At 63.4% G+C, this 54,623-nt stretch carries 59 protein-coding genes, 4 tRNA genes, 1 pseudogene and 1 riboswitch (2 of these 65 running past the window's edge); of the genes and pseudogenes, 21 read left to right on the top strand and 43 right to left on the bottom strand.

Going from position 1 to position 54,623, the window contains the following annotated elements; all coding sequences use genetic code 11:
- Positions 1-523, bottom strand: the 5' portion of a protein-coding gene (gene nusG / locus ACKFRX_RS02200) for a transcription termination/antitermination protein NusG (RefSeq protein WP_408919264.1). Its footprint begins 407 nt before the window's first position; the window shows 523 of its 930 coding nt (coding positions 1-523); it begins with the start codon at positions 521-523; its stop codon lies beyond the left edge, outside the window.
- Positions 524-650: 127 nt separating this feature from the next.
- Positions 651-983 carry a preprotein translocase subunit SecE gene (secE, locus tag ACKFRX_RS02195; RefSeq protein WP_204610288.1) on the bottom strand — a complete coding sequence of 111 codons (333 nt, stop codon included), beginning with the start codon at positions 981-983 and terminating at the stop codon, positions 651-653.
- Between the two features lie 301 nt (positions 984-1,284).
- Between secE and ACKFRX_RS02190 the strand changes: the two genes are divergently transcribed.
- On the top strand, positions 1,285-2,463 hold the full coding sequence (locus ACKFRX_RS02190) for an IS256-like element ISCre1 family transposase (protein WP_013887464.1): 1,179 nt from the start codon (positions 1,285-1,287) through the stop codon (positions 2,461-2,463).
- Between the two features lie 125 nt (positions 2,464-2,588).
- On the opposite strand, the gene ACKFRX_RS02185 is transcribed toward ACKFRX_RS02190, so the two are convergent.
- The 3 genes from ACKFRX_RS02185 to ACKFRX_RS02175 form a co-directional block, all read right to left on the bottom strand.
- A tRNA-Trp gene (locus tag ACKFRX_RS02185) sits at positions 2,589-2,661 on the bottom strand.
- Between the two features lie 140 nt (positions 2,662-2,801).
- Positions 2,802-2,873 (bottom strand) — tRNA-Met (locus ACKFRX_RS02180).
- Between the two features lie 38 nt (positions 2,874-2,911).
- Positions 2,912-2,987, bottom strand: a tRNA-Thr gene (locus ACKFRX_RS02175).
- Positions 2,988-3,426: 439 nt separating this feature from the next.
- On the opposite strand from ACKFRX_RS02175, the gene deoD reads away from it, so the two are divergent.
- From deoD to ACKFRX_RS02155, 4 genes are read left to right on the top strand one after another with little or no spacing between them, the layout of a single operon-like run.
- The gene (deoD, locus tag ACKFRX_RS02170; protein WP_408919265.1) at positions 3,427-4,152 is read left to right on the top strand and encodes a purine-nucleoside phosphorylase; all 726 of its coding nucleotides are present in this window, start codon (positions 3,427-3,429) and stop codon (positions 4,150-4,152) included.
- 16 nt (positions 4,153-4,168) lie between these two features.
- On the top strand, positions 4,169-5,536 hold the full coding sequence (locus ACKFRX_RS02165) for an MFS transporter (RefSeq protein WP_408919266.1): 1,368 nt from the start codon (positions 4,169-4,171) through the stop codon (positions 5,534-5,536).
- 11 nt (positions 5,537-5,547) lie between these two features.
- Positions 5,548-6,195: a deoxyribose-phosphate aldolase gene (gene deoC, locus ACKFRX_RS02160; protein ID WP_302259114.1), complete on the top strand. Its 648-nt coding sequence runs from the start codon at positions 5,548-5,550 to the stop codon at positions 6,193-6,195.
- Positions 6,196-6,198: 3 nt separating this feature from the next.
- Positions 6,199-7,779, top strand: a complete 1,581-nt coding sequence (locus ACKFRX_RS02155) for a phospho-sugar mutase (protein WP_200436269.1) — start codon at positions 6,199-6,201, stop codon at positions 7,777-7,779.
- Here the strand turns inward: ACKFRX_RS02155 and ACKFRX_RS02150 are convergent.
- From ACKFRX_RS02150 to ACKFRX_RS02115, 8 genes are all read right to left on the bottom strand, one after another.
- Entirely contained in the window at positions 7,776-8,360 is a 585-nt protein-coding gene (locus tag ACKFRX_RS02150) for a DUF2335 domain-containing protein (RefSeq protein WP_198492477.1), read from the bottom strand. The two genes, ACKFRX_RS02155 and ACKFRX_RS02150, sit on opposite strands and share 4 nt — an antisense overlap.
- Before the next feature lie 459 nt (positions 8,361-8,819).
- Positions 8,820-9,062, bottom strand: a complete 243-nt coding sequence (locus tag ACKFRX_RS02145; RefSeq protein WP_005322913.1) for a hypothetical protein — start codon at positions 9,060-9,062, stop codon at positions 8,820-8,822.
- 88 nt (positions 9,063-9,150) lie between these two features.
- Positions 9,151-9,513, bottom strand: a complete 363-nt coding sequence (locus ACKFRX_RS02140; RefSeq protein WP_005292602.1) for a DoxX family protein — start codon at positions 9,511-9,513, stop codon at positions 9,151-9,153.
- Positions 9,510-10,085: a TetR/AcrR family transcriptional regulator gene (locus ACKFRX_RS02135; protein WP_005292598.1), complete on the bottom strand. Its 576-nt coding sequence runs from the start codon at positions 10,083-10,085 to the stop codon at positions 9,510-9,512. Before ACKFRX_RS02135 ends, ACKFRX_RS02140 begins: the two co-directional genes overlap by 4 nt.
- 62 nt (positions 10,086-10,147) lie before the next feature.
- Entirely contained in the window at positions 10,148-10,537 is a 390-nt protein-coding gene (locus ACKFRX_RS02130) for an NUDIX domain-containing protein (protein ID WP_005292595.1), read from the bottom strand.
- Positions 10,538-10,557: 20 nt separating this feature from the next.
- On the bottom strand, positions 10,558-11,742 hold the full coding sequence (locus tag ACKFRX_RS02125) for an Nramp family divalent metal transporter (protein WP_011272788.1): 1,185 nt from the start codon (positions 11,740-11,742) through the stop codon (positions 10,558-10,560).
- A gap of 228 nt (positions 11,743-11,970) precedes the next feature.
- Positions 11,971-12,052 (bottom strand) — tRNA-Tyr (locus tag ACKFRX_RS02120).
- Between the two features lie 109 nt (positions 12,053-12,161).
- The gene (locus ACKFRX_RS02115; protein WP_005322918.1) at positions 12,162-13,166 is read right to left on the bottom strand and encodes a polyprenyl synthetase family protein; all 1,005 of its coding nucleotides are present in this window, start codon (positions 13,164-13,166) and stop codon (positions 12,162-12,164) included.
- Positions 13,167-13,264: 98 nt separating this feature from the next.
- On the opposite strand from ACKFRX_RS02115, the gene ACKFRX_RS02110 reads away from it, so the two are divergent.
- Entirely contained in the window at positions 13,265-14,530 is a 1,266-nt protein-coding gene (locus tag ACKFRX_RS02110) for a geranylgeranyl reductase family protein (protein WP_408927456.1), read from the top strand.
- Positions 14,531-14,562: 32 nt separating this feature from the next.
- Here the strand turns inward: ACKFRX_RS02110 and ACKFRX_RS02105 are convergent, their stop codons facing one another.
- The 6 genes from ACKFRX_RS02105 to ACKFRX_RS02080 form a co-directional block, all read right to left on the bottom strand.
- Positions 14,563-15,252: a demethylmenaquinone methyltransferase gene (locus ACKFRX_RS02105; RefSeq protein ID WP_408919267.1), complete on the bottom strand. Its 690-nt coding sequence runs from the start codon at positions 15,250-15,252 to the stop codon at positions 14,563-14,565.
- An 11-nt stretch (positions 15,253-15,263) separates the two neighbouring features.
- Entirely contained in the window at positions 15,264-16,463 is a 1,200-nt protein-coding gene (locus tag ACKFRX_RS02100) for a glycosyltransferase family 1 protein (protein WP_299138133.1), read from the bottom strand.
- A gap of 60 nt (positions 16,464-16,523) precedes the next feature.
- Positions 16,524-16,994, bottom strand: a complete 471-nt coding sequence (locus ACKFRX_RS02095; RefSeq protein WP_080971157.1) for a DUF3592 domain-containing protein — start codon at positions 16,992-16,994, stop codon at positions 16,524-16,526.
- Positions 16,995-18,617 carry a 2-succinyl-5-enolpyruvyl-6-hydroxy-3-cyclohexene-1-carboxylic-acid synthase gene (gene menD, locus ACKFRX_RS02090; protein ID WP_408923002.1) on the bottom strand — a complete coding sequence of 541 codons (1,623 nt, stop codon included), beginning with the start codon at positions 18,615-18,617 and terminating at the stop codon, positions 16,995-16,997. It abuts the gene before it with no gap.
- 57 nt (positions 18,618-18,674) lie between these two features.
- Positions 18,675-19,439, bottom strand: a complete 765-nt coding sequence (locus ACKFRX_RS02085; RefSeq protein WP_408923003.1) for a hypothetical protein — start codon at positions 19,437-19,439, stop codon at positions 18,675-18,677.
- 78 nt (positions 19,440-19,517) lie between these two features.
- Positions 19,518-21,920, bottom strand: a complete 2,403-nt coding sequence (locus ACKFRX_RS02080; RefSeq protein ID WP_198492471.1) for an excinuclease ABC subunit UvrA — start codon at positions 21,918-21,920, stop codon at positions 19,518-19,520.
- 349 nt (positions 21,921-22,269) lie between these two features.
- On the opposite strand from ACKFRX_RS02080, the gene ACKFRX_RS02075 reads away from it, so the two are divergent.
- Positions 22,270-23,040, top strand: coding sequence for a hypothetical protein (locus ACKFRX_RS02075; RefSeq protein WP_232619485.1), 771 nt, complete (start codon positions 22,270-22,272; stop codon positions 23,038-23,040).
- A 3-nt stretch (positions 23,041-23,043) separates the two neighbouring features.
- Here ACKFRX_RS02075 and ACKFRX_RS02070 read toward each other — a convergent pair whose 3' ends face one another.
- Positions 23,044-23,949, bottom strand: a complete 906-nt coding sequence (locus tag ACKFRX_RS02070) for an o-succinylbenzoate synthase (protein ID WP_408928263.1) — start codon at positions 23,947-23,949, stop codon at positions 23,044-23,046.
- Positions 23,932-24,059, bottom strand: a pseudogene (locus tag ACKFRX_RS02065) (O-succinylbenzoate synthase); the annotation flags it as partial. The gene ACKFRX_RS02070 and the pseudogene ACKFRX_RS02065, both read right to left, overlap by 18 nt.
- Positions 24,060-24,143: 84 nt before the next feature.
- Here ACKFRX_RS02065 and ACKFRX_RS02060 point away from each other — a divergent pair.
- The 9 genes from ACKFRX_RS02060 to menE all read left to right on the top strand — a co-directional run bounded on the left by ACKFRX_RS02060 (position 24,144) and on the right by menE (position 31,186).
- Entirely contained in the window at positions 24,144-24,605 is a 462-nt protein-coding gene (locus ACKFRX_RS02060; protein WP_023020504.1) for a DIP1984 family protein, read from the top strand.
- Between the two features lie 291 nt (positions 24,606-24,896).
- Entirely contained in the window at positions 24,897-25,865 is a 969-nt protein-coding gene (locus ACKFRX_RS02055; protein WP_302259099.1) for a 1,4-dihydroxy-2-naphthoyl-CoA synthase, read from the top strand.
- A 15-nt stretch (positions 25,866-25,880) separates the two neighbouring features.
- A complete protein-coding gene (locus ACKFRX_RS02050) occupies positions 25,881-26,030 on the top strand; it encodes a hypothetical protein (protein ID WP_005322953.1) in 150 nt (49 codons plus the stop codon).
- Positions 26,031-26,121: 91 nt separating this feature from the next.
- Positions 26,122-26,310 carry a hypothetical protein gene (locus tag ACKFRX_RS02045; protein WP_005322954.1) on the top strand — a complete coding sequence of 63 codons (189 nt, stop codon included), beginning with the start codon at positions 26,122-26,124 and terminating at the stop codon, positions 26,308-26,310.
- Between the two features lie 169 nt (positions 26,311-26,479).
- Positions 26,480-27,646 carry a metal ABC transporter substrate-binding protein gene (locus ACKFRX_RS02040; RefSeq protein ID WP_023020502.1) on the top strand — a complete coding sequence of 389 codons (1,167 nt, stop codon included), beginning with the start codon at positions 26,480-26,482 and terminating at the stop codon, positions 27,644-27,646.
- A 6-nt stretch (positions 27,647-27,652) separates the two neighbouring features.
- Complete coding sequence (locus tag ACKFRX_RS02035) at positions 27,653-28,339, top strand: metal ABC transporter ATP-binding protein (RefSeq protein WP_023020501.1); 687 nt, start codon at positions 27,653-27,655, stop codon at positions 28,337-28,339.
- Entirely contained in the window at positions 28,336-29,169 is an 834-nt protein-coding gene (locus ACKFRX_RS02030; protein ID WP_023020500.1) for a metal ABC transporter permease, read from the top strand. Before ACKFRX_RS02035 ends, ACKFRX_RS02030 begins: the two co-directional genes overlap by 4 nt.
- Positions 29,169-29,996 (top strand): metal ABC transporter permease, encoded by an 828-nt coding sequence (locus ACKFRX_RS02025; RefSeq protein ID WP_023020499.1) that lies wholly within the window; start codon positions 29,169-29,171, stop codon positions 29,994-29,996. The genes ACKFRX_RS02030 and ACKFRX_RS02025 overlap by 1 nt, the downstream gene beginning before the upstream one ends.
- 56 nt (positions 29,997-30,052) lie before the next feature.
- Complete coding sequence (gene menE / locus ACKFRX_RS02020; RefSeq protein WP_005322961.1) at positions 30,053-31,186, top strand: o-succinylbenzoate--CoA ligase; 1,134 nt, start codon at positions 30,053-30,055, stop codon at positions 31,184-31,186.
- Here the strand turns inward: menE and ACKFRX_RS02015 are convergent, their stop codons facing one another.
- On the bottom strand, positions 31,187-31,858 hold the full coding sequence (locus ACKFRX_RS02015) for a metal-dependent transcriptional regulator (RefSeq protein WP_034656208.1): 672 nt from the start codon (positions 31,856-31,858) through the stop codon (positions 31,187-31,189). It lies immediately after the preceding gene.
- A gap of 214 nt (positions 31,859-32,072) precedes the next feature.
- Here ACKFRX_RS02015 and ACKFRX_RS02010 point away from each other — a divergent pair, with 214 nt between their 5' ends.
- Positions 32,073-32,963, top strand: a complete 891-nt coding sequence (locus ACKFRX_RS02010; RefSeq protein ID WP_198492469.1) for a 1,4-dihydroxy-2-naphthoate polyprenyltransferase — start codon at positions 32,073-32,075, stop codon at positions 32,961-32,963.
- On the opposite strand, the gene ACKFRX_RS02005 is transcribed toward ACKFRX_RS02010, so the two are convergent.
- A complete protein-coding gene (locus ACKFRX_RS02005) occupies positions 32,960-33,286 on the bottom strand; it encodes a DUF4229 domain-containing protein (RefSeq protein WP_179387347.1) in 327 nt (108 codons plus the stop codon). The genes ACKFRX_RS02010 and ACKFRX_RS02005 overlap by 4 nt on opposite strands.
- A gap of 38 nt (positions 33,287-33,324) precedes the next feature.
- Here ACKFRX_RS02005 and ACKFRX_RS02000 point away from each other — a divergent pair, with 38 nt between their 5' ends.
- Positions 33,325-33,570 (top strand): hypothetical protein, encoded by a 246-nt coding sequence (locus ACKFRX_RS02000; RefSeq protein WP_179387346.1) that lies wholly within the window; start codon positions 33,325-33,327, stop codon positions 33,568-33,570.
- Here the strand turns inward: ACKFRX_RS02000 and ACKFRX_RS01995 are convergent.
- From ACKFRX_RS01995 to ACKFRX_RS01960, 8 genes are all read right to left on the bottom strand, one after another.
- A complete protein-coding gene (locus ACKFRX_RS01995; RefSeq protein WP_005322968.1) occupies positions 33,567-33,827 on the bottom strand; it encodes a helix-turn-helix domain-containing protein in 261 nt (86 codons plus the stop codon). The two genes, ACKFRX_RS02000 and ACKFRX_RS01995, sit on opposite strands and share 4 nt — an antisense overlap.
- A complete protein-coding gene (ccsB, locus tag ACKFRX_RS01990; protein ID WP_198492468.1) occupies positions 33,828-34,847 on the bottom strand; it encodes a c-type cytochrome biogenesis protein CcsB in 1,020 nt (339 codons plus the stop codon).
- Between the two features lie 94 nt (positions 34,848-34,941).
- Positions 34,942-36,573, bottom strand: a complete 1,632-nt coding sequence (locus ACKFRX_RS01985) for a cytochrome c biogenesis protein ResB (RefSeq protein WP_408928041.1) — start codon at positions 36,571-36,573, stop codon at positions 34,942-34,944.
- A 7-nt stretch (positions 36,574-36,580) separates the two neighbouring features.
- Entirely contained in the window at positions 36,581-37,384 is an 804-nt protein-coding gene (locus ACKFRX_RS01980) for a cytochrome c biogenesis CcdA family protein (protein ID WP_179387343.1), read from the bottom strand.
- Positions 37,385-37,996 (bottom strand): TlpA disulfide reductase family protein, encoded by a 612-nt coding sequence (locus ACKFRX_RS01975; protein WP_198492466.1) that lies wholly within the window; start codon positions 37,994-37,996, stop codon positions 37,385-37,387.
- On the bottom strand, positions 37,996-38,604 hold the full coding sequence (locus ACKFRX_RS01970) for a histidine phosphatase family protein (RefSeq protein ID WP_198492465.1): 609 nt from the start codon (positions 38,602-38,604) through the stop codon (positions 37,996-37,998). The genes ACKFRX_RS01975 and ACKFRX_RS01970 overlap by 1 nt, the downstream gene beginning before the upstream one ends.
- A 22-nt stretch (positions 38,605-38,626) precedes the next feature.
- The gene (gene hemL, locus ACKFRX_RS01965) at positions 38,627-39,928 is read right to left on the bottom strand and encodes a glutamate-1-semialdehyde 2,1-aminomutase (protein ID WP_198492464.1); all 1,302 of its coding nucleotides are present in this window, start codon (positions 39,926-39,928) and stop codon (positions 38,627-38,629) included.
- Between the two features lie 616 nt (positions 39,929-40,544).
- Positions 40,545-40,859, bottom strand: a complete 315-nt coding sequence (locus ACKFRX_RS01960) for a DMT family transporter (RefSeq protein WP_408919279.1) — start codon at positions 40,857-40,859, stop codon at positions 40,545-40,547.
- Positions 40,860-40,867: 8 nt separating this feature from the next.
- Positions 40,868-40,938, bottom strand: a riboswitch (guanidine-III (ykkC-III) riboswitch).
- A gap of 26 nt (positions 40,939-40,964) precedes the next feature.
- Between ACKFRX_RS01960 and ACKFRX_RS01955 the strand changes: the two genes are divergently transcribed.
- Both ACKFRX_RS01955 and ACKFRX_RS01950 read left to right on the top strand, forming a co-directional pair.
- Positions 40,965-41,813 carry an NAD(P)-dependent oxidoreductase gene (locus ACKFRX_RS01955; RefSeq protein ID WP_408919280.1) on the top strand — a complete coding sequence of 283 codons (849 nt, stop codon included), beginning with the start codon at positions 40,965-40,967 and terminating at the stop codon, positions 41,811-41,813.
- 116 nt (positions 41,814-41,929) lie between these two features.
- Entirely contained in the window at positions 41,930-42,967 is a 1,038-nt protein-coding gene (locus ACKFRX_RS01950) for an HNH endonuclease signature motif containing protein (protein WP_408928040.1), read from the top strand.
- 70 nt (positions 42,968-43,037) lie between these two features.
- Here ACKFRX_RS01950 and ACKFRX_RS01945 read toward each other — a convergent pair whose 3' ends face one another.
- The 9 genes from ACKFRX_RS01945 to ACKFRX_RS01905 form a co-directional block, all read right to left on the bottom strand.
- Positions 43,038-44,417 carry a protoporphyrinogen oxidase gene (locus tag ACKFRX_RS01945; protein ID WP_408928039.1) on the bottom strand — a complete coding sequence of 460 codons (1,380 nt, stop codon included), beginning with the start codon at positions 44,415-44,417 and terminating at the stop codon, positions 43,038-43,040.
- A complete protein-coding gene (hemE, locus tag ACKFRX_RS01940) occupies positions 44,418-45,452 on the bottom strand; it encodes a uroporphyrinogen decarboxylase (protein ID WP_337888447.1) in 1,035 nt (344 codons plus the stop codon).
- Positions 45,453-45,489: 37 nt separating this feature from the next.
- On the bottom strand, positions 45,490-45,981 hold the full coding sequence (locus tag ACKFRX_RS01935; protein WP_198492458.1) for a tellurium resistance protein TerC: 492 nt from the start codon (positions 45,979-45,981) through the stop codon (positions 45,490-45,492).
- Positions 45,978-46,721 carry a hypothetical protein gene (locus ACKFRX_RS01930; RefSeq protein ID WP_408928038.1) on the bottom strand — a complete coding sequence of 248 codons (744 nt, stop codon included), beginning with the start codon at positions 46,719-46,721 and terminating at the stop codon, positions 45,978-45,980. The genes ACKFRX_RS01935 and ACKFRX_RS01930 overlap by 4 nt, the downstream gene beginning before the upstream one ends.
- Positions 46,722-46,730: 9 nt before the next feature.
- Positions 46,731-47,714: a porphobilinogen synthase gene (gene hemB / locus ACKFRX_RS01925; protein ID WP_198492456.1), complete on the bottom strand. Its 984-nt coding sequence runs from the start codon at positions 47,712-47,714 to the stop codon at positions 46,731-46,733.
- Positions 47,715-47,742: 28 nt separating this feature from the next.
- A complete protein-coding gene (locus ACKFRX_RS01920) occupies positions 47,743-49,419 on the bottom strand; it encodes a uroporphyrinogen-III synthase (RefSeq protein WP_232619483.1) in 1,677 nt (558 codons plus the stop codon).
- A 208-nt stretch (positions 49,420-49,627) separates the two neighbouring features.
- Entirely contained in the window at positions 49,628-50,515 is an 888-nt protein-coding gene (gene hemC / locus ACKFRX_RS01915) for a hydroxymethylbilane synthase (RefSeq protein WP_204610347.1), read from the bottom strand.
- The gene (locus tag ACKFRX_RS01910) at positions 50,516-51,850 is read right to left on the bottom strand and encodes a glutamyl-tRNA reductase (protein WP_408919286.1); all 1,335 of its coding nucleotides are present in this window, start codon (positions 51,848-51,850) and stop codon (positions 50,516-50,518) included.
- 73 nt (positions 51,851-51,923) lie between these two features.
- Entirely contained in the window at positions 51,924-52,166 is a 243-nt protein-coding gene (locus tag ACKFRX_RS01905; protein ID WP_150851354.1) for a glutaredoxin family protein, read from the bottom strand.
- Positions 52,167-52,254: 88 nt separating this feature from the next.
- Here ACKFRX_RS01905 and ACKFRX_RS01900 point away from each other — a divergent pair, with 88 nt between their 5' ends.
- A complete protein-coding gene (locus tag ACKFRX_RS01900; RefSeq protein WP_250409484.1) occupies positions 52,255-53,292 on the top strand; it encodes an HAD-IB family hydrolase in 1,038 nt (345 codons plus the stop codon).
- 86 nt (positions 53,293-53,378) lie between these two features.
- Here ACKFRX_RS01900 and ACKFRX_RS01895 read toward each other — a convergent pair whose 3' ends face one another.
- The 3 genes from ACKFRX_RS01895 to proC all read right to left on the bottom strand — a co-directional run.
- Entirely contained in the window at positions 53,379-53,480 is a 102-nt protein-coding gene (locus ACKFRX_RS01895) for a 30S ribosomal protein bS22 (RefSeq protein ID WP_003855542.1), read from the bottom strand.
- A 250-nt stretch (positions 53,481-53,730) separates the two neighbouring features.
- A complete protein-coding gene (locus ACKFRX_RS01890; protein ID WP_005276651.1) occupies positions 53,731-53,919 on the bottom strand; it encodes a helix-turn-helix domain-containing protein in 189 nt (62 codons plus the stop codon).
- Positions 53,920-54,144: 225 nt separating this feature from the next.
- Positions 54,145-54,623: the 3' portion of a pyrroline-5-carboxylate reductase gene (proC, locus tag ACKFRX_RS01885; RefSeq protein ID WP_005327218.1), read on the bottom strand. Its footprint extends 313 nt past the window's final position; 479 of the gene's 792 nt are visible here — the last part of the coding sequence; the start codon falls outside the window, past its right edge — the gene reads right to left on this strand; it ends in the stop codon at positions 54,145-54,147.

Raw genomic sequence — 54,623 nt, 5'->3', positions numbered from 1 at the left:
CGTAGCCCGGTAGCAGCTTGCGCTTCACGATCTTCTTCTTGCCGTCCTTGGTCTCTAGGACCTGCTCAATAGGAACTACGACCTCGAAGATGGAATCTTCTACCTCGAGGGTCTGGGCACGCATGTCCAGGTTGGTCTTTACCTTGTTTTCGTAGCCGGAGTAGCACTGAATGATGTACCACTGGCCCGGCTGCTTCTTCAGTTCGCGGGTAAAGGCGCGCAGGCGCTTGCGGTAGGCGGCATCCTCGGACTCGTCTTCGCTGGCCTCAGGGGCTGTGCCCTCGGCCTCTGCTTCGGTCGCTGCCGGTTCCGCCGCGTTGGTGGACTCGGCGGACTCGCCTGCAGCGTCGGTGGACTCAGCCGTTCCTTCAGCTTCCTCCGCTGCCGGAGCGGCTGGGGTAGCGTCTTCCTGTTGTGCTTCTTCCACGGAGCTAGCGTGCTCTGCCGCTTGCTCCTGCACGTTGGACTGCATTGCCTCTTCCAGGGAGGTGCCTACGGTTTCGACGTTGTTCTCGTCGCTCATAATTCTTTCTCCAAAAATTCCTCGGCGCGTTGCGTAGGACCAGCCTACCCGCCCGCGTATGGGCAAAAAGTATCCCGCCGTTCCTTTAAGCGGAAACAGCGGGATAAAAGATTATGCGCTTATCTTACTAATCTGAGAGAACCTGCTCAACTCCGAGACCTGCCAGGGTGTCAACGCCCCAGACCAAAACGGTCAGCACGATAAGGAACGCAAAGGTAATGAGGGTGTACTGCAGCATCTCCTTAGCGGTAGGCCACACCACCTTCTTCATCTCGGATGCTACCTCGCCCGGGAAGGCGGCTACGCCACCACCTGGGGTGTCATCGTGGTTCTTATCCTCGACGCGGACGACGTGCTTATCGGCGTAGTCCGCGGAGGACGTGGTAGCCGCACCAGAGAGCTGACGCTTACCGGTCGGGCGCGATGCACCCGAATTCTTCGGCTGCTGCTCATCGCTCACAGCTAACCCTCCTTGGGAACTAAATCTAATAGGGCGCTTAGCGCGCACCTCCATAACTTTGTCAACCCTAGCAAAGCTTGCACAGCATGAAAAGCTGACCACGGCATTTGCAAGGCGTGGCTTTGATAACAAGTGGGCGGGGGTTAAGCGACAAAATGTGTGTCCGGAATCGTTGATTTTCATGCTCTGAACTCCGCGTTTGCGGAAAATATATGCTCCAAAAGCATATATTGGCCCTCTCTTGCGAAAATCCCCGGTGTGGCTGCCATGGTGTGCTACGGAGCGGTGGTTCGGTTGCCCAATGCCAAAGAACCGACCACGCTGCCATTGTGGCGGCGATATGAAACGAAACGGCACCACCAGCAACGGGACGACCCGGTGGCGGTGCAAAATCTGCGGTGCTTCACTGACCAAGCAGCGCAGCGATATCACCAACGCAGCCCTATTTCGTGCGTTCATCCAGCACCTGACCGCCGGGACCAGTCTTGCGGCGATCGCCGGCAACATGAGCTGCTCGACACGTACGCTGCAGCGTAAATTCGATGCCTTTTGGCTGGTTGACGTGCCTGACCCGACCATCGGCCATACAGGCAGGGTCTACGACCAGATCTTCATCGACGGCACCTACACCGCAGGTGGCTGTCTGATCGTGGCGGCAACGCTCGACCACGTCATCGCCTGGCACTGGTGCAAACAAGAAACCACACACGACTACAAGCGCCTGCTCGAGCGCATCGAAGCACCGTTGATCGCTGTGATCGACGGTGGCCGAGGAGCCACAAGCGCAATTAAAACGTGCTGGCCAAACACCAAAATCCAACGCTGCCTCGTGCACGCCCAACGCAGAGTACGCCGCTACACCACCTCACGACCACGCACTGATGCTGGCCGCACCATCTACCGACTCGCGCTGAAACTCACCCGCATCACCACCCTGGACGAGGCTGCACAATGGGGTGCACAACTGCAAGAGTTTCACACGCTCTACAAGGATTGGCTCAACGAAAAGACACAGGTCAAAGACCCGAAAACAGCAAAAGACACACTCGTGTGGACCCATGTCAACGTGCGCAAGGCCTACAACAGTCTCAACCACCTGTGGCGCAATGACCTGCTGTTTGTCTACCTCAAGCCCCCGAAAGGTGTGCTCGAGCCGCACCGGATCAAATCCACCACCAACAGTCTTGAAGGCGGCATCAACGCCCAGCTGAAGCTCCTTGCAAGAACTCATCGCGGCAGACGCGGTGAGCACCAACGCAAAATGCTGGATTGGTGGCTGTATCTGAAAACGGAACTGCCTGGCGATCCAATAGAAATCGCCAGACAGTCCAACTGGGGCCAGAACCAACTCGCCAAAGTTACAACCCTGACCCGAAACGAGAACCAAGCCGACTATGAAACAGGACAACCAGCCCTCTACGACAACGGTATCGATACCGAGTACACACACTCAATCGGCATCCAAAAAGGCCACATCTAACCCCGCGACACGCCGATAGCAGACACACATTTTGTCGCTTAACCCGTGGGCGGGCCAAGCGCCGAGAGGAAAATAGGGCATGAAGAAACCCCGCCACCTAATGCCAGATGACGGGGTTCACTGTGCAGGGGCGACAGGACTCGAACCTGCAACCTACGGTTTTGGAGACCGTTGCGCTACCAATTGCGCCACGCCCCTATTCTTTTATTCCTCAATGCCTCAGCATCAAGCGTTGAAGACCTTACCAGAGCCATAGTTCCAATCCGAAACTAGGCACCGCCTAGACTGCCTTCAGCGCGGTAATAAAAAAGCGCCCTGCGGGCGCCTTTCTTTCCCGGTAGCGATGGCGAGAATTGAACTCGCGACACAGCGATTATGAGTCGCTTGCTCTACCACTGAGCTACACCGCCATATTCACCTTGGAGGAATTCCTTGCTCCAAACATGAATGGAGCCCCCTGACAGAATCGAACTGTCGACCTTTTCCTTACCATGGAAACGCTCTGCCGACTGAGCTAAGGGGGCACATCCTAGCGTTGAACACATCGCTATTTCGTTGTGCTCTCCGTTGCGGACTCCAATAATCTAACCTGCTTTCAACGTTTTACACAAATCGCCACGTCAGAGCGCAAAAATACATAGCTCCTGTGACACCTTTTCGCGCCTTGTGAAGACAGTTAGACAAACGGCATGGCAGCCCACCCCTGCGGACCGCTCGGCCACGTCTCCTACCGTGCGTCGGCAGCCGTGTGAAGGCATGTGGATTGGGGGTGTGGGAAAAAGGGGCGTCGGCAAGCGTGGCACTGCTCACCGCGGGCATCCGCCTCGGCGCGCACGCTGGTGGCTGAGTCCAGTGAGGCTTTCCGCAGTTGTTGAAAAGCTGCACATAAGGCCATTGATTCGGGGCCCTGAGGGTTTAAGCTTGGTGTGTAAAATCCCCCACCCGATACCGAGGAGCGCAGATATGTCCGCTACCGATATTGCCACCCCACACATCAATCCGCAGGGCGCGCCCATTGCGGAAACCATCCTCCTGCCCGGCGACCCGCTGCGGGCGAAGTTCATCGCCGAGAGCTTCCTGGAAGATACCGTCCAGTTCAACGGTGTGCGCAATATGCTGGGGTTTACCGGAACTTTTAACGGCAAGCCCATCTCCGTCATGGGCTCCGGCATGGGCATTCCCTCCATCGGCATCTACTCCTGGGAGCTCATCCACAACTACGGCGTAAAGAAGCTCATCCGTGTCGGCTCCATTGGCGCCATGCAGGAAGACATTGAGCTGCACGATGTCATCGTCGCCTCGTCTGCATCCACCGATTCCAACTTCTTGAGCCAATACAACCTGCCGGGTAGCTACGCCCCCACCGCCTCGTGGAAGCTCCTCAAGGCCTTGGTGGATCAGGCCGAAAAGCAGCAGGCCCACATCCACGTAGGCAATATCTTGAGCTCGGATATCTTCTACAACTTTGACCAGAACGTGAACGAGCGCTGGGCGCACATGGGTGTGCTCGGCGTAGAGATGGAATCCGCAGCGCTTTATGCCACCGCGGCTGAGGCCGGCGTCGACGCGCTGGGACTTTTCACCGTCTCCGACAACCTGGTGCACGATACCCACCTCTCCGCGGAAGAGCGCCAGACCGCCTTCCGCACCATGATTGAACTCGCGCTTCCGCTCAACGCGCTCGACTAAAAGGACCCTCTCCCCCGTGACTTCCACCCACCCCACCGCTTCCCCGCAGGACAAGCGGACAGGCTCCGCGATAAACCCCAAGGTTGCCGTACCTATCCTGCTCTTTGTCTTCGTCTTCTCGCTGGTTATTGATAACGGCTTTAAGACGATGACCATGCCGATCGCCCAGGCGCTGGACATCTCCGTTAAAACCGCCTCCCTCCAGGCTTCCCTCGCCGGCGTGATCATCGGCATCGGCGCCGTGGTCTACGCCGCGCTGGCGGATTCCATCTCCATCCGCAAGCTCATGCTCACCGGCGTTGTCCTCATCGCCGTGGGATCGCTTCTGGCCTTCGCCTTTTCCAGCTTTTGGCCCATGGTGCTTACCGGCCGCCTCATCCAGACTGCCGGCCTTGCTGCCGCGGAGACGCTGTATGTCATTTACGTGACCAAGCACTTGAGCGAGGCCGACCAAAAGACCTACCTCGGCTTTTCCACCGCAGCCTTCCAGGCGGGCCTGCTCATTGGCGCGTTGACCTCCGGCTTTATTTCCACCTATGTCTCATGGACGGCGATGTTTCTCATCCCGCTCATCCTTATCCTGGCCATCCCGCCGATCATCAAGCTGGTGCCAGAAGATGAGGCCGTGGAAGGCCACCTCGACGCCTTGGGCCTGTTATTCATCGCTGTCTTCGCCACCGGCCTGACCATGTTCATGCAGGAATTCAACTGGGCATGGCTCATCTTTGCTTTCCTTGGCGTCGTGGGGTTTATCATCCACATCGGCGACGCCAAGCACCCCGTGGTCACCCCGGAATTCTTTACTAATGGCCGCTACGTGTGGACCATCCTCATGGTCTTCTTTGTCTACTCCACCCAGATGGGCTTTATCTTCCTGCTGCCATTTGCCGCACATGACCTGCACGGCATGAACATCGATAAGGCCTCCCTGCTGATGATCCCGGGCTATATTTGCGCCATCCTCATCGGCATTTTCTCCGGCAAAATCGGTGCCGTTTTGTCCTCTCGCGCCACCATCTACACCGCCTTCGCCCTGGTCGCCGGCGCGCTAGTGGCGGCCGCGCTCTTTGTGCAGCTTCACGTCGCCGTACTCATTCTCGCCATCGTGGCCTTTGCCTCCGGCTTTGCGCTGATGTACGCCCCGCTGGTCAATACCGCGCTGCGTAATATCACCGCCGCCAAATCCGGCATCGCCATCGGCTTTTATAACCTGACCATCAATATCGCCATCCCACTGGGCATTGCCTATACGGCAAAGCTGCAGGACCTCACCAGCTATAACACCGTGTTGTGGATCCTCGCGGCCATCGCCGCCATCGGTATTGCCCTGTACGTCGTCTCTGACCTCAAGATGGCCCGTTCCGAATCCCGCCTAACCCGCTAAGGAGAACAATTATGACTTCCCGCACCGACGTTGCTTCCATCATCGACCACACCCTGCTCAAGCCGGAGGCCACCCCGGATCAGTTCCGCGCCTTGGTGAATGAGGCGGCCGAGCTGGGCACCTACTCCGTCTGCGTTTCCCCGTCCGCCCTGCCCATCGAGGTTCCTGATTCGCTGCACATTGCCACCGTCGTGGGCTTTCCTTCCGGCGCCGTGAAGCCGGAGATTAAGGCCGCTGAGGCGGCCCGCGCGGTTGCCGATGGCGCCGAAGAGGTGGACATGGTCATCAATATCCCGCTGGCCATCGAGGGCCGCGCCGAGGATCTGCAGGCCGAAATCCAGGCCGTGCGCGATGCCATCCCAGGCAAGGTACTCAAGGTCATCATCGAGTCTGCCGCGCTTTCCGACGACGCCATTGTCCTCGCCTGCAAGGCCGCCGCAGCCGCCCAAGCGGACTTTGTCAAGACCTCCACTGGTTTCCACCCGGCCGGCGGCGCCTCCGTACACGCCGTTAAGCTCATGCGCGAGACCGTAGGCGACAAGCTAGGCGTGAAGGCCTCTGGCGGCATCCGCACCGCCAAGGACGCCTTGGCCATGATTGAGGCCGGCGCAACCCGCCTGGGCCTGTCTTCCTCAGCCAAGATCCTCGAGGAGCTTTAAGCCATGTCGAAGGCCGCCGCCGTGGATTATGACTACGCCCGCACCTGGGCCGAGCACGACCCCGATCCAGACACTGCCCGCCAAGTGATGACCTGGATTGAAGAGGGCAATACTGACGAGCTCGCCGCCGCCTTCGCCGGTCCCCTCGCCTTCGGCACCGCAGGCCTGCGCGCCGCCGTGGGCGCGGGCGAGTCTCGCATGAATCGCGCCGTAGTCATCCGCACCACCTATGGGCTTATCTCCTGGCTCAAACAGCACGTGGATACCCCAGTGGTAGCCATTGGTTGCGATGCCCGCCACGGCTCCGCGCAGTTCCAGCGCGATGCCGCACAGGTCATATCCGCGGCCGGTGGCAAGGCCTTGGTTCTGCCGGCGCAGAACCCTACCCCGCTGACCGCCTTCACGGTCCGCTCGCTCAAGGCGGATGCCGGAATTATGGTCACTGCCTCGCATAACCCGCCGGCCGATAATGGCTACAAGGTCTACCTGGGCGGCCGCATCGCCACCGGCCCGGCAGAAGGCGTACAGCTGGTTTCGCCCACCGATGCCGAAATCGCCGCCGCCATCGCCGCGGCACCCCATGCCGATGACATTCCACTTTCCACCGAGAACATCGCGGATGTCGATACCCGCGCCGAGTATCTCGACCGCGCAGCGCAGCTCGTGGGCGCTCATACCGATGTCACCATCGCGCTGACCGCCATGCACGGCGTCGGTGCGGCCTTGGGCGAAAAGCTCCTGACCCGCTGCGGGTTCGGCGTCTCGCTGGTTCCTGAGCAGGCCCAACCGGATCCCGATTTCCCCACCGTCTCTTTCCCCAACCCGGAAGAGCCTGGCGCCCTCGACTTGGGCATCCGCCACGCTGAGGAGATCGGCGCCGATATTCTTATCGCTTATGACCCGGATGCGGATCGCTGCGCCGCCGCTGTGCCCACGTCCTCAGGCACGTGGCGCCAGCTCACCGGCGATGAAACCGGCGCCCTCTTGGGCGACTATCTGGCCCGCCAGGGTGCGACAGGCAACTTCGCCAACTCGCTCGTCTCCTCCCGCCTGCTCGAGCGCATCGCCGCCCACTACGGCCTCGGCCACGAAGAGACGCTCACCGGTTTCAAGTGGATCGCCCGCACCCCGGACCTCTCCTTTGGTTATGAGGAAGCCATTGGTTTCTGCCCCGACCCCACCGCTGTCCGCGACAAGGACGGCATTGCTACCTCCGTAGTCCTCGCCAGCCTCGCGGCCGAGTGCAAGGCCGCAGGAACCACCTTGCTAGAGCGCCTAGAAGGCATCTACGCCGCCGTGGGTGCCCTCTATACCCAGCCGCTGACCTTCCGCGTCGATGACCTCAGCATCATCGCCCAGGCGATGGACAAGGTCGCTTCCACCCCGCCCACGGAACTGGCCGGTTCCCCCGTGGCAAAGGTGGAGAAGTTCGCCCAAGGCTCCAAGTTCTTCACCGACAACGATGACCGCGTCATCGTGCGCCCTTCCGGCACCGAGCCGAAGCTGAAGTGCTACCTCGAATCCCCCGACGCCGACCGCCTCGATGCTATTGCGGCCGACCTGCGCGCCTACTTCGGGATTTAAACCCCTCCCCGCTCCGCGCTCTCTAACTGGTCCTTCTGAGATTGCTTAGGGCCAATGAGGATGCGGACTAGAGGGCTTGCTGCCGCCAGGCCCACCGCCGCAGTACCAACTATGGATTCCGGTGGGTCAAAAAGAACGAGTATCGCCGGTATAAGGATCAGCGCGCCGAAAATGACACCTACGGTTGTAAAGAGCCGTACTTTTGATTCAAATATCGCGTACTCGAAAGATTCTGCTGTAACTTTCCTATCGAGGACAATATCTGCATGAGCGTCCTCCATAATCCGATCGCCTGCGCCCGGCTGAATGTCATTGTGCTGTTTGATTATCTGTGGATGCGGAGTTGGCCCCTGAAGCGCCCACACAGCAATTTGGTCATCAAGGTTAGAAAGCCTATTTACGCCAGGGAGCGCTCCTCCAACTGGTGGGAAATCGCTACGTTTATTTTCCGGTGCGCCCGATAACTGCGAGTCCGATTGCGCAGATGCGCTTGCTGCGCTGCCTGCGCTACTCGCTGGCTTTGAAATAGGTGAATCTCGTTTACCCCGTCCAGCATCGTTCGGATCTTCTTCATATCCCATATCCTATCGCTTAACCCCGTACCTTCATCTCTACAGTGACTTTCTGTGCCTGATGGTATGGCTACCGAGCACGCCTGTTTGTACACAGCGCCTTAGAAAGGTGTAGTTTGCTGGTCCTGAAGGCCAAAATGAGAGGAGTTAAAGATTAAAGGACCCCACCATTCATCCTTAACAGTTTTGCTAAAGATTGCAGTTGGTATTTCATCATTGCTCTGCCTCGGCTATTTCATTGGCGGTTTGAATGCGGTATACGTTGCCAAGACCCTGGCGGGATCGGATTCCACCTCATTGCCAGATATTTCTCGCAGGCTAGGAAATGGCTTTTTCTACTTCAAGCCCGTTGCCACAACATCCAGGAGTCCAATTGTTTCATGCCGATTTAGAGCACTACTTAGCCATTGTTGAGCGGGTTTATGTTGCGGTGCAGCGGAGTGGAAGGCATAAACGAGAATGTTGACATCAGGAATGATCATCGAGTACCGCCCACACAGCTTCTTTGTTGCTGAGATCAACTAGAGCCGGTCCGCCGCAATCGAAGGAGGGCAGGTTAACGGGGGTGTCTTCGGTACTGATGCGGGCTTCCTTCTTGAGGGCAGCGCGGACCGCCTCTTCGACGTATGAGCTCAAAGTGACATTGTTGGCTTTGGCTTGGATCTTCGTTTCTTCAAGGAGTTTCGGCGGGAGGTTTATCGTCGTGCGCATACCTTTAGGGTAGAAAGCATCAAGTCATCATTCAAGAGGTGCAATGATGTATCTGCCTTCAGGAAGCCGTGAAAGGTTGACTGGTGTCTTAATTCAGTGCGAGCGTCAGGATCAGTACTCCGATGGAGAATGCGAGCATGCCTAAGCAGTTGATCCAGAATGCGCTACCGAGGAAGTGGGCGCGGACATGGGCTGCTGCGGCCGCGCAGAAATAGGCGATGACTCCAATCATGGCTGTGATTCCTACGCCGGGGAACCAGAGGCCGGCAATGAGTCCTACGGCGGCGAGGCACTTGATGACAATGAGCGCCCACCACCAGTCCTTGGGGAGTTTGACGCCGCTGAGGCAGGCTTCGATGAAGGGGACTGGTTTGAGGGAGAGGGCGGCGTCGCCAAGCAGAATGGCTGCTAGTAGAAGGGAGGGCCAGGCTGGGGAAGATTCTAGGATCATTGGGTTACTCCGAATGCGGTGTTGAGGCGTTCGATCGATGAGGCGGCTTGGGATGTGAGGTGCTCGGTGTCGTAGATTCCGGCGGCCCAGCCGATGAGTAAGCCGAGGTAGACGTTGTACAGCAGGTCGGCGTACTCGGCCGCATCGGCGCTGCTGAGCCTGGTGCCGAGTCGCAGGGTGATTTCATCGGTCAGGAGCGTTTTGAGTGCGGTGAGCGCTTCGCCTTGATTGCCTTGTTGGATGAGTGCTGCGCCAAAGGCGCGGGAGAGCTCTTCGTGGCCGGTAAACATCTGGAGGAAAGGTCTCAGGACATCGAGAAGGCTATCGGATTGTCCCCGGATGTCATCGTGGAGTTCTGAAATGTGTTGGCCAATGGTGCGGATGAGCAGCGTTTGTTTGTCGCCGACTCCCATGACGGTTCCCACGCTAACGCCAGCTTCGGATGCGATAGTCCGGATGCTGGTGGTGGCGTAGCCCTGAGTGAGGAAGAGTTCGTAGGCGGTGGCTAGGACCTTGCTGACGGTGCCAGCTTTGGCGGCCGAGCGCGATGAGTGAACGTGTTCAGTGAACATGTTCAAAAGGGTAGCTCTTGATGGTTTCGAGGTCAATGACGCCGAAGTGTTGACAGTTGGCGCTAGGCCAGCGTGGGGAAGACGCGGTCGCGCAGCAGGTGTGCAAGCTCGCGGTCGGGGGCTGCTGGGTTGACCCAGGCGGTGTCGCCGATTTCGGCGGCGGCATGGGGTTCGTCGGCGGTGACGGTGCGGGTGTAGGTGAAGATGGTGCCGACGACGACCTCGCCCGGTTCGTTGGCGGCGGGAGCGTCGAAGGTGCCGAGTTTGTTGAGGCTCTCGGCGTCGAGGGTGAGGCCTACTTCTTCGGCAACTTCGCGCAGGGCGGCGTCGACAAGCGCCTCGCCCGCCTCGGGCTTGCCGCCGGGCAGTTGGTACTTGGTGGAGGACTTCTTGCGCACGGTAAGCACGTGGCCTTGTGGGTTGCGGATGACGACGGCTGCTACTTCAATCATGGCTGCTGATTGTAGGCGGCCTAGAGCAGCGGCAGGAGCACGAGGGCGAGATTGAGTGCGATGACCAGCGCGGCAAGCGTCCAGCCCACGGCCATAGACCAGGGTTTCGCGGCGAACTCACCCATGACGTCCCGGGAGCCGGCATAGCGGAAAAGCGGGATGATGGCGAAGGGGATGCCCAGGGAAAGAAGTGCCTGGCTGACCACCAGTGCCATAGTGGGGTCGACCCCGCAGCCGATGATGACCAGCGCCGGGATGAGCGTGACCAGGCGGCGGACTAGTAGGGGGACCTTGATGTGAAGCAGGCCGTCCATGATTTCGGAGCCGGCGTAGGCGCCCACTGACGTCGAGGCGAGGCCGCTGGCCAGCAGGCCGATGGCGAAGAGAACGCCGGCCAGCGGGCCGAGGTGGCTGGCAATCGCCGTGTGGGCCCCGGAGATGGTCTCTGTGCCGTCCACGCCGTAGAGGGCCGAGCCCGCCAGGACCAGCAGGCCCACGTTGACGAGCCCGGCGATGGACAGCGCCACGGCGATGTCCGCGCGGGTGCCGGCCAGCACGTGGGGGATTTCCAGGTCGGGGTAGCGCTGCTTGGTCAGGGAGGAGTGTAGGTAAATGGCGTGCGGCATGACGGTGGCGCCCAACATGGAGGCGGCCAGCAGGATGCTGTCCTTGCCCTCTAGGCGGGGGATGAGGCCGCCGGCCACGTCGGCGGGGTCGGGCGGGGCGATGGCGAGGCCGGCAAGGAAGCCGATGCAGATGACCAGGAGCAGGCCGATGACAAGCCCCTCGAACCACTGGTTCTTCTTCTGGAAGATGAGGAGAATGATGGAGACCGCGCCGATGATGAGCGCGCCCGCGAACAGGGGGAGGTTGAAGAGGAGTTGCAGGGCAATGGCGCCGCCGATGACTTCGGCGAGGTCGGTGGCCGCGGCGATGAGCTCGGCCTGGGCCCACATGCCTAGGCGCGCGCGGCGGGAGAGACGCTCGCCCATGATTTCCGGCAGGGAGCGGTGGGTGACTAGGCCCAGTTTGGCGGAGTGGTACTGGATGAACATGGCCATGAGGTTGGCCACGACGAGTACCCACACCAGGAGGTAGCCGTAGTGGGAGCCGGCGCTGATGTTGGCGGCTACGTTGCCGGGGTCGACATAAGCCACTGCAGCAACGAAGGCGGGGCCGGTGAGGCTGATTAAGGTCTTACGCATAGGCATCTCCATACCAAAAGTTCAACTACTTGAAGTCTAGTTTTCATCGCCATATGTTCAAGCCAGGGGATCGCTGGGGTTTTCTTAGTTGTTTTCCTCGCCAGTGCTTATGCGGTGTGGCACAAGGCTAAAAGCTCCCGCACCCAGGAGCCCAGCGAGTAGATCCCGCCTCACAGCTGCAGGTACGCTTGAAACCCCGCAAGCTTTTGCTTGCGGGGTTTCATTCTGTGCCAGGTAGAAGATTCGAACTTCTGAAGGCAATGCCGGCGGATTTACAGTCCGCTCCCTTTGGCCGCTCGGGCAACCTGGCATGCACTGTGTGGTGCGAGTAAGTACTTTACTACGAACCACCCTCCCACCTACAAATCGCCAGCGTAGTAGGGGCGAATGGGGCTATAGAGAGGGGCTTAACCAAGCAGCTAGCCCACGCGGCGCACCGTGTAATCCGCCAGTTGGCGCAGGGCCTGGCTCGCGGAGTTCTCCGGTAGCACGGCAAGCTGCTCCTCCACCGTGCGCAGGTAAGCATTGATGTCCTCCAGCGCCTTCTGACGGCCGCCAGACTGGTGCAGGAGCTCGATGGCGCGCTCCACCTCGGCGTCGGAATGCAGCGGGCCAGTAAGCAACTCACGCAGCTTATCGCCCACTTCGCCCTCTTCCTCCAAGGCGTAGAGAACCGGCAGGGTAAATACGCCCTCGCGCAGGTCCGTACCCGGGGTCTTGCCGGACTCCTTTGGGTCAGAGAAGATGTCGATGACATCGTCCACAATCTGGAAGATCATGCCGATGGCACCACCAATGCGGTGCAGGGCTGCGGCATGCTCGGCCGAGGCGCCGGAGTGGTAGGCACCCAGGTAGCCCGCGGAGGCAATAAGCACCGCGGTCTTTTCACGGATAACGGCCGTGTAGTGCTCCACGGCATTGGCCTCACCCGCCCCGATGGTCTCGCGCATCTGGCCGGTCACCAGCTCTTCAAAGGTATCGGCAAAGTGGCCCACCGTGTGGGTATCCAGCTCACTCATCAGGCGGGAAGCATGCGCCAGGAGCGCATCGCCGGCGAGGATGGCCACGGAATTATTCCACCGCGAATTGGCAGATTCCACGCCGCGGCGGCGGTCCGCCTCATCCATGACATCGTCATGATAAAGGGTGGCGACGTGCACCATCTCCACGACGGTGGCGGCCTTAACCACCTCTTCGCAGCCCGGACGCGGACCATACTCGGAGGCCAGCAGCGCCATCATGGGGCGAAAGCGCTTGCCACCGGCCTTAGACAAGTGGCTGACCTTGTCCTTCAAGAAGTCCTGGCCGCGGTCGATTTCACTGCGCAGCTTGTCTTCTACTGCTTCCATGCCCGCACCAATGCGCTCGTTGAGCTGCGGATCACCAAGATCCACGTGCGTGGCATGCGATTGACCGTGAGTCATTAAATAGTGTTCCTTGCAACTAAAAGCCAGAGATAATCGATTACCTACCGTAGTCCAAACCGCGCCCCTAAACACACTCGAGGGGTCGAACTCATGCAATGATAGTCCTCATGTCGGAGCAGATCGATTCCCAAACCTATGTCGAGGTCGCCATCATTGGCGCTGGGCCTGCCGGAGCCGCCGCCGCGATCCATGCCGCACGCGCCGGCTATAACACCCTCCTTATTGATTCCGCGACGTTTCCCCGCGATAAAACCTGCGGCGACGGGCTTACCCCGCGCGCGATGCACCAGCTTGCTGAGCTTGGCATTGCGGTCAACGCCTCCTATCGCAATCGCGGACTGAAGCTGCACGGCTACGGCGGCGATATTACCGCGCCTTGGCCGGAGACCTATCCTTCCCAGGTGGGCACGGCCCTGCCGCGCTTCCGCTTCGATGCCCTGCTTGCCGACGCCGCCCGGGAAGCCGGCGCCACCCTCCTCACCGGTACCCCCGCCACCGGTCCCGTGCTCGAGGGCAACCGCGTGACCTCCTTCCGCGTGGGCGAGGCCACCGTGCATGCCAAGTGGGTCATCGTGGCCGATGGCGTGCGCTCTACCTTTGGCAAGAAGCTCGGCCGCACCTGGCACCGCGAAGAAGTCTATGGCATTGCCGCACGCTCCTATGCTTCCTCCACGCATGCCACCGAGCCCTGGATGCACTCCCACGTTGAGCTCAAGGACGAAGAAGGCGAGGTGCAGCCCGGCTACGGCTGGATTTTCCCGCTCGGCCCCGAGCTTGGCCAAGTCAACATCGGCCTCGGCGCGCTCTCAACCGCGCAGCGCCCCGCCAAGATCAACACCAAGAAGCTGCTCGAGTTCTACGCCGCCCAACAGCGCCCCGAGTGGGGACTCGGGGAAATTGAGCACGTTACCTCTGCCTTACTGCCCATGGGCGGCGCGGTGTCTAACGTGGCCGGCGCCAATTGGATGATCATTGGTGATGCCGCGGCCTGCATCAATCCCCTCAACGGCGAGGGCATCGATTATGGCTTGGAGACCGCCGCGCTGGCCGTAGCCCTGCTCGGCCCGAAGGATTTCACCCTGGCCTGGCCGGCCGTCTTGCGCGAACACTACGGCGAGTCCTTCCTCTTGGCCCGCACGGCCGCGCGCTTGCTTACTTATCCGCAGTTCCTACCGCTGGCCGGTCCGCTGGCCCTGCGCGGGCCCATCGGCCGCATGCTCATGCCGGCCGCTGCGCGCCTGATGGGCAACCTCATTACTGACGATGACCGCGACCTCATCGCACGCACCTGGCGCGCCGCCGGCCGCACGGTCTCGTCCCTTCGCCGCGATACGCCACTCTGGGATTCGACCGCGGCGTAACCCCGCTCCCCCAGGCACGGGCGGAGCAGCGCCTAGGCTGGCTTTACCGCCGAGTGCAGCGCCACGATGCCGAAGGTAAGGTTCTGCCAACCGGCCTCGGCCCAGCCATTGCGATTGATAACCGCGGCGAGCTCCTCCTGCCCAGGCCACGCGCGAATGGATTCTGCGAGGTAGATATATGCCTCCGGGTTAGAAGAGACCAGGCGCGCTACCGGCGGGAGCAGACGCATCAAGTATTCCTTGTACACGGTGCCAAAAATCGGTACCACCGGGGTGGAAAACTCCGCCACCGCAAGGCGCCCGCCCGGCTTGGTCACGCGCGCCATTTCGCGCAGGCCGAGCTCAAGGTCGTGGATATTGCGCAGGCCATAAGAGATGGTCACAGCGTCAAAGGTGTTATCCGCAAACGGCAGCTGCATGCCATCGCCAGCCACCTTGGGCACGTCGCGCTCACGCCCGGCGGCCAGCATGCCACGGGAGAAATCACACGCCACACACCACGCACCGGACTTGGAAAGTTCCACGGTGGACACGGCGGTACCCGCTGCAAGGTCGAGGACCTTCTCGCCCGGCTTAAGGTTCAAACGCTCGCGGGTGCGCTTGCGCCAGTGCGCGTCCTGCCCAAAGGACAGCACGGTATTGGTGAGGTCGTATTTCTCGCCCACGGCGTCAAACATGCGCGCCACATCGAAGGGCTTTTTATCCAGATCTGCCTTAGACACAAATGATCAGTCTAGGCTACGCGGGCGCCAAGGGCACGAGCCGCCCATCGCGGCAGCTCGGGACGCTGGCCCAGAATGGTCAGCGGCACCCGGCGAGTATCCTCCAGTACCTCTTCGTAATAGCCCACGAGCTGCTCGCACAGCGCCTTCCACGTCTTGGAGGAAATGGACTCGCGAGCATTGTCCCGCATCTCCTGGTGAATCTCCGGATTGAGCAGAGCGTCCACCGCATTGGGGAGGTCTTCCACAAAGGTCTTTACCTCCAGCAGCAAGCCGTTATAGCCCTCGTCGATGAGGTCTACCGGGCCACCGGCCCGCGGCCCGATGGTCGGCACGCCGGAGGCCTGTGCCTCCTGGATGGACTGGCAGAAGGTCTCGAACTCGCCGGCGTGGACGAAGACGTCCAAGGAGGCATAGGCGGCAGCGAGGTCTTCGCCGGACAGCGCACCGGTAAAGACGGCACCGGGCAGCTGGGCTTCCAACAGCGGGCGCTCCGGCCCATCGCCCACGATGACCAGCTGGATATCCTCGCGCCCGTTGAGCGCCGAGAGGCGGTGCACGCCCTTTTCCGCGGCGAGACGACCAACGAATCCCACCACATTCTTGGTGCCGCTCGGATCCCAGCTGCGGCGCAGCTCGTCAGAGCGCTTGGAGGGATGGAAAAGTTCTGCGTTCACGCCACGACCCCAGTGGCGCACATTCTTGATGTGGTGTTTTTCCAAGTCCCGGATGGTCAGCGAGGACGGTGCCAGCGTCATCTGGCAAGAGTTATGAATCGTGCGCAGCCACTCCCACACGCCATAGGCCAGCGCGGAGGCATGGTACTTGGTGGCAAATCCGGCAACGTCGGTCTGGTACAACGCTACGGCCGGCACGCGCTGCTGGCGGGCGGAGAAAGCGCCCGCCGCGCCGAGGACGAAGGGGCTGGCCAGGTGGATGATATCCGGCTTGAAGTCGCGCAAGGCCTCATCGACCGCCGTGGTAGGAACGCCCACCGGCAGCGAATCCACCAGCGGCACGCGCACGGTGGGCACACGGTAGATGGGGAATCCTAGGTAGTCCGGGATTTCTTCTTGTCCCTCACGGGCGCCCGGCGCGATGACGATGGCCTCTTGGCCAGTCTCGTGCAGGTGCTCTAAAACGCGCAGCACGGAGTTGGTCACACCATTGACATTAGGAAGGAAGGATTCAGCCACGATCGCAACACGCATGCCACCATCATGGCCTATCTTCTTAAGTTTATGGTGAAGCCAGCGGAAAATCTTGGTTAATTATTTCTCCGCGCGGCGGGTAAAGAAGCTAATCAGCTTCCACAGCACGGCCGCAATGAGCGTGGCAACCACCCCTACCGAGAGCGCCGGGATGATGGCCAGCGTCCATTCACGGCCTTCGACCTTGACCAGGTCTGGGTCGTCCTGGGCGTAGTGCACCCACACCTGCTGGCCCTCACCTAGCCCACTGGGATAGAGCAGCCCGTGCTGTGGGGTGTGGTAAATCCCTTCACTGTCTTGGAAATCCACCGTGGTGCGCAGCATGCCCACATCCTTGACCGTGGCCAAAGCGCGCGCGGGGTGGCTGGCGATGGCGTGGTCATTCAGCGCCGGCCCGATGACCATGCCCACCACACCCACCAGCGCGGCCAGATACAGCGCCAGCGTCAGCTGGTGCAGGCGGCGGCGATAGACCGCGGGCGTATAGCGCGGCACCACGGCCGCGTGCGGCTTGTGCTGCGGCGGGGCCACTTACTGGCCTACCTTTGCGGTGAGCTTCTCATTGAGCGCCCGGCGCGTGGCACGGGTGGTCTTGGCCTCCACGACGGTAATCCCGGTCGAGTATTCCTTCAGCTCCGCCAACGTATCCAATAGCTCCTGCGGGGTGGTCACCTCGCGGTAGTCTGCCTCATAGGCTTCTGCCAGCTTGCCGACGTCCACCCCATGCGGCGTTCCAAACGCCGGCTCGAAGGACTCGCGCAGCGCATCGGCGCCTTGTTCCAGGGTCTCGAAGATGCCGCCACCATTGTCATTGGCCACCACGATGGTGAGGTTTTCCGGTCGCGCCTGATCTTCCGGGACGAGCAGGCTATTTGCGTCGTGCAAGAAGGTGACATCTCCCATGAGCGCCATCACTCGCGGGGCGCGCCAGTTGGTGGGATCCAGCGATTGCGTGGCCAGGGAAATGCCGATGGCTTGGGCGATGGTGCCGTCGATGCCGGCCGCCCCGCGCGGCGAGTACGTATCCACGCCGTCGAACGGCAGGCCCACCATGGAGGCATCACGCACCGGGTTCGAAGCGCCGAGCACCAGGGTGTCATTGACGGAGAGCGTATCGCCCACCGCGGCCGCGACGTGGAGCCCAGTGAATCCCAGTTCCTCATCCTCGAGGGTCTCGCGCACCGCTTGTCCAGCCATATCGGTTGCGCCTTCGCAGATCTTCATCCACTCGCGGCTCGGCTCACCGGTGACCTTGACGGTGGTGCCAAGCCGGGCCTCGTCGCCGCGCTGGTTGGTGAAGTCCTTGGTGCGCGAGAGCACCACTAGCTCAATATCCGGATCATTCATCAGCGCTAACACCCCACGGTGCAGCGTCGGGTGCCCCACGACGATGACCTGCTCCACCTTGGTGTTGACCACATAATCATTCGCGGAGACCTGCGCCTTGCGGAAGATATGCGCCGCCGCTGGATGCACCGGATGATACGGACCCGGCGCGCTCGGCTCCGCAATGGTCGGTACATCTTGGAGGCCTTCTACCTCCCAGGCCTCGTCACCCGTAATGACTAGGGTGTTCTTGCTCAAATCCACGGCCACTTCCCCGTGGTCCACGAAGGCTGGTGCTGGCTCGCGCACGCCGTCGCCGGAGGTGTGGTCTGGCAGGGTGGCGTCGACAAGCGGGGCATCAAAGGCCACATTGATGTGTACCTGCAGGTCCTCGCGGAAGCGCTGGGCCATCGCCGCGATATCGTCCGCGCCGGTGACCTGGGTGGTGTCCGCATAGACACCGAAGATGCCCTGCTGCTCGATGGTCTGCGACGCCCCCGTACCCACCAGGCGCTCCGGCCGATCCGCGCTGATAATCGCCAGCGGCGTATGGGAATAGTGTGCCTCCACCACGGCCGGCAAGGTATTGGCCACCGCAGTTCCCGAGGTCATTACCACGCCCACGTGGCGGCGCTGCACCCGCGCCATGCCCAGGGCGGTAAACGCTCCCCCGCGCTCGTCCAGGCGGGTGTGTACGCGAATATCATCACGCGCCAATAGCGCCAGCGACAGCGGCGCGTTGCGCGAACCAGGGCACAGGACGACATCCGTGAGGTGGCGCGCCAGTTGGGCGGCGACCTTCTCAGCCAACTGCATCGATTCATTCATGCCGCCCGATTTTACCTGCCCGCGCGCCATTTCCCTTACCGGGCAGGTGCTGGGCGCTTAGTTCTGAGCGCCCGGCTGGTCGGCCGACTGCTCGCCGCCGCCCAGGAGGTCATTGAGGAGGCCCTCAATGTCCACGTCGCTGCCCTTATCCAGCTGGTCTTGTACCTCTGGTGGCAGCTCGGTCGGGATATCGGACGGCAGGTCATTCTGGAAGTCCGGCAGCTTCGGCAGGTTATTGGAATTCTCATCCTGCGAATCCGGCTCTTCGGTCTGGGTCACGGTAGTGGGAACCTCCGTGGTCAGCGTTTCCGTCACCGGCTGTGGGTCCGGCTTATCCGCCTCGTCCGCGGCATTGCGCCACAGGAAAAACAGGACCGCCGCAGCCAGCACTGCAAGTACCGCGATGGCCGCGAAGACGCCGGCCATGGCGCCACCGCCGCCGCCCTTCTTCTTGCGCTTTTCCGGCTGGTCTGGATCATAGTTCGACGGCACCGGCTCGTACTCGGGCTGCTGCGCGTATTGCTGGCCATATGCCTGCCCGGCCGGCTGCTGATAGTTCTGGCCGTAGCTTTGCTGCTGACCGTAGCCCTGCTGATAGCCAGAGCCCTGCTGGTAGCCGGCGGCCGCATCGAATTGACGAGTCTCATTCTGCGGCTGCTGCTCGCCCGGGAAGTACTGCTTGGGGTGCTCGCGGCGCGCTTGGTCGCGGCTGGGGCCGGCGGCATTATCGGGCACGCGGCCAATCTGGCGCGTGGCATCATCCGCCGGGCTGGACCAGCTGCGGGTTTCATTATTATCGCCATGAGGGCCTTTAGTAGTCATACCCTCTACCTCTACCCCATTTTGCTGTGAGATCCCAGAGAGGTCTCCCACAGCTAACGGGTAGCTAAGGCTCGCCGCTTAATGCGCTCGGCGTGCACTCAAGGCGCGGCCCGTGGCGGTATCCTCTGCGGCAACCTGCGCCGGGGTGGCATCCGCGATGATGCGGCCGCCGTCTTCGCCAGCGCCCGGGCCCATCTCAATGATGCGGTCCGCATTCGCCATGACCGAAAGATCATGCTCGACGACGATTACCGTATGCCCCGCATCCGCCAGCTTGTGTAGCTCGGTATTGAGCAGGTCGATATCGGCTGGGTGCAGGCCCGTGGTGGGCTCGTCCAGCAGATAGACCGTGTGGCCGCGACGCGAGTTGCGGGAGCGCTGCAGCTCCGTGGCCAGCTTGATGCGCTGAGCCTCGCCGCCGGACAGCTCCGGCGCGCCCTGGCCCAAGCGGAGGTAGCCCAGGCCGACGGCCTGCAACGTGGCGATGGCACGGTAAATCTTTTCTTCCTCGGCAAAGACCTCTGCGGCCTCGTCCACGGTCAGTTCCAAGACGTCCGCGATGGTGCGGCCCTGCCAGGTCACTTCCAAGGTCTCGTCATTGAAGCGGGCACCACCGCATTCTGGACATGTGGTGTACGAGCCCGGCAAGAAGACCAGCTCCACCTCGATCTTGCCCGCGCCGCCACAGGTGGGGCACTGGCCTTGTTTTACGTTGTAGGAAAAGCGCGAGACCGTCCATTTGCGCTGCTTGGCCTCATCGGTGGAGGCGAAGAGCTTGCGAACGTTATCGAAAAGCCCGGTATAGGTTGCCAGCGTGGAACGCGGGGTGCGGCCAATGGGCTTCTGGGTAATCTGCACGACGCGCTTTACTCGGTCAAAGCCCTCCGTGCTCTCCGCGGACCAGCCCTTCTCCTCGGTCTCTTCCTCATCGGAAACGGCCGTAGCGGATTGGCGCAGTAGGCCGGCGAGCACCGTGCTGACCAGGGTGGACTTGCCCGAGCCGGAGACACCGGCGACCGCCGTGAATTGGCCCAAGCCAAAGTCCACATCCAGGTTGTCGATGCTGCGTGCGTTGATGCCGCGGAGGGCGAGGTGGGAGGAGGGGGTGCGGGGGTCGTCGGCAAGCGTGAGCGTGCGGTGAGCCAGCGCATTGGCGGTAGGGGTGTCCGCGTCATAGTCTTCGACCGGGCCCGAATAGACCACGTTGCCGCCGCGCTCGCCGGCCAGCGGGCCGACGTCAACGAGCCAATCCGCTTGCGCGACCAAATCCATGTCATGCTCCACCAAGAGCACGGAGTTGCCGGCCGCGATGAAACGGCGACACATATCCATGACCGCGTCGCGCTCATCGGGGTGCAGGCCGGCCGAGGGCTCGTCGAGCACATAGGCCACGCCGAAGAGGCCGGAGCGCAGCTGCGCCGCCAACCGGATGCGCTGCATCTCGCCGCCGGACAGGCTCTGCGTCGGCCGATCCAGGCTGAGGTGCGCCAAGCCGAGCTCCAGCGCCGAGGTCAACGCCGGCAGAATCTGCCGCAGGAGCAAATCCTCGGCCGAATTCTCCTCCGGGTTCTGCTTGCTGAGCACCTCATGCACCCTATCCAGCGGCAGCGCGCCCAGCTCATCAATCGGCATGCCCGCATAGGTGACCTTCAGCGCGGCCGGGTTGAGGCGGCGGCCGCCACAAGTCTCGCACTCGCGCGATTCCATATAGGACAGGGTGCGCTTGCGCAGGGTATCCGATTGGGTCTCCGCAAGCGTCTTATTGAGGTAGCTGGCCACCGAGCGCCACGTGCCCTCATAGTTGCGCTGAATCTGATCTTTTCCGCGCAAGGGCTTGACCGTGACTACGGGGCGCTCTTCCGTGAAGAGGATCCAGTCGCGGTCTTCTTGCGGCAGCTCTTGCCAGGGCGAATCCAGGTCATAGCCCAAGTTCATCAAAATGTCGTGGAAGTTCTTGCCGGCCCAGGCGCCGGGCCATGCTTGGATGGCGCCTTCCTCGATAGAGAGGGTGGGATCCGGGACCATGGAGTCCTCGGTCGGCTCGTGAACCACGCCCGTGCCGTGGCACTGCGGACACATTCCCTCCGGGGTATTGGGCGAGAAGGAATCGGAGTATAGGCCCTCCGGGTTATCCCCGGCGCGCGAATAAAGCAGGCGCACGCTATTGGAGAGCGCGGACACCGTGCCCACCGTAGAGCGCGCTCCGCCGCCGGAGGTCGATTGCTGCAGTGCGACCGTCGGCGGTAGGCCCTCTACCTGGCTGACCTGTGGGTCGACGGCCGAGCTAATGAGGCGGCGTGCGAAGGGTGCTACCGATTCAAGGTAGCGGCGTTGGCCTTCGCCGTGAATCGTACCGAACGCCAGCGAAGATTTGCCCGAACCAGACACACCTGTGACCGCGACGAGCTTGCCGCGGGGCATATCGACGTCGACATTGCGCAGATTGTGCAGGTGAGCATCGCGGACCTTGATAGTAGACATGTCCTCCAGCGTACTCACAGGTGGCAGGTTGGGCAGTCTCAAGCCTGACAGCAGTTTTTTAACGGTTCTCTCTAGCGGTTCACCGGCTTTCAACGATTTCGTCCACCCATATGGCGAAAACCGTCGACGGTTTAGGTGTTCTAGATGGACGAAATCGTTGAAACTAGGAAGGTGGAACCTTTCCGGAAGATTTCCAGTCCAATGAGTCATGTGGACGAGAAATGAATTACTAGATTTAGGCCTTACTGACTATCAAATCCGCAGCAGGATTAGTGGGGGAACACTTTTGCGCTTGCGGCGCAACTGTTATATCGCTGCAGAGGCGAGCGCGAAAGATAAAGTAGCCGCGGTGGCGCAACTTTATCCGGATGCGGTGTTTTCGGGGACGGCGGCGCTCGCGGCCTATGGCTTATGCGAGGTGCGGCTGCCGGCGGTGATCCGGGTGGATAAAAACTGCCGGATTCGAGCGGATGATGTGGTGTATACGGTGAGGTCGCGGCCGGTGCCGGCGAATCGGATAAAGGGTGTAAGGATGGCGTTGCCGGCACAGGCGGTAGCAGATGCATTGAGCTTCGAGCGCTGCAGCGAGTGGCTGCTGAAAGAAGCGCTGGCGCAGGCGTATCGCGGGCTCAACGGAAGGGGGAGGTTCGCGGCCGATTTAGAGCTGGTGATCAGTAAGAAAAGGGACGCGGTGCGCGAGTTGGCGGAGCAGGCGCCGGTGGGGACGGCGTCGAAATGGGAGCAGCGGATGTACCACGAGATGCGGCGGGTGGGGCTCAAGCCGGTGCCAAATTTCCGGCTAGGGCCGTACACCTGGGATTTAGGCTTCGAAGCGGGGACGACGGTGGTGGACTTGGACTCGCTTTATTATCACGCGCCGGAGAATAATCACCGGGAATTCCTCATCGGGACGTGGAAGACCAATCACGCGGTGCAGCACGGATGGGCGCCGCTGAAGTTTACGGATGAGTGCACCGACTACCACCTCAAACTAGTGGTGGAGACGGTGCAGGAAACGGTGGCGCATCGGCGCAGCGTGCGCGGGCTAAAGAGCAGTCCGCAAAAGGTGCGGCGGGCGTTGGTGACTCCGGCATGGCGGTTTCACCAAAGCTTGCTCTAGGGCCTAGTCAGACAGGTGCGGCCAACAGGCGCGAAGGCGGTCGAACCACCAGTCGCGGCGGTCGGCGGGGGCGGCGAGTGCGGCGAGGCGGTCTGGGTCGGGGGCGAGGATATCGGCGGGAAGGTGGCCATCGATAAGCGGGCGCGGGGCGGTGACGTCCTCTTCAAAAAGGGAGCCGGTGGCAAGGCCGGCGGCGGCCGGGGTGACGTCGATGTCCTCGTCGTCGTAGATGCGCGGGAGGGCGGCGACGGCCGCCAAGCCCATATTGATGCCAATGGAGGTATCCAGCGCGGAGGCCACCGTGATATCCATATGGCGCTGGCGCAGGTGCTGGGCCACCTCGAGGACGCGGCGCACGCCGCCAAGCGGGGCGGGCTTGACCACGGCGACATCCGCGGCCTGCAATTCGGCCACGCGATAAGGGTCCGCAACCTTACGAATGGATTCATCGGCGGCAACGCGTACAAAGAGGCCGGCGCGCATAAGGCGGCCGCGGACCTGGGCGAGCTCCTCGGTGGTGGCGCACGGCTGCTCCATATAGTCCAGCGGCATCATCATCTGCGCGGCCTCGACCGCCTCATCGACGGTCCAGCCGCCGTTGGCATCCACGCGAAGGATGGGGATATCGCCGCGTTGGGTGACGGCGTCGCGGACGGCGCGGACGCGAGCGGCGTCGTCGGCAAGCGTGTGCCCCTTCTCCGCCACCTTGATTTTGAAGGTGCGGCAGCCGGGGTAGCGCTCCACCACGGCCGGGACTTCGCTGGCGGGTACGGCTGGGATGGTGGCGTTGACCTCGATGGAATCGCGCACCGGCTCCGGGAAGCCCTCGTAGGCGGCCTCGAGCCCGGCGCGCAGCCAGGCGGCGGACTCGGCCGGGCCATACTCTAGGAAGGGCGCGAACTCGCCCAGCCGGCCGGGCCCTCGATGAGCAGGGCCTCCCTCGTGGTGATGCCGCGGAAACGCACGGCAAGCGGGAGGGAGACTACGTGGGCGCGGTCGAGAACGTCATCGATATGCATGGTCTTCATGGTAGCGCCCGCCGGCCATTGACCTCTCCCCCGCTCTGCGCTATTTTGAGAACCTATACCAATAAAGGAGGAATTATGCTGCTAGCTGAGGCATTAGCGGAGCGCGCCCAGGCTCAGGAGCGCCTCAATAGCCTGCACGAGCGGCTGCTCACCGTGGCCCGCGTGCAGGAGGGCGATACCCCGGATGAGGATCCGCAGGAGCTGCTGCGTGAGCTCGACGGCGTGGCCGGGCGCATCGATGAGCTGGTGCAGGCCATCAATGCGACGAATATCGCCACCGCCTTTGATGAGAAGAGGAACTTGATGGAAGCCCTCGCGCTTCGCGACGGCCTCTTGCGCAAGCGCCGCATCTACCACGACCTAGCGCAGCGGGCGGGCACGCGCTCGGATCGCTATTCCCGCACCGAGATCAAGTTTGTCTCTACCATCCCGGTGGCGGAGCTGCGCAAGCGCGTCGATGATTTGTCTAAGCAGTACCGCGAGCTGGATACCCGCATCCAGCAGCTGAACTGGAATACCGAACTGAAAAACGGATAGTCATCTCGCGCGCTGCTTAAAGCGCGCGATGGTAGCCCACACACCTGCAGCGAGCAGGCCCCCACCCTGGAGGGGAAAATCCTGGGACACTGGCCCCCTTTAGCGCTTTAAGGGGCGGGGAGTTCGAGTCTCCCCATGGCATGGAGTACCGCGCTGGTATGGCGTACACGGGTATTATGCGGGGCAACAACCTCGCAGTATCGCGTATTGATTATTACCGGCCTGCTGGGCAGTGTGTGGGTGAGGGTTGGGAATGGGGACTATTCTTCTTTTGCCACTAAGCTGGCCATCATGAGCGAGCAGAGAAAATACAGCACCGATAATCCGTTCCGCCCGGAATTGTGGCATGCCGTAGAAGGTTTTGAGGACCTGACGGATATCACCTATCACCGGCTCAACGGCGAGGGCCGCAAGAACGGCATCGTGCGCATCGCCTTCGACCGCCCGGAGGTGCGCAATGCGTTTCGCCCGCATACCGTAGACGAGCTCTACCGCGCCCTCGACCACGCCCGCCGCACGCCGGATGTGGGCACGATTTTGCTCACCGGCAATGGCCCTTCCGAAAAGGATGGCGGCTGGGCGTTTTGTTCCGGCGGCGACCAGCGCATTCGCGGCCGCTCCGGGTACCGCTACGCCACCGAGCACGCCCATGATGACGCCACCGCGGATGAATCCACCGTGGACACCGCCCGCGAGAAGGTGGAAGGCGGCCGCCTACATATCCTCGAGGTCCAACGCCTTATCCGCACCATGCCCAAGGTGGTTATCGCCGTGGTCAATGGTTGGGCGGCCGGCGGCGGACACTCGCTGCACGTGGTCTGCGATATGACGGTCGCCTCCCGCCAGGAGGCGCGCTTCAAGCAGACGGACGCGGACGTGGGTTCCTTCGATGCCGGCTATGGTTCGGCCTACCTAGCTAAGATGGTGGGCCAGAAATTCGCCCGCGAGATCTTCTTCTTGGGTCGCACCTATGATGCCCAGCGGATGTATGAGATGGGCGCGGTCAATGAGGTTGTCGATCACGCCGACTTGGAAGACGCCGCAATCCAGATGGGCCGCGAAATCAACGGCAAGTCCCCAACAGCCCAGCGCATGCTGAAGTTCGCTTTCAACCTGACCGATGACGGCCTCATGGGCCAGCAGGTCTTCGCCGGCGAGGCGACCCGCCTGGCGTACATGACCGACGAGGCCGTCGAGGGCAAAGAAGCATTCCTCGAAAAGCGCGACCCGCAGTGGGAGCAGTTCCCGTATTACTACTAGCCAGGAGTTAGCACGATGTGGATTTTCGCCATCGGCTTGGCCACACTTGCACTGGCGGGCGTCATCGTCTCGCGAGTGTGGATGCTCAAGCGTATCAAGGATGCGCAGGACAGCGGGGAGCGTCCCTTCGATCAGGAGGACACCCCGCGCAATCCATACATGTAGCGGAGTAAATGGCGTGGGACGCCCTCGGACCGGAGTGAGACATCTCAAGCAATTGTGGACATGCCCATAGTTAATACTTAAAGTGTCGAACATGAAACTCTGCAACTCATTCGTCATGCTCGCAGCACGCGTCGCCCTGGGCGTAATTCTCATCGCCCAGGGCTGGCAAAAGTTCTCCGAATGGACCGTCGCCGTCGCGGGCCTGATGCTCGCCGCCGGCCCCGGCATACGCTCCCTGGATCAGCTCCCCTTCAGCAAAAAGGCAAAAGTAGCCAAATAAGGCCACCGCTTCCTAGCCTCTCACTTCACTCATTGAAGTGAGAGGCATTTTTAAATTTTGGCAGCTTAAGGAAGAGATAGGACCACCTAAGTTCATTACGTTGAACAATCTAGTTCAAGGGTGCTAGTGTTTGTTGAGTTCACTTCTCCTAATACAAAGGAAGTTCATTATGAACTCAAATCACAGCACCCCACGCCGGCCCCTACAGCGCATTCTCGCAGGCACCTGCGCCCTCGCACTCGGCGCCAGCCTCGCCGCTTGCAGCGCCTCGAAGGAATCCATCGACGCTGCAAAGCCGAAGGACGGCGACACCGTCAAGGCCGTGGCCACGACTACCCAGATCTGCGACTACCTCACCCAGATAGCCGCCGGCGGCGTCAAGCTCCACAAGGTCGACTCCCAAGGTGCAGAGACCACCTCCGGCGAGGGCCCAGTGACCCTCGACCTCACCTGTTTGCTCGCCCCCAACGCCAGCGCCCACGAGCACGAGATGACCCCACAGCAGATGCAGGCGCTCTCCCAGGCCGACTACATGTTCGTCAACGGAGTCGACCTCGAGCACTTCCTCGACCAAGCCGTGGACTCCTCCGGCTTCCACGGCGTCATGGCCGTGACCTCGGGCGTCAAGAGCGAAGGTATGGGCGATGGCAACGGCAAGTACACCATCGACGAGGGCATCGAGCACGTGAGCCCGCGCCCGTGGCCTTTCCCGGGGGAGGACGGCGAGGCCCCAGAATTCAAGTACGACCCGCACGTGTGGACCTCCCCGAAGCAGGCCAAGATTCAGGTCGACAACATCGTCAACACGTTGTCCCAGGCCTCCCCGCAGGCCAAGGACGCCTTCACCGCCGCCGGCAAGAAGTACACCGACCAGTTGGAGGACCTCGACAAGTGGGCCAGCGATTCCATGTCCGCAGTTCCTGAGCAAGACCGCGTGCTCTTCTCTTCCCACGACGCCTTCGGCTACTTCTCTAACGAGTATGGCGTGAAATTCATCGGCTCCGCACTGTCTGACTTCAACCACCAGCAGGACGCCACCTCGAGCCACATCGATGAGCAGGTAAAGAAGGTCCGCGAGTCCGGCGCCAAGGCCATCTTTGCGGAGAATTCCAACAACTCGAAGTCCATCGAGGCCATCGCCCGCGCCGCAGGCGTCAAGGCGGTTACATCCGACGACGCTTTGTACGGCGACTCGCTAGGTGTGCCAGGCAGTGAGGGCGAGACCTACATCGGATCCATCGTCCACAACATCAACACCCTGGTCAGCGCCTGGGACTCCAAGCAGCAACCGTTGCCAGAATCGCTGCAGGAATTCGACTTCGCCAAGCGAAAGTAGCTCTTTATGTCTTCCCCATTAGTCACTCTGCACAATGCCACCTGCGGCTATGGCGCCCGGGATATCCTCACCGACGTTGACCTTGAGATCCGCGCGGGCGAGGCCGTGGCGCTCCTAGGTTCCAACGGCGCGGGCAAATCTACCCTGCTCAAGGCAATCACTGGCCTGGCTGCCTTGCGCGGCATGGCCACCATCGACGCCTCGCTCGGATACGTCCCGCAGTACCAAGACTCCGACCTGAGCTTTCCCGTCACGGCTTACAAGGTCGTGGAAATGGGCCTTTTGCCCTCAGTGAGCTGGTGGCACAGGTGCACGAGCATGCGTAGCTACCGCGACTGCGTACTCAATGCCCTGCGACAAGTGGGGATGGAGCACCTCGCCGAGACGCGGTTTGGCCAGCTCTCGGGTGGGCAACGCCAGCGCGTGCTCATCGCGCGCGCGTTGGTTTCGGCCCCGGAGCTGGTGCTTCTCGACGAACCCTTCAACGGGCTTGATCAAGAAAGTCGCCGAATCCTGATTCAGATCATTGCGGATCTCAAGGAAGCAGGAATCGCCCTGCTCGTCTCCACTCACGACCCCATCTTGGCGCAGCACACCTGCGACTGGGCGGCGTTTGTGATCGACGGCAAGGTCCGCACCATGGGAACCGAGGAAGCAGTGGAAACCTATATGGAGCAAGGCGCGCGACTGTGATAGAGCAGATTCTCTTCGCCCCGTACCTGCGCAATGCTTTCCTCTTCCTGCTGTGCCTATCGATTGCGGGAGCTGCCATTAGCGTCCTCGTTAATCTCCGCCGCATGGAATTTACGGTGGAAGCCCTCGTGCACTCGGTTTTTCCGGGCATCGTGGTAGGGCTCATCGTGGGCGGCATCCCGGGCATCGTGCCGGGTGCGGCCGCGGTGGCCACGGTGACGGTGCTGGTGCTGGCTTCTCTGGGTTCTGGGCAGGGCCAGTCAGCGCAGAAGCTGGATATGGAAGCCGGAACGGCCGTGGTGCTGACCTTTATGTACGGCATCGGCGTGGTCATCAGTTTGGCCTATGGCGACAAGTCCGGGCAGCTGGAGGCCCTCATGTTTGGCCGGCTTCTCGACGTCACGCAGTCCAGGCTGGCAACCTCCGTCACGCTCTGCGTGATTGCGGCACTACTCATCCTGACAACCTGGCGCATGCAGATTCTCGTCGCTTTCGATACCACAGCGGCCCGCGCCATGGGCATCAACGTGGCGGCTTATGAGCTCATTGCGAATATCGCGGTTGGCCTAATCGTGGTGGCGGCTAGCTCGGCAGTGGGTGTGTTGCTGGTTATCGGTTTTATTGTCATTCCAGGCCTCTCGGCGCGCTTGATCGCAGGATCCCCGCGCAGCATGTGCTTCTGGGCTGCGGGTTTGTCCACGCTGGCAGTGGTGGTTGGATTTGCCATCATGCTGTCCCAAACCACGCACCAGATTTCGCCGCAGGCAATCGTCAGCTTGATGCTGGTTGCCACCGTGCCGCTAGCGGGCTTGAAGGGGGTATTTAGCTAATGGGACTGTCTCATCTTGATCCAGAGATCCTGCGGATGCCCCTCCTTGAGGCCATCGCTGTGGGATGTTTATCTGGCTTAGTTGGAACCTTGATGGTCATGGGCAAGCGCGTCTTTTTCGCTGAGAGCCTGTCGCACGGAATCTTCCCCGGCGCGGTGCTCGGTGTAGTAGTGGCCAACCTTCTGAGCTTGGATCTCTCCACGGGTTTGATGGTGGGGGCGGCACTGTTCTGCCTGCCTTTGGCCTGGCTTATGCGGTGGTTGAGTACCGTCGAGGGCATTTCTTCGACCGCTGCCGCCGGCGTGACGCTCACCTTGGGATTTTCCCTGGGCATCTTGTTGCTGCGCTGGTTCCAACCGCTACCTATCCACGTGGATAGCTTTCTCGTGGGCTCGCTGACCACTGTCAATGCGCAGGATGTCTGGTTTGTCGGCGCCCTGGTGGTGGTCAGCCTTGGCGTGCTGGTGGCATTTCGCCGGACGTTAGTCTCCTTCTACTTCGACCAGACGTCCTTCCGCGCACAAGGCGGAAAGCCCGGCCGCTATGACTTGCTTACCCTCACGCTTATCAGCGTGACCATGGTGGTGGTGATTCCCGCAGTGGGCACTATCTTGTCCCTGGCGCTGCTGGTAGCCCCGGCGGCGGCGTTGCAGCCGTGGATCAAGCGCCCGACCCAGCTCATGCTCGGTGCCGGTATCGCGGGCATTGCGCTGGCATGCGGCGGGCTCTGGCTGGCGGCCGCACTCAGTTTGTCGGCGGGCGGCTGCATCGCGGTGCTGGCGGGTGTGTTCTATTTGCTCAGCATGGGGCTGCGCGCCTTGCTCTAAACGCCCGGCGCGCCGCCTCCCGGGACGAGCGATATGCCCGGGTAACCTGATTATTCGTGACTCATATCCTCGCCCCACTCCCAGTCGATCCCCGCAATCCCGCAGGAATTTTGGATGACCTCGAGAAGGCCATCGCTGGGCAGACCACGCTCTTACCCCTTCCCGCAGCGGACCGCACGCGGACGGAATTGCTGCGCAACCACATGCGCGCGGGCGAATCGATTGCTGAGGACATTGCTTTGGTGGTGTCCACCTCGGGTTCCACGGGCACACCGAAGGGTGCGCAGCTAAGCCCGCTTAACCTGGTGGCGAGTGCGGATGCCACCCATTCTTTCCTGGGTGGCCCCGGCCAATGGCTACTGGCCATGCCCGCCCACCACATCGCGGGCATCCAGGTGCTCGTGCGTTCGTTGGTGGCGGGTGTGGAGCCACTGTGCCTCGACCTGTCCCAAGGCTTTAACATCACCGAGTTCGCCCGCGCAGCAGAAGAACTCGCCCACACCGAGGACCGCATGTACACCGCGCTCACACCGATGCAGCTGCACAAGGCACTCGATTCGCTGGACGGCATCCAAGCACTGCGCCGTTTCAACTCCATCCTGGTAGGTGGAGCAGCGCCACATCCCCAGCTATTGGAATCTGCGCGCAAGCTCGACATCACCGTGGTAACCACCTATGGCTCCTCGGAGACTGCGGGCGGTTGCGTCTACAACGGCACTCCCCTGCCCGGCACCGAGGTGCGCATCGGGGAAGATAACCGCATTTTCCTGGGCGGGCCGACCATTGCGCAGGGCTACCGCAATGTGGAATCGCGCGACTTCGTCGGTGGCTGGTTCGCAACTTCCGACGCCGGGGAGCTCGACGCCCACGGTCAACTCACCGTCACTGGACGTCTGGACAGCATCATCAACTCGGGCGGGTTGAAGTTGCACCCAGAACAACTGGAACAGCTCTTGTTGCAGGTACCGGGCGTCGACAGTGTATGCGTGGTGGGCATCCCTGATCCACGTCTTGGCCAGATGATCGCCGCAGCTTACACCGGCTGGGCCTCGCGCACCGACATCCTCGAAGCGCTCGATGACCTGCCTCGGTGGCAGATTCCGCGCGAGATTATCCGCATTGCTGAGATGCCGCTGACCGGCCCCGGCAAGGTGGACCGTCGTGGTGTCGCAGGGCTCTTTAAGAACTGATTAGACTTCGTTAGCGCGCACCGTCACGTCGGCGGCCGCGACTTCCGCAAGAGAGAACTCCTCGTCCCCTGCGTGCAGGTTGAGCAGGCCCGCAACGCGGGAATCGACTACGACCTCGACGCCCAGGCCGACGCCATGGCTGTCGAGGTAGCGCAACAGCTCGGTGTCTCCGTCGCATACCCGCTCGATGGTGACAGGGGTGTGAAGGGGGACGTCGTCAAGCGTGAGCGTGCCAAGGTCCTCGATGCTGCCCTGCGCGTCGGGGATGGGATCGCCGTGGGGATCGCGCTGAGGATGGCCCAGGTGCTGATCGAGTCGATCGATGAAGCGATCGGAGCATGCATGCTCGAGGAGATCGGCATCCTCGTGAACCTCGTCCCAGGTGTACCCCAGCTCTTTGACCAAGAAGGTCTCGAGGAGACGATGGCGGCGGACCATGCCCATGGACAGTGCCTGGCCCTCTGGGGTCAGCGAAACGCCAGCGTAGCGCTCATGTTCCACCAGCCCTTGGGCAACGAGACGCTTTACGGCTTCCGACGCCGTGGGCACCTTTTGGTTCAATCGCCCCGCCAGCTCCTTGAGCGCGATGGGCGCGCCGCCGGAGTGCTCGGAGAGGTCCCACAGGACTTTGAGGTAGTCCTGGGTACGTTCAGGGAGATCGCTTAAATGCATGACATTCATCGTAGTAAAGGCCTTGCCCCGCGAGCGATTCACATGATAACTTTAAGAAAGTTCAACGCATTGAACTTTTGTCACGGGTGTGGCCCACAGCCGTCCTTTCTTGGGTACGTACGACGCGCTTCCGCCATACCCGTGGCTTTTATATATCCGCCGTGTGCGTCCCTTGTGCACAGCATGCCCGCGGTGGCGTGGCACAATAACTGACATGTCACTTTCTGCCTATCCCGCAACTGCCAAAGACTGGCTCCAAGGCGCACGCCCGCACACGTGGGCTAATGCCTTCGCCCCAGTCATCGCTGGTACTGGTGCCGCAGCGGCTGCCGACGGCGCGCACTTCGGCCGCGCGCTTCTCGCCCTCGTGGTGGCGTGGGCGCTCATCATCGGTGTCAATTACGCCAACGATTACTCGGATGGCATCCGCGGCACCGACGACGACCGCACCGGTCCGCAGCGCCTGACCGGCGGTGGCCTGGCCCGCCCGCAGCAGGTGAAACTCGCGGCCTTCGCCGCCTTCGCCGTGGCTGGGCTCGCCGGCATTGCGCTGTCCTTTGCAGCGCACGCGTGGTGGCTCATCCTAGTGGGCGCGCTATGCATCGCGGGCGCGTGGTTTTATACCGGCGGCAAGAACCCGTATGGATATCGCGGGCTCGGCGAGGTTGCTGTCTTTATCTTTTTCGGATTGGTCGCCGTGCTCGGTACCGAATTCACGCAAGCTGGCCGCCTGTCGTGGTCGGGCCTCGCGCTGGCCGTGGGCATCGGCGCGATGAGCTCCGGGGTGAACTTAGTCAATAATATCCGCGATATTCCTTCCGACGCCGAGACCGGCAAGATTACCCTCGCCGTGCGCCTCGGCAACGAGAAGGCGCGCCTGCTCTTTACGGTGCTGCTCCTGCTGCCATTCCTGCTGACCATTGGCATCGCCTTCGGCAGCTGGCTCGCGCTCGCTGGCTTGGTCTACTTCCCCCTTGCGCTGCGCGCCATCCGCACCGTCAACCGCGGCACCCAAGGCCCAGAGCTCATCCCGGTGCTCGGCCTGACCGGCCGCGCGATGCTGCTGTGGGCCGTTATCGAGGCCGCCGCACTCATCATCGTCTAGTCCTGGGCGGCGCGGCCTTCCAGCTCCGCCTGAACCCAGCGCTTGTGGGCCTTGCGCTGGGCGGAGTACTCGGCCAGCGTCTGAGTGGCCTCGATGCGCCACTTTTTAAAGATCAGCATCGATAGCGGCAGCGCCACGAAGAGCGCCAGCAGCGCCGCAACGAGCACCGGGATGGCAAAGCCGATGGCGATGGCCAAAATCTCGATCACCGCGGTCAAAGCGATAAAAAGCACTACGCGGGCGAGCCCGTACTTCCACAGCGCCGCGCGCGAACGGCGGCGCAGTTCTGGGTCCGGCTTGGGTGGCTCAGGGTTATGCGTCATGGGGGTTGATTGTACGCGGTGCAGGTAGAATCGCACGCATGGGCCGAATAATCCTCCTCCTACTCTTTGTCCTCGCCGCCTACCTCGTCTGGAAGGCCTTCGGGCCCTCGACATGGAAAAAGCGCGAGGTGGAACAACCCCGCGCTATCAAAGGCCCCGATGATGACGAGGAATTCCTCTGGAAACTGGAAAAGGAGCGCTTCAAGCAGCGCCGCGCACAGGAGGCAGAAGAAGAAAAGCGCCGCCAGCGCCGCAAACGCGACGCCGACGGCGAGAAGGACTAGGATTCCTTCGGCACGAAGCGCATCTCTAGGCCTAAGGCCTCAGCCACGGCGGTGATCTTTTCCCACCGCACGCCCGCACCACCGTGCTCGATGGTGTGGAGGGTGGAGCGGGAGATACCGGCGGCGTCGGCAAGCTGCTGCTGCAAAATGCCCAACTCGCGGCGGCGCTCGGCGAATTGGGCGCCAAGGCCCAAAATCACCGCATTATCGCCGGCCGGCTTGCCCTGCTTATGGCGCGGGCTATTATGCTCCGCCATCTAGTTCAGCCCCGCATAGGAATGCAGGCCGGAGACGACCATATTGATAAAGAACAGGTTGAAGACCATCAGCGCCATCGCCATGACGTTGATCCACGGCGCCGCCTTGCGGAAGGCCGGCGTCGCACGCGCGTGCAGGTACGCGGCGTACAGGATCCAGGTGGCAAAGGATACGGTCTCCTTCGGGTCCCAACCCCAGAAGCGGCCCCAGGCGGACTCGGCCCAGATGGCCCCCAGGATGATGCCCAGACCCAAGGTCGGCAGGGTGATAACAGCCAGGCGGTAGGCCAGCTGGTCAATCTTTGCGGCAGAAGGCAGCGGGCGGGCCACCGCACCGAAGAAGCCATGCTCGGCATGCTTCGGTTGCGCCATACGGAACAGCGTCAGCAGCGAGACAATGCCGGAGATAATACCGATGGACGCGCCCAAAGAAACCACGGTGACGTGGATGGGCAGCCAGTGCGACTGCAGCGCCGGCACCACCGGGGCGGACTCGGCATAGAGCTTGGTGGAACCATAAAACATCAGCGCGAGGGTCGGGGTGAGCAGCCACGGCCACACGGTGCGCCATTCCTTGCGCTGCATAGCCATATTGCCCACCAGCAGCACACCGAAGCTCACCATCAGCACGTACTCGTACAGGTTGCCAAAGGGGAAGCGGCCGGTGGCCAGGCCGCGCAGCACAATCGCCGCGGCGTGCAGCGCAATGCCCACCCACATCAGCGCGCTGGTCATGCCGCCGAGCTTATCGGCCTTGCGCTCCTTTTCCTTCAGCTCATCGGCCGTGATTCCGGAAGAAGACTGGGCAACCTCGCCGGCATAGCTGCGCTTGTCGACGCCCCCAGCGCCCGCCCCCACCAAGACCTTCGCGGCCTCGGACTTCACGGCGCGGCGGCCCTCGATGATGCCCTGCATGCGGCCGTAGTAAAACAGCGACAAAAAGAGCGCGACGCAGTACACCACAAAGGCGGTCTGCACCGCGATATCCGAGAAATTAGACAGATTCTGATCGATCTGCATGAATGCTCCTAGCCTTCACACGTGCGGGATAAGTGCTGATTACCTTACTCAGCGAAACGACCCAATCCAACTTTTGTTGGATCGGGCCGGGGCGCTAATCGTCGGTATAAAGTTCGTCTTCTTCGACCTCGTCTGGGTCCGGCAGCTCCAGCAGCGCGCGGTGCAGCTCGTGGAACTCCTCGGACCAGCCGGCGCGGTCGGTGCGGGCAAGCCCGCCCATCTCCACGTCGGTGCCGCCGGCCGCATTCGGCCGCAGGCGGATATAGACGCGGCGGCGCTTAATCACCAGCGAACCCACCAAGGAGATGAGCATTACCAGCGCGGAGACCAGCACCCACTTCTGGAAAGGATCATAAGAGACCTGGTAATTGGCGAACTCGCTGGCGCCGTCGAAGGTGATCTTCGTGCCATCGTCCAGGGTGACGTCCTCGCCCTGGTTGAGGTTCACGCGGTCAATCTTTTGCAGCTGGCCGGACTGCACCAGGTTCGGGTCCAGCGAGAAGAAGGACTGCGGGGTGCCGGTGTCCAGGCCGGCATCGCCGCGGTAGATATCGATGGCCATGGCGGGATCCTTCAGGCCCGGGTACGCGGACTGCAGCAGCTTGCCGTTCTCGCCGGCCCATTCGGCCGTGGGCGCGAAGAGGCCCTGGATGGCGATCTGGTTCTGGCGGCGGTCATAGAGATCCGGGTGCATGCCGGCCGGCGGGTCGAAGCGCATCGCGCCGGAGGACAAGAAGAAGGTCGTGTCATTCGGCTGGAACTGAATGGTCTGGGTGCGCTTTTCGCCATTGGGCCATTCCACCGTGACCGTCGGCGCGTAGCCGTGGCCCTGCAAGTAGACGCGGTTGTGCGCCAAGCGCAGCGGGTGGTTGACCTTAAGCTCATAATCCTTCCACTCGGAGTCATCCTTGTAGATGTCCTCGCCCTCCGCGTAGGAAACGTTGGAGGTAAACATCTCCGCCTGGCCGTTGGGCAGGTATTCGGCCGCGAAGTCATGGGCGATGAGGCAGAAGGGGTGGAGACCGGTGCCGTCGAAAAGCGGGCCGGCGCGGAAGGAGTCGAAGTTGGACGTGGAGGTATTGCAGAACTCCGTGGACTGGTCCAGGGTCTGGCCGCCGCCCTGCGAGCCGGACTCGGTGACCACGATGACCTGGCCCTCGTAGTTGACCAAGCGGCCGGCAGCGACGGTAACCAAGATGGCCACCAGCGCCACGTGGAAAATGAGATTTGCCAGCTCGCGGCCGTAGCCGCGCTCCGCGGAGAAGGTATGCACGCCGGCACGGTCCTTCTCCGGAGAGTACTCGGCCACGCGCCACCTCTTCAGGCGCTTTGTAATTTCCGCGGATAGCTCTTCCTCGCTCTTATCCGAATGCCCCTCGGCCGCCAACGGCAGCTTGTGGAGGTACTTCGGCGCGCGCGTTGGCGGGGTCTTCCACGCCTTATAGTGATCCCAGGAGCGCGGCAGGATGCAGCCCACCAGGGAAATGGCCAAGAGAATGAAGATGGCCTGGAACCAGACGGAAGAAAAGACGTCGAAAAGCTGCAGCTTGTCGTAGATCTTCGCCACGTTGCCGTTGGACTCGATGAAGTCCTGCACGTTCTGCTCGTTGAGGTCGCGCTGCGGCAGCAAGGAACCGGGAATCGCGGCCAGCGCCAGCAAGAAAAGCAGCGCCAGTGCCGTGCGCATGCTGGTCAGCCAATGCCAGGCTTTGCGGAAATATTTCACGTCTCTCCTAAATCAGGGTTGCGCCAAAGTTGCCGGTCCACTGGCGGATGAGGCTAATAAACTCGCCCCACAGGCCGGTTACCAGGGCCAGGCCGACGAGGATCATGGCCACGCCGCCGATTATCTGGATGGTATGCGAGTGCTTGCGGGCCCACGAAATCGAGCGCATTGCCCGCGCGGAGCCCAGCGCCACCAGCAGGAACGGCAGGCCCAAGCCCAGGCAATAAAAGATGATGAGCAGCACGCCGCGCGCGGCCGTCATGCCTTCGGTGCCGGCCGATACGGAAATAATGGCGGCCAGCGTTGGTCCCAGGCACGGCGTCCAGCCCAGCGCGAAAATCCCGCCCAGCAGCGGCGCGCCCAGCCAGGTGGTCCAACGCTTCGGCGCCATGCGGGTGTCCTTCTGCAGCGCCGGGATCGCGCCGAGGAAAACCACACCCATCAGGATGGTCACGCCGCCGCCGATGCGCATGAGCGTCTCCTCATTGAGCCGGAGCGCGGAAATCGCGCCGAATACGGAAACCGTCGCCAGCAGGAAAACCACGGTAAATCCCAGGATAAACAAGGCGGCGGCCAGTACCACGGCCCATTGCCTGCGCTTGCCGACGCCCACCCCCAACTCACCGTCAAACGTAACCTCGCCGCCCACCACGCCGGCCAGGTAGGAAATATAGCCAGGCACCAGTGGGACGACGCACGGGCTGGCAAAACTCACCAGCCCCGCCACGGCGGCCGCGAACAGGCCCAGAATGAGTGGGCCGGAGGTCGCGGCCTCGGCAAAGGAGTTGCCGATGCTCGCTGCGTTGTCCATTTATTCCTTTTCTAATTTGTCCACTACGTCCATCACATCTTGAGCGGTGATGGACCGCAAAAAGACCGTAGCCGGGCGGTGCTGTTTGTCCAAGACGATGGTGGTCGGGACCACAGAGGTGGGCACGCCGCCCAGGGCCGCCGCGGTCTTAAATGGTGGATCGTAGATGGAGGGGTAGGTCAGACCGTTATCTTCGAGGAAGTCATTGGACACCTGCGGGTTATAGTCGCGCACGTTGATGCCCAGCACGGTGCCAAGATCGCGTTTTTGCAGCTCAGTGTGAATCTCTTGGAGGTCATCGGCCTCGGCGCGGCACGGAGCGCACCACTGGCCCCAGGAGTTGAGCACGACGATTTCGCCCTCATAGTCCTCCAGGGAAATGGTCTTATCCGTATCGCGCACATCCTCGCCAGAGAAGGTGCGCAGCGGCTTGCGCTCAGATTCCTCGTAGTTGATGACCTTTTCGCCGCCGGGCGTGATGAACTCGAAGTTGCCGCCGGTCGCGACCGCGTTTTGCGCGTTATCGGAGTCCTGCGAGCAACCGGCAAGCGGCAGCGCTACCGCCACCGCAGCAAGCACCGCGCCGACTGCACGCCTGCGTTGTAGTGCCATTAAATCTCCTGCGCCGGTTCGGAATAGAAGATATCGGTGACCTGGTTATCCTCAAAAAGCAAAGAGGTGACCGAGGCCAGGTCGCATTCGCGGTTCCACGGCGCGTGCGGCAGGCGCTGGCCCAGCACGGTGCGCTGCACCATCACGATGGGCAGCTGGTGGCTGACCAAGATCGCCTCGTGGCCGGCCGCGGCGGTGCGGGCGCGTTCGATGGAGCCCAGCATGCGCTCGGCAATCTGCTCATAGGGCTCGCCCCACGAGGGCTCCAGCGGGTTGACCAGCAGCGGCCAGCGGCGCGGGTTCCACAGCGCGGAACGCAGGCCTTTTGTGCGCAGGCCCTCGAAGCGGTTGCCGGACTCGATGAGCGTCTTATCGACGTCCACGTCTAGCCCCGTTACCTGCGCAATCGGCCGCGCGGTTTCCTGGGCGCGCTGCAGCGGCGAGGCCGCCAGGTAGGCCACGTCATGGTCGCGGAAGGACTCCGCGGTGCGTGCCGCCATGGAATGCCCGCGCGAGGACAGGTGATAGCCCGGGATGCGACCGTAGAGGATCTTCTCCGGGTTGTGGACCTCGCCGTGGCGCACGAGGTGAACGATGGTGCGTGTCATGTCTCTCCTTAGTGTGCGGGACTTAATGTGCGGGACGCGCGGCGGCCGCAGCCTGGGCGGCGGGCTTGAGGGCGGCTTCGATGAGTTCAAAGTCGGCGTCGGTAAGTGCATCCGAGACAAACCAGGTCTCGAATGGGCTTGGCGCGACGTAGATGCCGTTATCCAGCAGGGCGTGGAAGAACGGGGTGAAGCGGAAGGTCTCGGCCGCCTGCATATCGGCAAAGTTGCGGCCCTCGCCCTCGGCAAAGCGGATGGAGAACATCGACGACGCCCGCTGGATGTGGTGCGCTACGCCTTCGGCCGATAGCGCGGAGGAAATCATGCCGGTCAGGCGGTCCGCGTTGGCCTGCAGGCGCTCGTAGAGCGATTCATCGGCCAGCTCCAAAGACTTCAGGCCGGAGGCCATGGCCACCGGATTACCGGACAGCGTGCCGGCCTGGTAGACCGGACCGTCCGGGGCGAGGTAGTCCATAACCTCGGCGCGGCCGCCGAAGGCAGCGGCCGGCAGGCCACCGGAGACGACCTTGCCGAAGGTCACCAGGTCCGCCGCCACGCCGTCGACGCCGTACCAGCCCTTATAGGAGGTGCGGAAGCCGGTCATGACCTCGTCGAGGATGAGGAGGGCGCCGTCTTCATGGGCGACGTCGGCAAGCGCGGCGTTGAAGCCTTCCTCTGGAGCCACGGTGCCCATATTGCCGGCCGAGGCTTCCGCGATAATGCAGGCAATCTCGCCCGGGTGCTGCGCAAATGCCTCGCGCACGGCCTCGATATCGTTATAAGGAACGACGATGGTATCGGCCGCTGTCGCGCCCGTAACACCCGGGGAATCCGGCAGCGCAAAGGTCGCCACGCCGGAGCCGGCCGAGGCCAACAGCGCATCCACATGGCCGTGGTAGCAACCCTCGAACTTCAGCACCTTGGCGCGGCCGGTGTAGCCACGGGCCAGGCGCACCGCAGACATGGTGGCCTCGGTGCCGGAGTTGACCATGCGCACCTTATCGGCCGCGGTGCGTGCGACGATGGCTTCCGCGAGCAAAGCCTCACCCTCGGTGGGCGAGCCAAAGCTCAAGCCGACCGCAGCGGCCTGCTGCACGGCCTCCACAATCTCTGGGTGCGCATTGCCGTGAATCATCGGGCCATAGGAGCTGACCAGGTCAACGTACTCGTTGCCGTCGACGTCCCACAGGCGCGAGCCCGCACCGCGCTCAATCACGCGGGCCTGGCCGCCCACGGAGCCAAACGCGCGCACCGGCGAGTTCACCCCGCCCGGAATCACCTTGGAGGAACGCTCAAACCACTGTTGCGACTGGGAAGTATTAGGCATGTCTGACATTCTAGCGATTCGCGCGCTATACAAAAGTTGGAGTGCGCGATTCACAGTCAGCCGCTAGACTTCGGGGCGTTGCACTTTTCAATTCGGGGGGATTTTCAATGCAGCGCACTCTCATTGTCGCCATCCTGGCCGCTTTCTGCCTCGCCGGCTGCGACCAGCCCGAGCCCGAGCGGCCGCTGCCTACCTCGGTGGGTGCCACCCCGCTTGCCGACGCCCCCTCCTGGCAGCCCCCTCCCCGCCCGCTCGCCCCGCGCGACCTGCCTCGGGAGGACGCCCCGGTTCCCTCGCCGCCGACCGAGCGGCCTTCCCCATCGCCCGCGGCGCCGGCGCCTGAGTCTGCGCCTGGTTCGCGTCCTGCCCCGGCTCCCGCGCCCCAGCAGCGGCCCGCGCCAGCGCCTGCACCGGCACCCCGCCCGCAACCAGCGGCGCCGGCCCCACGCCCACCTGCGCGGGACAAAAGCGGCCTGCCGAACCTCAATATTCCGCCGCACGAGGTGCGCGGGCGCATCGAGGACGCGGTGCCTGATGTGCCAGCCGTGCCCGCTGTGCCTGCACCCGCCCCGCCGCCGGCGCTGCCGCTGCCTCCCGCGCCGCGGATCCCGGGCCTCTAACTCACCGTTTTTAGCCCCACGATGCCGCCGATGATCATGGCGAGGAATAGTACTTTCCACACCGTGGCGGCCTCGTGTCCAGCGGCGAAAGAATAAATAACCGCCACCGACGCGCCAACACCCGCCCACACCGCATAGGCCGTGCCGACCGGGATGCTGCGCATCGCCCACGCCAGCCCGCCCATGGAAATCGCACAGGCCACGAGGAAAATAAGCGAGGGCCACAAACGCGTAAAACCAGCGGACTTATCTAGCGCCGCCGCCCACACGGCCTCGAATGCGCCGGAGAAAATCAAGATGAACCACGCCATAGTTGCTTCCTGGCCGTCTTGTCGCGTCGCCGGGTACGGCTCCCTCGTCCGGGGCCCGCACAAAAGGCGGCGAGCCTGCACCCAATGATGGCACACTGGGAAAGCATGAGGATTGCATTTCTTGGAACTGGCCGCATGGGAACCGAACTAGCCCGCCGCCTGCTCACTGAGCAAGACGGCATCGAATTGACCGTCTGGAACCGCACCGCCGAGCGCGCCCAGCCGCTGGTGGAGGAAGGCGCCGAGCTTGCCGCCTCGCCCACCGAGGCCGTAGCGAACGCCGAGGTCATTATTACCTCTCTCTTCGGGCCTGACGATGTCCGCGAGGTCGTCGTCGAGCCGCAGCTCATCCCCGCCGGCGTGACGTGGATCGACACCACCACCGTCTCGCCCAACGATGCCCGCGAATTCGCCGCCGCCGTGGAAACCTACGTCCACGCCCCGGTCGTCGGCACGCTCGGCCCGGCCCGCGAGGGCAAGCTCGGCGTCTATGTGGGCACGCCTGACGACGCCCGCCGCGAGCAAGCCATGTCCCTCGCCGAGTCCTGGGCGGGCGAAGACAAGCTCATCGGGGTGGAGGCGGCGGCCACGGCGGCCATCGGAAAGCTGCTGGCGAACCTCGCGCTCGCCGTCACCGCCGAGGGCCTGCTCGAAGCCCTGCAACTCGGCGAGTCCGAGGGCCTGGACTCCGAGGTGGTGCTGCAGATGCTCGATATCACCGGCTTGTCATTCATCGCCAATATGAAGGCGCCGTTTATCACCGGCGAGCGCAATACCGACCCGGGCGATTTCACCGTCGACGCCCTGGCCAAGGACGCCAAGCTCATGGAGATGACCTCCACCAAGCCGCTGCCCGCCCTGACCGCCGCCATCGGCCGCTTCGAGGAAATGCAGGCCATGGGCCACGGGGATCAGGACTTCTCCTCCATCTTCGTCTTCCGCAATAAGGGCTAGTTATCCACAGGCCCGCCGGGCGTGCGGGCCGAAATTCGCCCTGTGAGCCCTAGTTATCCACAGGTTCGCGCGCTCGCCCTCGCGCGGGTTGCGCGCCGTGGCTTAGGCTGCGGGGCATGACAGCTCTTCAGACTTATCTTGCGGCCCTGGCGCCCGGCATCGATATCGTTGCCGGGTGCGCCGGCATGTCTGAAGACCAGCTGCGCGCCGCAGGGGCGCCCAATAAGACGGCCCGCACTTTGCTCACGCTTGCCGACGCCCTCTTTGCCCCCACCTCCTTTGCCCGCCTGCAGCGCCAGGCGGTTGCCGCCGCCCGCGACCGCGCTCACCCGCTGCCCACGCTGGAGGTTATCGAGCGCTACGCATCCCGCGCCAAGACCAAGCGTGATGCCTGGCGCCTGCGCGTGGAGCTGTGCCGCACCGCCGCCGATACCGATGAGATGGAAAAGCTGGCGCGCAAGAAGCTGCGCGAGCTCAATCCCCCGGCCCCTCCGCGCCCCGGCGTGCGCATCCGCCGCCGCAAGGACGCGCCGTGGACCCTCGCGATTACCGGGCCCTCTTCGCTCATCGCGGATTTGGAATCCAGCCTGGATGAGGATGCTCCCCTCGATTCCGTTGCGGAACTCTTCTCCCCTTCCGGCGCCTCCCCGGCTGCCCGCCCGACCATTACGACCAACGCGATCATCACGCTCGACGAGCTCGACCGCATCATCGATGGCGACGGCGAGGAAATCACCATCCAGCTCACCAACGGCGCCCGCCTCACCGGCGCGGAACTCGTCTCGCGCACGCTAGCAGACCGCGGCCTTATCACCCTCGTTCACCCCTTCGAGGGCGCGGTCAACCTCTACCGCACGGAGCGCATGGCCAACGAGAAGCAGCGGCTCATGGCCGCCGCGGAAAATCCGGTATGCCCGTGGGCGGAATGCAACTATCCGGCGGATAAATGCCAGGTACACCACTTGCAGGCGTGGCGGCACGGCGGCGATACCAATATGGCAAACCTCGCGACCTGTTGCCCGTACCACAACGGCGTCAACGACGATGACCCTAATGCCCCACCGGTGCGCGGGCGCCTCGTTCGGCGCCGAGGCCGCGTGGTGTGGCAGCCGCCCTGGGCAGATACCGCGCCAGCACCGCCACCGGCCCACTAGCCCCTAAACCGCCAGGCAGCAGGATGCCCTGCTGCCGCATTGGCATGCCCGCAGCTAGCGAGCCCCGCAGCTAGCGAGCGATGCGGGCCGCGGCAGCGCGGGCATCCGCGATGACATTGGGTACGCCAACCCCGCCGGCCCAAGCGCCGGTGGCATCGATGCCCGGCGTCGCCGCGAGGGCGCCGCGCGCGCCGGCCACGGTTTCCAGGTGGCCGGCATCAAAGCGCGGGAGGCCGCCGAACCAGCGCTGGGTGAAAATCTCGGCAACGCCCGCGGCGCGGCCGTCGAAGCCGGTGAGGCGCTGAAGATCGTCGAGGGCATAGTCGACGAGGTCATCTTCCTCGGCGCGGACGATGGCGTCGTCGCCAAAGCGGCCGAAGGAGGCGCGCACCAAGGCACCGCCGCGCTCGGCCAGGTGCGGCCACTTGCGAGAGGACAGCGTGAAGGCCTTGGCGTGCACGTCGTCTTGGTCCGTAGCCACGAGGATGCCAGAGTTCTGCGGCAATGCGTTGCCGGCCGGGTCCGTGTCAGACTCGAACTTCAGGCCCACGACTGCCGACGCCGCCAGCTTCACGCTCTTCAACCGCTCCGCCGCCCCCGGGGATACCTTGGGCAACAGGCGCGCTGCAGTCGGGGCCGGGGTGGCGACCAGCACACGGTCGAAGGCGGCGGTGTCGCCGGGTGCGCCGGCCAAGCGGAATTTCTCGCCCTCGCGAGTGATGCCGGAGATGAAGGTATCAAGGTAAATCTTGGCGCGGGATTTATCGGCCAGCGTCTCGTAGAGTTCTGCGTAGCCGCCGCGGAAGGTCTGAAAGACGGGTCCGCCGCTGCTCGGCTTGGCCGCGCGGGCTTCTTCCAGCGAGCGGACCGCGGCTGAGAGGGTGACCGGGCCGCGCTCGGAGAGCGCGTCGAGCGTCTCGGCCAGTGCCGGGATGGTCGCGCGCACACCCAGGTCATCGGCCGAGCAGGAGTACACGCCGCCGAGGAGGGCGGAGATAACGTGGTCGACGAGGTCGTCGCCAAACTGCTGGCGCACCAAGCGGCCGACGGAGACGTCGCTGTCGGCCGTCCACTCGAAGGGCTCCTCGTTGTCGATGCGGCGGGCGGTCTCAGCCGAGACCAGGTGCGCGACCGGCTCCGAGTGCGAAGGAATGCCCATCATCCCGCCGCGCGGCAGCGGCTTAAGCTCGCCGGAATACACCAACGAATGCAGGCCGGAGGGCTCGACCAAGCTCCCGCCCAGGCCGAGGGATTCGATGAATTCCACGGCGTCGTGGCGGCGGGCCAGGAAGGCCTCGGCGCCCATGTCGGTGGGGCCGTCATTAAACGGCACGGAGTACAGCTTGCCGCCGATACGGCCGGCGGCCTCGAAAACCTCAACGTCGTGGTCGCGCAGCTCGTAGGCGGCCGTCAAGCCCGCCAGGCCAGCACCAATAATCGCAATACGCATTTAGCCCTCCTCGTGGATGATGGATACGGCGCGGGTGATGGCCTCCGCGTCGGTAGTTGGCAAGACCCCGTGGCCGAGGTTCCAGATATGGCCGTCGATATCGCCGCGCTCGCGGGCCCGATCGACCTCGCCGCGGATGGTGCGCACGGCCTGGCGCACGGCGTCGTCGCCGGCAAAAAGCATGGCAGGGTCGAGGTTGCCCTGCAGCACGCGGGCGCTTACGCGCTCGGCCGCGGCGTCCATGGGCACGCGATAATCGACGCCCATAACTTCCGACCCCGCCTCCGACATGGCCGGCAAGAGCTCGCCGGTGCCGACGCCGAAATGGATGCGCGGGATAGTCACGCCGGCCAGGATTTCCCGGGAGTACGGCAGCACGAATTCGCGGTAGTCACGCTCGTTGAGGTAGCCGGCCCAGGAATCGAAAAGCTGCATGGCGTCGATGCCGGCGTCGACCTGCACCTGCAGGAAGCGGGTAATCGTGGGCACGAGGCGGCGCATGAGCATGTGCCAGGTCTCCGGATCTGCGTGCATGAGGGCCTTGGTGCGCTCGTGGTTCTTGGATGGCCCGCCCTCAATGAGGTAGCTGGCCAGCGTGAACGGCGCGCCCACGAAGCCGATGAGCGCTTGGGTCTCAGTCAGCTCGGCCAGGATGCGGGCGATGCCTTCGGTGACCTCGGGGACGTCGGTTTCCAGCAGCGGCAGCTTGCCGACGTCCTCCCTACTCCTCACCGCCTGCTCCATCACCGGCCCGCGACCCGGCACGATATCGACCTTGACGCCCGCGGCTTTAAGCGGGACGACGATATCGGAGAACAAAATGGCGGCGTCGACGTCGTGGCGGCGCACCGGCTGGAGGGTAATTTCTGCCAGCAGCTCCGGCATGAAGCAAGAATCAAGCATGCTAATCCCCTCGCGGGCGGCGCGGTACTCCGGCAGCGAGCGGCCGGCCTGGCGCATGAACCAGACTGGGGGCCGGGAGGGGGTGCGGCCGAGGGCGGCGTCGATAAGCGGGGCACGATTGAGTCGAGACATGCCCCAATTATGAATCAAAAGTTGGAGTGGGGGCTAATTAGCCACGCAAGCTGCGGTCCTTGATGAAGCGATTGGACTGTGGCTGGAAAAGCAGCGCGAGGGCGACAATCAAGGTGATGGGGATAATCAGCAGCCCGAGCCCGCCAATTCCGAGTGCAAGGGCGGCGATATTGGTAAAAAGCGCGAACGCGATGACCACGGTTATGATGCGGCGCGCCCACTTGGACCCGCCGGCCAGCTGCGCCGCGAAGAGCGCAAGCAGGATGGCGCCGACGGAGTTGGTCACCGCGACAAACAGGCGATTGGAGTGGAGGTACTCGGCGACCTGCGCATTCTGTGGCTCCACCTGAGGCCCTCCCGAGCCGAAGATGCCCACCATGCCGCTGACCAGCATGATCACGGCGCTGACGACGAGCACCCAATAGGCCCAGCGCAGCGGCCGCGGCCACGCGTCGAGGTTCTCGTTGGCGGAGGTGTTTCGGGCCGCGCGGTTATAGTCGCGGGGCCCGGGCCGCTCGGTATTATTCATCGCTTATCCTCCCGGTCAGTGCGGCTGGCACGGTCGGCACGCTCGCGCTTGCTGCCGTCGCGGTTGCCGCGCTGGTCGTCCTTGGAGCGCTTGCGCTCTTCCTCGGCGCGCTTCTTCTCGCGCTGCGCTTGCTCGAGTTCCTTTTCCAGCTCGCGCATCTGCTCGAGTTCGCCGGTGTAGTCCAAGGTCTCGGCCCGCACGGAGAAAATCAGGCCGAGGACCGCCGCGACGCCGACAAGGATCTGCACCATGCCATCGGCGGCAAAGAGCCAATCGGGCACGTCCGCGCCGGCCGGGGTGACCATGAAGGTCAGCAGGATGCGGAAGCCGAAGTAGAGCGAGAAGGCGAACCACACGCGGCGCGAGGTGCCGGCCCGCTTGCTGCGGTTAGCAAGGGACCGCAACAGAAAGGCCAGCAGCACAATAATCGCAAGCGAAATGGCCGCCGAAAGGGCGACGGAGCCGTAGGCGGCGGTGCGGAGGAAGGCGTCGGAAAGCTGGGCTTCATCCACGCCGGCCGGTGCGGACTTCGCCATCTCCTTGGCCTGCGACATGAGTACGTCGTGGTTGAGCAGCGTGAGCACCACGTTGAGCACCTGGTGCACGGCCTCGCCGCATAGCGCGCCCAGCCACAGCCACAGCATGTACGTCACGGACTCCGGCCGCTGCTGCTGCCGCGGCGGGCGTTGCGTGCGTGGCGGACGCGGGGCAGGGGCGGGCGACGGGGGCGTAGCAGTCACAGGGGTCCTTTACTTGAGCAGGCGGGCGGCTTCGGTAGCGAAGTAGGTCAGAATCTGGCCGGCGCCGGCGCGCTTGAATGCGGTCAGGGACTCGAGCATGATGGCTTCGCCGTCGATCCACCCGTTGGCGGCCGCGGCCTTGACCATCGCGTACTCGCCGGAGACCTGGTAAACCGCGACCGGCACGGGAGAAGTCTCCGCCACGGCCGAGAGCACGTCCAGGTAGGGCAGGCCGGGCTTGACCATAACGAAGTCCGCGCCTTCTTCGATGTCGAGCTCGGCCTCGAGCAGGGATTCGCGGAAATTACGCGGATCCTGCTGGTAGGTGCGGCGGTCGCCCTCGAGGGAGGAGCCGACGGCATCGCGGAACGGGCCGAAGAAGGCAGAGGCGTACTTGGCGGAATAGGCCATGATGGCCACGTCCTCGTGGCCGGCCTCGTCGAGATCGGCGCGGATGGCGGCAACTTGGCCGTCCATCATGCCGGACGGGGAGACGATCTGGGCGCCGGCGCGGGCTTGGGAGCGGGCCATGTCTTGGTAGAGCTTGACGGAGGCGTCGTTAAGCACGCGGCCCTTGTCATCCAGCACGCCGCAGTGGCCGTGGGAGGTGAACTCGTCGAGGCAGGTATCGGCCATAACGATGAGGTCATCGCCGAATTCCTCGTGCAGGCAGGAAATGCCGCGGTTCAAAATGCCCTGTGGGTCCCAGGCGACGGAGCCGGTGTCGTCCTTGTCCTCATCGAGCGGCACACCGAAAAGGTCGATGCACGGCACGCCGGCCTCCAACGCCTCCTCGGCCGCGCGGCGCAGGGAGTCGAAGGTGTGCTGGTAGACGCCCGGCATGGAGGGAATCTCGCGCGGGGCGTCGAGTCCGTCCACGATGAACATGGGCAGAATCAGGTCCGAGGGGCGGACCTCGGTTTCGGCCACGAGGTTGCGCATCTGCGGGGTGGTGCGCAGGCGGCGTGGGCGGCGGGCTGGGAAGGTGCTCATTGGGTACTCCTTAGAGCGAGACTAAAACTTATGCCTTGTCGACCTTAGTAGCCTTCTTGCGCGAGCGGCGTTTCTTGCGCGGCGCGGGCAGGTTTCCGGCGGCGCGGAGGGCGGCGACGTGGTCTGCGAGGGCGTCGACAAGCGCGGGCACGTCCGCAACTTCGGGCACCACATCGACGCGCAGGCCCATCTCTTCCGCGGCCGCTCTTGCCGACGGCCCGATACACGCAATGATCGTCCGCTGGTGCGGTTTGCCCGCAATGCCCACCAGATTGCGCACGGTGGACCCGGAGGTGAAGGCGACGGCGTCGAAGCCGCCGGTCTTGATCATGTCGCGGATTTCGGCCGAAGGCGGGGCGGCGCGGACGGTGCGGTAGGCCACGACGTCGTCGACCTCCCAGTCCAAGGCCTTGAGCCCGTCAACTAGGGTGTCGGCCGCAATATCGGCGCGTGGGAGCAGGACGCGGCCGACAGCGTCGATGTCTTCTACGAAGTTGGGGAAGACATCGAGCAGGCCCTCGGCGTTCTGCTTCTTCTTGTGCGGCAGGAGCTCCGGGACCATGCCCTTGGCGCGGATGGCGGCCGCGGTCTTGGTACCCACGGCCGCGAGGTGGACGCCGGCGAAATCGCGGGCGTCGAGGCCGAGCTGGGCGATTTTATCCCACACCGCGGTCACGGCGTTGACGGAGGTAAAGACGATCCACTTATAGCGGCCCTCGACGATGCCCTTGATGGCGCGGTCCATCTGCGCCGGGTTGCGCGGCGGCTCGATGGAGATGGTGGGCACGTTTTGCGGGATGGCGCCGTAGCCGGCCAGGCGCGCGGACATCGGGCCGGCCTGTTCCTTGGTGCGCGGGACGAGCACGCGCCAGCCATAGAGCGGACGATTTTCCCACCAGGAGTACTTGGTGCGATCGTCGATGCTGCGGCCGAGGGTGACCACGATCGGGCCGGTGAGGTCCGCGTCCAGCTTGCCCATGGTGCCCAGCGTGGTCTCATAGGTGCGCTGCAGGCGGGTGGTGCCGTGGACGGTGACGAATGCCTCGGTCTCGGCCGGCATGCCGCGCTGCTGCAGCTCATCGGAGATGACCGGCAGGTCTTCCTTGGTGGCCTGCAGGACGATGGGCTGGGTGGCGTTGGCGAGCGCGTCCCAATCGGCGCCGTCGGTTACGTCGGCCTCGGTGTAGGTCGAGCCGAGCGCAATGCCGGCAAAGGACGGCACGGTAGATGGCAGGGACATGCCCGGCACTACCTGGAATTCCAGGCCGGCAGACGCCACGGCGTTGATCTCGGCCTTGATGGACTCGCGGTGCAGCGGGTTACCGGTGACCAGGCGGATGACATCTTCGCCATCGGCCTCGACCAAGCACTCGCGCAGCTGGCCGACGATATCTGCGGCCGGCTCGTACAGCACCGCGGCCGTCGGCGGTGCGGGGCGCGGCGGTTTGCGGCGCGCGCCCTTGGCTTTGGCATCGGCGCACATTTGGGCGTATTCGGCCTCGGCGGCGTCGAGAAGCTCTTGCGGAACGGGCAGCGCGGCGGCGACGGCATCGCGCACGCCCTGCATGACCTGCGGATCGGTCACGGCGATGGCACTATTTGCCAGAACCTCGCGGGCGCGGACGGTCAGCAGGTCGGGATTACCTGGACCAGCGCCCACAAAGACGATCTTGCCCAATTGGGTGTCTGGCGCGGCATTGCTCATAAAGTTCTTTTCTAAAATCGGGCGCGCGGCACCGCGCACGGACATGATCGCATGCGGTGTGGTTCCCCGCGCCGGCGGTGGGTGACACGGTCATAACGGCCAAAATCCCAGGCCTTGCGTCCTGGGATGCCCTTAAAGGGGGCCGGATCATTGCGGGACAATGATCTGTGGTATCTACACCTTAAATTATTAGCGCCTAAAGGCGAAATTACTTGCCCAGCAGCTCGGCCGCGCCACCGGCGAAAAGCTCGTCCGAGACGCGCGCGCCAAGATCGGCGGCTTCGGCCGCGGAGCCGGAGGCGGTGGCGGTGAGCTGGCGGGATCCGTCGAGCGCGAAGACGCCGCCGCGCACGGTGAGCTGGTCGCCGTCCCAGCGCGAGGTGGCGGCCACCGGCGCGGTACAGCCGGCCTCGAGGCGGGCCAGCACGGCGCGCTCACCGGCAGCGGCGGCCGAGGCGCGGTCGTCGACAATGGCGTCTAGGGCCGCGGCAGCCTCGGTGCCGGCCACGGCCTCGATGGCGAGGGCGCCCTGGGCCGGCGCCGGCATGAATACGGAGGGTTCGAAGATTTCGGTGGCGCGGTCCGCGTAGCCGCCGCGCAGCAGGCCGGCGTAGGCCAGCAGGACGGCGTCGAGCTCGCCGTCGGTGACCTTGGACATGCGGGTATCGATATTGCCGCGCAGCGGGCGAATCTCCAGGTCCGGGCGGAGGGCGGCGAGCTGAGAGATGCGGCGCGGGGCGGAGGTGCCCACGCGCGCGCCCTGCGGCAGCTGCGCCAAACTCAGGCCATCGCGGGCGACGAGCGCCTCGCGGGAATCCTGGCGCTGCGGCACCACGAGGCGGAAGCGTTCATCGGGCGCGGTGGGCAGGTCCTTAAACGAGTGCACGGCAATATCGCATTCGCCGGCATACAGCGCTTCGCGCAGCGCCTGGGTAAATACGCCGACGCCGATGCGCTCGACGGGCGCCATGTTGACGTCGCCGGCGGTGGTGACGATGTGGAGCTGGGAGTCAAAGCCGGCGTCGATAAGCCAATCGCGCACATGGCCGGCCTGGGTGGTGGCGAGCTTAGAGCCGCGGGTACCAATCTGAAACATCTAGGCCTCCTTAGTCATGGTGGGCAATTCATTGACGGCCACGGACACCCCGGAGCCTTCCAACTGCAGGCCAAAGAGCTCCTGCAGGGCGCTTTCGCTGCTGACGCTGCTTTCCGACGCCGCCAGCTTCTTCGCCCGCACCGTCGGCTCATGCAGCAGCTTATCGGCCACGCGTTTGAGGGCGCGCTGGACGTCTTCGAGCTGCTTGCCCGCGAGCTCGGGGTGCTTGTGTTGCAGGCGCGCGGTCTCGCACTCGACGAGATCGGCCGCGCGGCGGTGCAGGGCGCTTACGGCCGGGGCGACGTCGCGCACGCGCTGGGCCGAGGTATAGGCCGCGAGTTCTTCGTCGACGATGTGGCGGGCCTGCGCGTGCGGGCTGGTGCCGGCCGCGAGATCGGTGGAGGCGGCCGAGAGCGACTTACTCAGGCGCTCGATATTGACCAGATCCACGCCCTCGGCCGCGGCGGCGGCATCGTCGATATCGCGCGGCAGGGAGAGATCAATGAGCATGAGATCGCGGCCGGCGGGGAGGTCGGCGGCCTCGATGGTGAAGTTATCGGCGCCGGTGGCGGAGATGGCCAGGTCGACGTCGGAAAGCGCGGCGGCGCGCTCGGAAAAGTCCACGACGCGGGTGGCAACGCCTGCTTCCTCGGCGTGGCTGGCCAGGCGCTCGGCGCGCTCGCGGGTGCGGTTGGCCAACACCAGCTCCTTGACGCCCAGCCGGCCGGCATGGGTGGCGGCGAGGGATGCCATGGCGCCCGCACCAAGGACCAGCGCGGTCTTGCCGGTCAGGTCTTCGGCGTCGAGGCGGTGCAGGGCCTGGTCGAAGGCAAAGGACACCATGGAGGCGCCGGCCTCGTCGATATCGGTCTCGGAGTGGACGCGCTTGCCGGCCCGCAGCGCGGCCTGCGCCAGCGTGTGGATGCGCGGGCCGACCGTGCCCTGCTCCGAGGCGGACTGGTAGGCGCTGCGCACCTGGCCGATGATCTGCTGCTCGCCCATCACCATGGAATCCAGGCCGGAGGTCACGGACATCAGGTGCTCGGCCGCGGCGTCGGCATAGCGCACGTAGAGGTAGTTGCGCAGCTCCTGCTCGCCCACGCCGGAAACCTGGGTGAGCACGCGCACGACTTCCTGCACGCCGGCGTGGAAGGAGTTGGTGACGGTGTAGACCTCCATGCGGTTGCAGGTGGAGATAATCATGGCCTCTGAAAGTGGCTCGGCCGCCACGAGTTGCCCGCAGGCGGAATCCTGGACCGCACTATCCATGCTCAGCTTTTCCAGCAGCGCCACCGGCGCCGATTGGTGGGACATGCCCACGACGAGCACGCTCATGCACAACACTCCTCAACCCTTTGATTGATTTTAATCCTCCAAAAGACTACCCGTCGGTGTCGCGGATCCCGAATCAACCGGCTAGCTCGGCCGCTAACTCCTCGTTGTCTACTTCCCAGCAGGCAAACTCTTCGCCGTCGATGACTACAACGGGCACGCGGTCACCGAACTCCATGGCCAGCTCCGCGTCCTCATCCACGTTACGCACGGCAAGCTCCGCGCCTGCCTGCTTGACGACGGGGGTGATCTGCTCCCTCACGCGCGCGCAAGAACCGCAGGTGGTGCGCACCATGAGCTCGACGAGATGCTGGGACATTTTCTCCTCACAAGGACGGCGGCGGTCGAAACCATTACTATGGACACGTTAGTCCACCCCGCGTTTGCGAAAGCTGTTTGTCCCACTCGTGTCCGCTACCACTCCCCCAGGGTTCCCCGAATCCCCTCGCGACTTCTTGGCCAATTGGACCGCCTCGCGCGGTAACCTGCGCAATTTCTTGGAGACCCAGGCGCTCGCCCCGTTGGACGAGGAATCGCAGCGCACCGCCGGTGAGGCCGCGGCCGCCGCGGCGCTGGAGGAATTTGGGCTGGAGTTGGAGGATTTTGCCTCCGGCGTGGACTCGGTGACCGGCTCCTATGACGCGGCTGGCGCGCAGCGCATCACCGCCCAGGACCCGGACGTGCCGGTGGATGTGGGCGCGGCAGCGTTTTTCGACGTCGACAACACCCTCATCCAAGGCTCTTCCCTCGTGGAATTCGCCTTTGGCTTGGCACGCAAGCGCTACTTCCGGCTTTCTGAAATCCTGCCGATTGCGTGGAAGCAGCTCAAGTTCCGCGTCTCCGGCAGCGAAAATGCCAAGGACGTGGCCGCCGGCCGCGCGCAGGCACTGGAGTTTGTCAAGGGCCGCAGCGTCGACGAGCTGGTGGAGCTGTGCGAGGAAATTGTAGACGCCTCGCTGGCCCGCCGCGCCTACCCTGGCACCACGCAGCTGGCAGAAATGCACCTAGCCGCCGGCCAGCAGGTGTGGCTGGTCACCGCCACGCCGGTCCAGCTAGCGCAGGTGCTCGCGCGGCGCTTCGGTTTTACCGGCGCGCTCGGCACCGTCGCGGAGGTCAAGGACGGCAAGTTCACCGGCCGGCTGGTCGGCGATATCCTCCACGGGCCCGGCAAAAAGCACGCCGTGGCCGCGCTCGCGACCATCGAAGGCCTCGACCTCTCGCGCTGCACCGCGTATTCGGATTCCGCCAATGACGTACCCATGTTGTCCATGGTTGGCACCGCCGTGGCCATCAACCCGGACCGCAAGCTCCGCGATATCGCCGGCGACCGCGGCTGGCTGGTGCGCGACTACCGCTCCGTGCGCCGCGCCATCCGTACCTATGGCCTGCCGGCGCTGGCCACCGCCGCCTTCTCCTATGGCGGCTGGCGCTACTACCGGCGGTAGCAAGGGCGGTAGCGGGCGCTGGGGGACGTCGGCAAGCATGCAAAAGCCCTCCGCACAATGGCGGAGGGCAAGAAGCGGGCTGGGGTTTACTTGCCCAGCTTACGGCGCTGCACGCGGGTGCGGCGCAGCATCTTGCGGTGCTTCTTCTTGGACATGCGCTTGCGGCGCTTCTTAATGACGGAACCCATGGAGTCCTCACTTTCGTGTAGTACGTACTGTCAAACTTGTCAGCGCTAAAACGGCGAAGGTGCACTCTTGCCGCCGTGGCCACACGGACCGCGGGCCACATCAGCGAGCCGACACGAATGCACACCATCTTACCCAGCACCCAGCCCGTGACCAAAAAGGGCCCGCGACAACAACAGTGAGAAACAACAGCGCCCACCACCGCTGACCACGAGGGCCAACAGAGGTGGGCACTGTCTGTGCGGCGCGAGCCTAGGCTCCGTAGACGGAAGCCTCCAGGTACTCGTTGACGGCAGACTCGTGAACGCGGAAGGAGCGTCCGACGCGAACAGCCGGCATTTCGCCTGCGTGAACCAAACGGTAGACGGTCATCTTGGAGACGCGCATAATCTCGGCGACCTCCGCGATCGTCAGAAAGGTTCCCTTTTCTTCATTTGCCATATATATCTAACCCTTCAGCTCGTTACGCGCTGTAGGCTTCCCCTCCCACAGGACTTCACGCACGTGCTTGTCCTAGCCTATCGTGAAACATGTGACTAATGCGACCCAAGTGCCAAATTTCTTCACAGCATTCATTAGGGTTTACCCCGAAAGCGCTGCTTAACACCCGCCCCAGCGCTCCCGGGCGGGTACACCCCCACCACGGGAAGGTCGCGCACGGAAGCTTTAGCCAAGCTCCTTAGCCTTGTCGGAGCAGGCCTCTGCCGCGCGGTAGAACGCTCCACGCAGGCCGGACTCCTCCAGCTCGCGGACAGCGGCCGCGGTAGTACCGCCCGGCGAAGTTACGCCAGCGCGCAGCTGGGTGGCCGAGCGGCCGGAGCTAGCCAGCATTTCACCGGAGCCGGCTGCGGCCTGGGCGGCAAGCTTCTCGGCGACGTCGCGGGGTAGGCCGAGCTGCACGCCGGCATCGACAAGCGCTTCTGCCACGAGGAAGAAATAGGCCGGGGAGGATCCCGCCAGTGCGGTGGCGGCGTCGATATTCTTCTCCGGGATGACCGCCACCTCGCCTACGGCCTCCAACAGCTCGCGCACGCCGTCCATCTGGGCGTCGCTCACGTGCTCACCGGCCGCGCAGGTGCACATGCCGCGGCGCACCAACATGGGGGTATTGGGCATAACGCGCACCACCGGCACGCCTTCGCCCG

Source organism: Corynebacterium tuberculostearicum (genome assembly GCF_046097465.1).
GTDB lineage: Bacteria > Actinomycetota > Actinomycetes > Mycobacteriales > Mycobacteriaceae > Corynebacterium > Corynebacterium tuberculostearicum_I.
Note: the sequence above shows the minus strand (reverse complement) of the source record. Positions and strands in the feature narration are given on the sequence as shown.

Excerpts from the sequence above, each read along its gene's own strand:
- ACKFRX_RS02190 (WP_013887464.1), top strand. The coding sequence starts at position 1,285 with ATGCCAAAGAACCGACCACGCTGCCATTGTGGCGGCGATATGAAACGA.
- deoD (WP_408919265.1), top strand. The coding sequence starts at position 3,427 with ATGTCCGCTACCGATATTGCCACCCCACACATCAATCCGCAGGGCGCG.
- deoC (WP_302259114.1), top strand. The coding sequence starts at position 5,548 with ATGACTTCCCGCACCGACGTTGCTTCCATCATCGACCACACCCTGCTC.
- ACKFRX_RS02155 (WP_200436269.1), top strand. The coding sequence starts at position 6,199 with ATGTCGAAGGCCGCCGCCGTGGATTATGACTACGCCCGCACCTGGGCC.
- ACKFRX_RS02150 (WP_198492477.1), bottom strand. The coding sequence starts at position 8,360 with ATGGGATATGAAGAAGATCCGAACGATGCTGGACGGGGTAAACGAGAT.
- ACKFRX_RS02145 (WP_005322913.1), bottom strand. The coding sequence starts at position 9,062 with ATGCGCACGACGATAAACCTCCCGCCGAAACTCCTTGAAGAAACGAAG.
- ACKFRX_RS02140 (WP_005292602.1), bottom strand. The coding sequence starts at position 9,513 with ATGATCCTAGAATCTTCCCCAGCCTGGCCCTCCCTTCTACTAGCAGCC.
- ACKFRX_RS02135 (WP_005292598.1), bottom strand. The coding sequence starts at position 10,085 with ATGTTCACTGAACACGTTCACTCATCGCGCTCGGCCGCCAAAGCTGGC.
- ACKFRX_RS02130 (WP_005292595.1), bottom strand. The coding sequence starts at position 10,537 with ATGATTGAAGTAGCAGCCGTCGTCATCCGCAACCCACAAGGCCACGTG.
- ACKFRX_RS02125 (WP_011272788.1), bottom strand. The coding sequence starts at position 11,742 with ATGCGTAAGACCTTAATCAGCCTCACCGGCCCCGCCTTCGTTGCTGCA.
- ACKFRX_RS02115 (WP_005322918.1), bottom strand. The coding sequence starts at position 13,166 with ATGACTCACGGTCAATCGCATGCCACGCACGTGGATCTTGGTGATCCG.
- ACKFRX_RS02110 (WP_408927456.1), top strand. The coding sequence starts at position 13,265 with ATGATAGTCCTCATGTCGGAGCAGATCGATTCCCAAACCTATGTCGAG.
- ACKFRX_RS02100 (WP_299138133.1), bottom strand. The coding sequence starts at position 16,463 with ATGCGTGTTGCGATCGTGGCTGAATCCTTCCTTCCTAATGTCAATGGT.
- menD (WP_408923002.1), bottom strand. The coding sequence starts at position 18,617 with ATGAATGAATCGATGCAGTTGGCTGAGAAGGTCGCCGCCCAACTGGCG.
- ACKFRX_RS02085 (WP_408923003.1), bottom strand. The coding sequence starts at position 19,439 with ATGACTACTAAAGGCCCTCATGGCGATAATAATGAAACCCGCAGCTGG.
- ACKFRX_RS02080 (WP_198492471.1), bottom strand. The coding sequence starts at position 21,920 with ATGTCTACTATCAAGGTCCGCGATGCTCACCTGCACAATCTGCGCAAT.
- ACKFRX_RS02060 (WP_023020504.1), top strand. The coding sequence starts at position 24,144 with ATGCTGCTAGCTGAGGCATTAGCGGAGCGCGCCCAGGCTCAGGAGCGC.
- ACKFRX_RS02055 (WP_302259099.1), top strand. The coding sequence starts at position 24,897 with ATGAGCGAGCAGAGAAAATACAGCACCGATAATCCGTTCCGCCCGGAA.
- ACKFRX_RS02050 (WP_005322953.1), top strand. The coding sequence starts at position 25,881 with ATGTGGATTTTCGCCATCGGCTTGGCCACACTTGCACTGGCGGGCGTC.
- ACKFRX_RS02045 (WP_005322954.1), top strand. The coding sequence starts at position 26,122 with ATGAAACTCTGCAACTCATTCGTCATGCTCGCAGCACGCGTCGCCCTG.
- ACKFRX_RS02040 (WP_023020502.1), top strand. The coding sequence starts at position 26,480 with ATGAACTCAAATCACAGCACCCCACGCCGGCCCCTACAGCGCATTCTC.
- ACKFRX_RS02035 (WP_023020501.1), top strand. The coding sequence starts at position 27,653 with ATGTCTTCCCCATTAGTCACTCTGCACAATGCCACCTGCGGCTATGGC.
- ACKFRX_RS02025 (WP_023020499.1), top strand. The coding sequence starts at position 29,169 with ATGGGACTGTCTCATCTTGATCCAGAGATCCTGCGGATGCCCCTCCTT.
- ACKFRX_RS02015 (WP_034656208.1), bottom strand. The coding sequence starts at position 31,858 with ATGCATTTAAGCGATCTCCCTGAACGTACCCAGGACTACCTCAAAGTC.
- ACKFRX_RS02010 (WP_198492469.1), top strand. The coding sequence starts at position 32,073 with ATGTCACTTTCTGCCTATCCCGCAACTGCCAAAGACTGGCTCCAAGGC.
- ACKFRX_RS02005 (WP_179387347.1), bottom strand. The coding sequence starts at position 33,286 with ATGACGCATAACCCTGAGCCACCCAAGCCGGACCCAGAACTGCGCCGC.
- ACKFRX_RS02000 (WP_179387346.1), top strand. The coding sequence starts at position 33,325 with ATGGGCCGAATAATCCTCCTCCTACTCTTTGTCCTCGCCGCCTACCTC.
- ACKFRX_RS01995 (WP_005322968.1), bottom strand. The coding sequence starts at position 33,827 with ATGGCGGAGCATAATAGCCCGCGCCATAAGCAGGGCAAGCCGGCCGGC.
- ccsB (WP_198492468.1), bottom strand. The coding sequence starts at position 34,847 with ATGCAGATCGATCAGAATCTGTCTAATTTCTCGGATATCGCGGTGCAG.
- ACKFRX_RS01980 (WP_179387343.1), bottom strand. The coding sequence starts at position 37,384 with ATGGACAACGCAGCGAGCATCGGCAACTCCTTTGCCGAGGCCGCGACC.
- ACKFRX_RS01975 (WP_198492466.1), bottom strand. The coding sequence starts at position 37,996 with ATGGCACTACAACGCAGGCGTGCAGTCGGCGCGGTGCTTGCTGCGGTG.
- ACKFRX_RS01970 (WP_198492465.1), bottom strand. The coding sequence starts at position 38,604 with ATGACACGCACCATCGTTCACCTCGTGCGCCACGGCGAGGTCCACAAC.
- hemL (WP_198492464.1), bottom strand. The coding sequence starts at position 39,928 with ATGCCTAATACTTCCCAGTCGCAACAGTGGTTTGAGCGTTCCTCCAAG.
- ACKFRX_RS01960 (WP_408919279.1), bottom strand. The coding sequence starts at position 40,859 with ATGGCGTGGTTCATCTTGATTTTCTCCGGCGCATTCGAGGCCGTGTGG.
- ACKFRX_RS01955 (WP_408919280.1), top strand. The coding sequence starts at position 40,965 with ATGAGGATTGCATTTCTTGGAACTGGCCGCATGGGAACCGAACTAGCC.
- ACKFRX_RS01950 (WP_408928040.1), top strand. The coding sequence starts at position 41,930 with ATGACAGCTCTTCAGACTTATCTTGCGGCCCTGGCGCCCGGCATCGAT.
- ACKFRX_RS01945 (WP_408928039.1), bottom strand. The coding sequence starts at position 44,417 with ATGCGTATTGCGATTATTGGTGCTGGCCTGGCGGGCTTGACGGCCGCC.
- hemE (WP_337888447.1), bottom strand. The coding sequence starts at position 45,452 with ATGTCTCGACTCAATCGTGCCCCGCTTATCGACGCCGCCCTCGGCCGC.
- ACKFRX_RS01935 (WP_198492458.1), bottom strand. The coding sequence starts at position 45,981 with ATGAATAATACCGAGCGGCCCGGGCCCCGCGACTATAACCGCGCGGCC.
- hemB (WP_198492456.1), bottom strand. The coding sequence starts at position 47,714 with ATGAGCACCTTCCCAGCCCGCCGCCCACGCCGCCTGCGCACCACCCCG.
- ACKFRX_RS01920 (WP_232619483.1), bottom strand. The coding sequence starts at position 49,419 with ATGAGCAATGCCGCGCCAGACACCCAATTGGGCAAGATCGTCTTTGTG.
- hemC (WP_204610347.1), bottom strand. The coding sequence starts at position 50,515 with ATGTTTCAGATTGGTACCCGCGGCTCTAAGCTCGCCACCACCCAGGCC.
- ACKFRX_RS01910 (WP_408919286.1), bottom strand. The coding sequence starts at position 51,850 with ATGAGCGTGCTCGTCGTGGGCATGTCCCACCAATCGGCGCCGGTGGCG.
- ACKFRX_RS01905 (WP_150851354.1), bottom strand. The coding sequence starts at position 52,166 with ATGTCCCAGCATCTCGTCGAGCTCATGGTGCGCACCACCTGCGGTTCT.
- ACKFRX_RS01895 (WP_003855542.1), bottom strand. The coding sequence starts at position 53,480 with ATGGGTTCCGTCATTAAGAAGCGCCGCAAGCGCATGTCCAAGAAGAAG.
- ACKFRX_RS01890 (WP_005276651.1), bottom strand. The coding sequence starts at position 53,919 with ATGGCAAATGAAGAAAAGGGAACCTTTCTGACGATCGCGGAGGTCGCC.